Source organism: Pseudomonas sp. P106(2024) (assembly GCF_057480815.1).
Genome location: NZ_JBLIYU010000019.1, coordinates 1 through 57,671 on the forward strand (window position 1 = coordinate 1; position 57,671 = coordinate 57,671).

At 67.4% G+C, this 57,671-nt stretch carries 26 protein-coding genes (1 of these 26 running past the window's edge); 11 read left to right on the forward strand and 15 right to left on the reverse strand.

From position 1 onward, the window contains the following. Positions 1–587 precede the first annotated feature (587 nt). The 5 genes from AC25M7_RS22745 to AC25M7_RS22765 form a co-directional block, all read right to left on the reverse strand. Entirely contained in the window at positions 588–9,230 is an 8,643-nt protein-coding gene (locus AC25M7_RS22745) for an amino acid adenylation domain-containing protein (protein WP_486971491.1), read from the reverse strand. Position 9,231: 1 nt separating this feature from the next. Continuing rightward, positions 9,232–18,930, reverse strand: a complete 9,699-nt coding sequence (locus AC25M7_RS22750) for an amino acid adenylation domain-containing protein (RefSeq protein ID WP_486971492.1) — start codon at positions 18,928–18,930, stop codon at positions 9,232–9,234. Between the two features lie 15 nt (positions 18,931–18,945). After that, positions 18,946–29,898, reverse strand: coding sequence for an amino acid adenylation domain-containing protein (locus AC25M7_RS22755; RefSeq protein WP_486971493.1), 10,953 nt, complete (start codon positions 29,896–29,898; stop codon positions 18,946–18,948). Next, positions 29,895–33,299: an amino acid adenylation domain-containing protein gene (locus tag AC25M7_RS22760; RefSeq protein ID WP_486971494.1), complete on the reverse strand. Its 3,405-nt coding sequence runs from the start codon at positions 33,297–33,299 to the stop codon at positions 29,895–29,897. The genes AC25M7_RS22755 and AC25M7_RS22760 overlap by 4 nt, the downstream gene beginning before the upstream one ends. A 214-nt stretch (positions 33,300–33,513) precedes the next feature. Next, on the reverse strand, positions 33,514–34,497 hold the full coding sequence (locus AC25M7_RS22765) for a TauD/TfdA family dioxygenase (RefSeq protein ID WP_207852438.1): 984 nt from the start codon (positions 34,495–34,497) through the stop codon (positions 33,514–33,516). A 238-nt stretch (positions 34,498–34,735) separates the two neighbouring features. Between AC25M7_RS22765 and AC25M7_RS22770 the strand changes: the two genes are divergently transcribed. The 9 genes from AC25M7_RS22770 (at position 34,736) to AC25M7_RS22810 (ending at position 42,086) form a co-directional block, all read left to right on the forward strand. Next, the gene (locus tag AC25M7_RS22770; RefSeq protein ID WP_028692198.1) at positions 34,736–35,929 is read left to right on the forward strand and encodes a PepSY-associated TM helix domain-containing protein; all 1,194 of its coding nucleotides are present in this window, start codon (positions 34,736–34,738) and stop codon (positions 35,927–35,929) included. 114 nt (positions 35,930–36,043) lie between these two features. Continuing rightward, positions 36,044–37,243, forward strand: coding sequence for a PepSY-associated TM helix domain-containing protein (locus AC25M7_RS22775; protein WP_486971495.1), 1,200 nt, complete (start codon positions 36,044–36,046; stop codon positions 37,241–37,243). Next, the gene (locus AC25M7_RS22780; RefSeq protein ID WP_486971496.1) at positions 37,240–37,776 is read left to right on the forward strand and encodes a thiamine pyrophosphate-binding protein; all 537 of its coding nucleotides are present in this window, start codon (positions 37,240–37,242) and stop codon (positions 37,774–37,776) included. Before AC25M7_RS22775 ends, AC25M7_RS22780 begins: the two co-directional genes overlap by 4 nt. Next, the gene (locus tag AC25M7_RS22785; protein ID WP_028692195.1) at positions 37,773–38,090 is read left to right on the forward strand and encodes a hypothetical protein; all 318 of its coding nucleotides are present in this window, start codon (positions 37,773–37,775) and stop codon (positions 38,088–38,090) included. Before AC25M7_RS22780 ends, AC25M7_RS22785 begins: the two co-directional genes overlap by 4 nt. Then, complete coding sequence (locus AC25M7_RS22790; RefSeq protein WP_028692194.1) at positions 38,087–38,656, forward strand: DUF6162 family protein; 570 nt, start codon at positions 38,087–38,089, stop codon at positions 38,654–38,656. The genes AC25M7_RS22785 and AC25M7_RS22790 overlap by 4 nt, the downstream gene beginning before the upstream one ends. Positions 38,657–38,666: 10 nt before the next feature. After that, entirely contained in the window at positions 38,667–39,578 is a 912-nt protein-coding gene (locus AC25M7_RS22795) for a metal ABC transporter substrate-binding protein (protein WP_486971497.1), read from the forward strand. After that, on the forward strand, positions 39,575–40,321 hold the full coding sequence (locus AC25M7_RS22800; RefSeq protein WP_028692192.1) for a metal ABC transporter ATP-binding protein: 747 nt from the start codon (positions 39,575–39,577) through the stop codon (positions 40,319–40,321). Before AC25M7_RS22795 ends, AC25M7_RS22800 begins: the two co-directional genes overlap by 4 nt. Further along, positions 40,321–41,220, forward strand: a complete 900-nt coding sequence (locus tag AC25M7_RS22805; RefSeq protein ID WP_028692191.1) for a metal ABC transporter permease — start codon at positions 40,321–40,323, stop codon at positions 41,218–41,220. Before AC25M7_RS22800 ends, AC25M7_RS22805 begins: the two co-directional genes overlap by 1 nt. Further along, positions 41,217–42,086: a metal ABC transporter solute-binding protein, Zn/Mn family gene (locus tag AC25M7_RS22810; RefSeq protein ID WP_241413498.1), complete on the forward strand. Its 870-nt coding sequence runs from the start codon at positions 41,217–41,219 to the stop codon at positions 42,084–42,086. The genes AC25M7_RS22805 and AC25M7_RS22810 overlap by 4 nt, the downstream gene beginning before the upstream one ends. A 187-nt stretch (positions 42,087–42,273) precedes the next feature. On the opposite strand, the gene AC25M7_RS22815 is transcribed toward AC25M7_RS22810, so the two are convergent. The 9 genes from AC25M7_RS22815 to AC25M7_RS22855 all read right to left on the reverse strand — a co-directional run bounded on the left by AC25M7_RS22815 (position 42,274) and on the right by AC25M7_RS22855 (position 53,264). Next, positions 42,274–43,356 carry a DUF1615 domain-containing protein gene (locus tag AC25M7_RS22815; protein WP_284144539.1) on the reverse strand — a complete coding sequence of 361 codons (1,083 nt, stop codon included), beginning with the start codon at positions 43,354–43,356 and terminating at the stop codon, positions 42,274–42,276. Further along, positions 43,353–43,904: an isochorismatase family protein gene (locus AC25M7_RS22820; RefSeq protein WP_028692188.1), complete on the reverse strand. Its 552-nt coding sequence runs from the start codon at positions 43,902–43,904 to the stop codon at positions 43,353–43,355. The genes AC25M7_RS22815 and AC25M7_RS22820 overlap by 4 nt, the downstream gene beginning before the upstream one ends. A gap of 760 nt (positions 43,905–44,664) precedes the next feature. After that, a complete protein-coding gene (locus tag AC25M7_RS22825; RefSeq protein WP_028688760.1) occupies positions 44,665–45,384 on the reverse strand; it encodes a thioesterase II family protein in 720 nt (239 codons plus the stop codon). Between the two features lie 4 nt (positions 45,385–45,388). Further along, positions 45,389–45,610, reverse strand: a complete 222-nt coding sequence (locus AC25M7_RS22830) for an MbtH family protein (RefSeq protein ID WP_003256222.1) — start codon at positions 45,608–45,610, stop codon at positions 45,389–45,391. 145 nt (positions 45,611–45,755) lie between these two features. Then, complete coding sequence (locus tag AC25M7_RS22835; RefSeq protein ID WP_036985697.1) at positions 45,756–47,150, reverse strand: efflux transporter outer membrane subunit; 1,395 nt, start codon at positions 47,148–47,150, stop codon at positions 45,756–45,758. Beyond that, positions 47,147–50,230, reverse strand: a complete 3,084-nt coding sequence (locus AC25M7_RS22840; protein ID WP_486971498.1) for a MexW/MexI family multidrug efflux RND transporter permease subunit — start codon at positions 50,228–50,230, stop codon at positions 47,147–47,149. Before AC25M7_RS22840 ends, AC25M7_RS22835 begins: the two co-directional genes overlap by 4 nt. An 18-nt stretch (positions 50,231–50,248) precedes the next feature. Then, positions 50,249–51,343 (reverse strand): efflux RND transporter periplasmic adaptor subunit, encoded by a 1,095-nt coding sequence (locus tag AC25M7_RS22845; RefSeq protein WP_062363475.1) that lies wholly within the window; start codon positions 51,341–51,343, stop codon positions 50,249–50,251. 14 nt (positions 51,344–51,357) lie between these two features. Further along, positions 51,358–51,843 carry a DUF2165 family protein gene (locus AC25M7_RS22850; RefSeq protein WP_028688757.1) on the reverse strand — a complete coding sequence of 162 codons (486 nt, stop codon included), beginning with the start codon at positions 51,841–51,843 and terminating at the stop codon, positions 51,358–51,360. A gap of 206 nt (positions 51,844–52,049) precedes the next feature. Further along, positions 52,050–53,264, reverse strand: coding sequence for a sugar transporter (locus AC25M7_RS22855; protein ID WP_062363466.1), 1,215 nt, complete (start codon positions 53,262–53,264; stop codon positions 52,050–52,052). A 210-nt stretch (positions 53,265–53,474) separates the two neighbouring features. On the opposite strand from AC25M7_RS22855, the gene AC25M7_RS22860 reads away from it, so the two are divergent. Both AC25M7_RS22860 and AC25M7_RS22865 read left to right on the forward strand, forming a co-directional pair. Then, on the forward strand, positions 53,475–54,791 hold the full coding sequence (locus AC25M7_RS22860) for a hypothetical protein (RefSeq protein WP_084943219.1): 1,317 nt from the start codon (positions 53,475–53,477) through the stop codon (positions 54,789–54,791). A 249-nt stretch (positions 54,792–55,040) separates the two neighbouring features. Continuing rightward, the gene (locus AC25M7_RS22865; RefSeq protein ID WP_036985693.1) at positions 55,041–56,051 is read left to right on the forward strand and encodes a TerC family protein; all 1,011 of its coding nucleotides are present in this window, start codon (positions 55,041–55,043) and stop codon (positions 56,049–56,051) included. A gap of 62 nt (positions 56,052–56,113) precedes the next feature. Here AC25M7_RS22865 and AC25M7_RS22870 read toward each other — a convergent pair whose 3' ends face one another. Continuing rightward, positions 56,114–57,671, reverse strand: partial view of a filamentous haemagglutinin family protein gene (locus AC25M7_RS22870; protein ID WP_486971499.1) — the 3' end only. The gene runs 10,928 nt beyond the window's last position; only the last 1,558 of its 12,486 coding nucleotides appear in the window; its start codon lies off the right edge, out of view — the gene reads right to left on this strand; it ends in the stop codon at positions 56,114–56,116.

A 57,671-nucleotide genomic window follows, 5' to 3' on the forward strand; every position in this document is an offset into this window, starting at 1 on the left:
CGGGCATGGATGCCCGTCAAGCGCTGGGGCCCAGGATGGGCCCTGCAGCGCGGTCCTCCCGGGAGCAAGGCCGGAGTGAGGGAACCCCGGAGCGAAGCGCAGGGGCCGTATGAATGGAGCGCAGCGGCTTTGGTTACTTTGGCCGCGGACGGCGAGTTAAGACCAAAGTAACCCGCCGTAAGGGCCAGCCCTTTCAAGGTCTTGAAAATTAGCGTTCGACTTGGAATTGCCGGGGTCGCTTTGCGACCCTTTCGCGACACAAGGCCGCTCCTACATGTGACCGCGCCCCTCGTAGGAGCGGCCTTGTGTCGCGAAAGGGCTGCAAAGCAGCCCCGGCAATATTGAGCTGGAAACGTCATATCTCAAAAATCGCAAGACCTTGAAAGGGCTGGCCGTAAGGGCGGAAAGGTGAATAAGCGTCGACATCATAAATGAATACGCATACAACTTTAAAAACCACCCAACAACAACAACAACAACAACAACAACAACAACAACACGCGCTCCCACACAGGCAGAAGCACCAGACTCACAATAAAGAACGGATAGGACCTAAAGCCCTACCCGCCCAAAGTCACTCATCAATCTCAAGCCTTACCAGCCAACCGCCCCACCAGCCCATCGACAAACGCCACGGCATTAATAACCCCCTCATGCCCATCAGCGATCACCGTCGAGCTAGCCAGCCCGTTGACCGAAGCCTGCGCCAGCAACCCCGCCTCCCCCATCCGCACCCGTTCCAAGCTACGGCTCTCGCTGGCCCACCAGCAATCCACCCGGACCGCCAGCGGCCGCAGGCGAAACGCCTGGCTCAGTTCGACGTTGCGATCGAGAACAGCGAAACCATCGACGATCTCCCGCTGCAGATGCACATCCTCATGAATGGCCCGCAGCCGCTCGGCACTGACGCCCCCGGCAGCGGCCACCTGCTTGATGACCCATTCGGTCCGGTCGACCTCGGCCGGCAGACGCCCGGCCTCGTCGATGAAACCGACGATACGGGCTTCACCCACACCCGGAGCAAACGCCAGCAGCCCACGCAGCAGGCTCTCGTCCGCCCGCGCTACCTGCACCACCTCGACGGGCTCGGCCTCGAGGCCGGACACGTCCTTCGGTAGCAGGGTATCGACCAGGCCGACGAAGCCCACCTCCTGACCGGCCTGCTCCAGGGCATGAGCCACCTCCAGCGCCAGGGCGCCGCCCAGGGACCAGCCCAGCAGATGGTAAGGGCCGCTGGCCTGGGTGCGGCGGATCTGCTCGACGTAGTAGCCGACCATCGCCTCCCAGGACTCGTCCACCCAGCCCGGCACGGCATAGCACTTGTTGACCAGGCCATACACCGGACGCTCGTCGGCCAGGCGGCTGGCCAGCGGGTAGTAAGCGTAGGCACCGCCGCCGCCCGGCGGCAGGCAGAACAGCGCCGGACGCTGGCGTTGGCAACCGTTGAGGTTGATCACCGACGTTTTCAGGCGATCCTTGCCGCCGCCGATGAAATTCGCCAGTTCCTCGAAGCTCGCCATCAGCATGAACTCATGCAGGCTGATGTTGATGGCGAAAGCTTCACGTACCCTGTTCACCAGCGTGATCACCAGCAAAGAGTGGCCGCCGAGCTCGAAGAAGTTGTCGTGCAGGCCAACCTGCTCGACCTTCAGCACTTCGCTCCAGATCGCGGCCAGTTGTTGCTCCAGCGCCGTACGCGGGGCCACGTAGCCCTGTTGTAGCTGGCTGGCGTCGGGCTTCGGCAGGGCCTTGCGGTCCAGCTTGCCGTTGGCCGTCAGCGGCCACTGCTCCAGCACCAGGAAGTGGGTCGGGACCATGTAGTCCGGCAGGTTGGCTTTCAGGTGCTGTTTCAGCGTGTCGCGCAGGGCGGCGTGGTCGGTGGATGGATCTTGAGCGATCAGGTAGGCCGCCAGTTGCTTGCCCCCTGCCCCGTCGATATCCAGCACCAGCACTTCGCGCACCGACGCATGCTCTTGCAGGCGTGCCTCGATCTCGCCCAGTTCGATACGGAAGCCTCGGATCTTCACCTGGTGGTCGATCCGACCCACGTACTCGATCACCTCCTGGCCGCGATAACGCGCCAGGTCGCCGGTGCGGTACAGGCGCCCACCTTCGCTGGAGAACGGGTCCGGCACGAAGCGTTCAGCAGTCAACGAGGCGCGGTTGTGGTAACCGCGTGCCAGGCCGGCATGACCGACGTGCAGCTCGCCCGTGCAACCCTTGGCCACCGGATTGAAATCGGCATCCAGTACATACATCGACAGGTCCGGAATCGCCGCACCGATCGGGCTGCCCGACTGTTGCGTATCGGCGAAGCGGATCGGCCGGTAGGTCACATGGACCGTGGTCTCGGTGATGCCGTACATGTTGATCAGGTTGTCGCAGTCCTCGCCGAAACGCTCGAACCACGGTTGCAGTGCCGCCACATCCAGGGCTTCGCCACCGAAGATCACATAGCGCAGTGCCAGATCATCAGCACTGTCACAGGCCACCCGCATCAGCGGCTTGAACGCCGACGGGGTCTGGTTGAGCACGGTCACGCCCTGCTCCACCAGCAGTTGGTGGAAGTCTTCCGGCGAACGGGTCACCTCACGCGGCACGATCACCAGGCGACCGCCGTGCAGCAGCGCGCCGAAAATCTCCCACACCGAGAAGTCGAACGCGTACGAGTGGAACAGCGTCCACACATCCTGCGGGCCGAAGCCGAACCAGGCGTCGGTGGCCTTGAACAGACGCAGCAGGTTGTGGTGTGGCAGCAGCGTACCTTTCGGCTTGCCGGTGGAACCCGAGGTGTAGATCACGTAGGCCAGGTTGTCCGGCTGGGTCAGGTGATCAGGGTTCTGATCACTGTAACCGGCCAGGTCGTCTTCCAGCTTCAGGCTGCGAACCTGCGCCGGTACGGGCAGATCGGCCAGCAGATGCCCTTGAGCCAGCAGCAGTTGAATGCCGCTGTCTTCCATCATGTAGCTCAGGCGCTCCTGCGGGTACTCCGGATCCAGCGGCACATAGGCGCCCCCGGCTTTGAGGATCGCCAGCAGGCCAACGATCATCTCGAACCCGCGCTCCACCGCAATACCCACCAGCACATCCGGCCCCACGCCCTGCTCGCGCAGCTTGTGGGCCAGACGGTTGGCGCGGCGGTTGAGCTGGTCGTAGCTCAGCGATTGGCCGGCGAAGGTCACGGCGACCGCCTCAGGCGTACGTGCTGCCTGCGCCTCGATCAGCTCATGGGCACACGCCATGCTCGGATAGCTGGCAATCACCTGCTCCGGATCGGCGCTCAGGGCAATCTCGCCCAAGGCCCGTTGCGGCGCGTCCGCCAGCCCTTCCAGCAGCTCGACGAAGTGCGTCGCCAACTGCCCGACAGCCGATTCGGCGTAACGGGCGCGATCGAACTTGAAGCTGGCCGACAACCTGTCGCCCACCTGTGCCACCAGCGTCAGCGGATAGTTGGTCTGTTCCTGGCTGACCACCTCGCCGAACGCCAGCTCCTGGGGTGCACCGGCCTGCAAAGCCTCGGACACCGGGTAGTTCTCGAACACCAGGATAGTGTCGAACAGCGCCTCGCCGCTCCAGCCGGCCCAGCGCTGGATCTCGTACAGCGGCGTGTGCTCATGCTCGCGCAAGGCCAGATTCAGTGCCTGGACCTGTTGCACCCACTCGTCAACACGCTGCTCGGAACGTGGGCTGGCAACCACCGGCAAGGTGTTGATGAACAGTCCCAGCTGCTCCTCGACGCCCGGCAGCTCGGTCGGGCGACCCGCCACGGTGGCACCGAAGGTCACGCTGGCCTGGCCGGTGTAGCGCTGCAACAGCAGCAGCCAGGCCGCCTGGACCAGGGTGTTGAGGGTGACCCGCTGCTCCCGGGCAAAATCGCCCAGGCGCTGGGTGCGCCGTGCATCGAGCGTAACCTCATGCTCGGCCTGCCCATGCCCCTGGGCGTCGGACCGCAAGGCCTGGGCCAGGCGCGTAGGCTCGTCCAGCCCGGCCAGGCGCTCGCGCCAGAAGGTTTCACTGGCCTGCTGGTCCTGATGTTGCAGCCACTGGATATAGTCGCGGTAACGGCTGGTCTTGGCCGTTGGCACGACACCGGCGTAACGCTGCAGCACCTCGCCGAACAGCCGCGAGCTGCTCCAGCCATCCAGCAGGATATGGTGGTTGGTCAATACCAGCTGGTAGTGCTGCTCGCCGGTACGGATCACCGCCAGGCGCAGCAGCGGACCGCTGGCCAGGTCGAAGCCGGCGCGCAGGTCGGCCTCGGCCCAGGCCTGCAACGCGGTCGGCAGGTCGGCCTGAGCGCGCCAGTCCAGTTCCACCAGCGGCAGGCGCACCTCGCGCAGGACAACCTGCAGCGACTGGTCGTAACCGCTGACGAAGCTGCTGCGCAGCACCTCGTGGCTGTCCAGGGTGGCCTGCCAGGCCGCGACGAAGCGTGGCACATCCAGGCCCTGCACCTCGACCCGCAGCTGGTTGATGTAGTTGCCCGCCGCCTGCTCGTAGAGGCTGTGGAACAGCATGCCCTGCTGCATCGGCGACAGCGGGTAGATGTCCTCGATATTGCCCGCCGCCACCGGCAACGCCGCCAACTGGCGCTGGTCGAGGCTGGCCAGCGGGAAGTCCGACGGCGTCACGCCCGCCACGCCCGGGGTGGTGCAGTGGGCGATCAGCTGGCGCAGTTCCTCGGCGTACTCGTCGGCCAGGCGCTGGATCTGCCCACGCTCGAACACGGCGCTGCTGAAACTCCAGTCCAGGGCCAGTTCACCGGCGTAGACCTGGCCATCGATGCTGAGCAGGCTGCCCAGCGGCGCCTCCGGGCTCTGCCCCTGTCCCGCGCCTTCCGGCGCAGGGACGAACAGGCCCTGCTCGCTGTCGAAGCTGCCATCGAACTGCCCCAGGTAGTTGAATACGATGCTGCCCTGGGCCAGGGCGCCGAGGGCCTGGCGGGCCTGCTCGTCGCCCAGGTAGCGCAGCACGCCGTAGCCGATGCCCTTGGCCGGCACGGCGCGCAGCTGTTCCTTGACCGCCATGATCGATGCGCCCAAGTCGCTTGCCGGGGTCAGTTTCAATGGATACAGGCTGCTGAACCAACCGACCGTGCGGGTGATGTCGAGGTCGTCGAACAGGTCTTCGCGGCCGTGGCCTTCCAGGCGAATCAGCGCGTGCGCCTCGCCGGTCCAGCGGCGGATGACCCGGGCCAGCGCCGTCAGCAGCAGGTCGTTGACCTGGGTGCGGTAGGCGGCCGGCGCCTCCTGCAGCAGTTGCCGGGTCAGCTCGGCGTTCAGCTGGGTGCGCACCGAGATCTCATGTTTACGCTGCTGACCGCCCTCTGGGTTCGCCCCGGGCAGGACGTCGCTGACACCCTGCAACTGCGCCTGCCAGTAAGCCAGCTCGGCCGCCAGCGCGGGGCTGCGGGCATGCTCGCGCAGGTGCTCGGCCCAGGCCTTGAGCGAGCTGCTCTTGGCCGGCAGCACCGGCGTCTTGCCGGCCAACAGGGCCTGGCAGGCCGCCTGCAGGTCTTCGAGCAGGACGCGCCAGGACACGCCGTCGACCACCAGGTGATGGATCACCACCAGCAGGCGCTGCTGGCCTTCGGGCAGGTCGATCAGCACCACCCGCAGCAACGGGCCATGCTTCAGGTCCAGGCTGCGCTGGGCCTCGTCGGCCAGCTCCGGCAGGCGCGCGGCGTCGTCCAGCTGATGCACCCACAGCAACTGCTGCGCATCGACCGGCGCGAATTGCCCATGCCACTGCCCCTGCTCTTCGCTGAACCGCAGGCGCAGGGCATCGTGCTGCTCCACCAGCAGCTTGAGCGCCGCCTGCAGCAACGCCACGGTCAACGGCTGGCGTGGGCTCAGCATCACCGCCTGGTTCCAGTGGTGACGCTGGGGAATCGCGGTATCGAAGAAGCGCGCCTGGATCGGCAGCAACGCCAACGAGCCGCTCACCAGCTCGACCACTTCGGCTGCCGGCTTCTTCTCGATCAGCTTGGCCACCGCCGCCAGTTGGCCGATGGTCTGCTTCTCGAACAGCTGCTTGGGGCTCAGCTTGATGCCCTGGCGCTTGGCCCGGGCGATGATCTGCAGGCTGAGGATGGAATCGCCGCCCAGCTCGAAGAAGTTGTCGGTGCTGCCCACCTGCTCGCGCTTGAGCACTTCGCACCAGATCGCGGCAAGTTTCTCCTCGATTTCGCCCACCGGCGCGGTGTAGCGCTGCCTGGCCACGCCCGGCTTGGGCAGGGCCTTTTTGTCCAGCTTGCCGTTGGCGGTCAGTGGCAGGCGCTCGAGCAGCAGCACCTGTGCCGGTACCAGGTACTCCGGCAGGCGCGCCTGCAAGGCCTGGCGCAGCGCCTCGACCTGCAACTCGACGCCCGCCGCCGGCACGGCCCAGGCCACCAGTTGCAGACGCGACGGATCGCTGTCCAGGGGCAGCGCCAGCACCACGGCTTCGCCGACCCCAGGCAGGCCTTGCAGCACCTGGCCAACTTCGCCCGGCTCGACCCGGTAGCCGCGAATCTTCACCTGGTCGTCGCCGCGCCCCAGGTATTCCAGCACGCCCTGGTCCAGGCGCGCGCGGTCACCGGCACGGTACAGCCGCTCGCCGTTCTGGCCAAAGGGGTCGGGGACGAAACGCTCGGCGGTCAGCCCCGGCTGGCCGACATAGCCCTGGGCCAGGCCCTGGCCACCCAGGTACAAATCGCCTGCCACCCGCTCGGGCAGCGGATTGAGGTAGGCATCCAGCACCCGCGCCTGACCGTTGTCCAGCGGCCGGCCCACCGGCACGCTGCGCCAGCCGGGCAGGCGTTCGCCGACTTCGTGGGTGAGGATGCCCACGGTGGTCTCGGTCGGACCATAGTGGTTGATGATCCGGCAGCCGGGCTTCAGACGCCGGACCTGCTCGATCAGGGCCCAGGAGCTGGCCTCGCCGCCGAGGATCAGCAGTTGCTCGGGCAACACCCGCTCAGGCTGCGCGGCCTGCAGCAGGCCTTGCAGGTGGCTGGGCACGATCTTCAGCACATCGACCCGGTGCTCGGCCATGTAGCTGGCAAAACCGTCCGGATCGAAGCCCTGGTCGTGGCCCAGCAGGTGCAGCAGCCGGCCCGAGGCCAGCGCGCCGAACAGCACGGTGTGGCCCAGGTCCGCGGCCACGGTGGAGACCATCGCCAGGCTGGCGCCGGGTTGCAGGTCGAGGCGTTGCAGCACGCCCTGCAGGTAGTTGGCCAGTGCGCCGTGGCTGATCACCACGCCCTTGGGCTGCCCGGTGGAACCCGAGGTGTAGATGATGTAGGCCGCTTGCTGCGGATCGATGTGTACCGCCGGTGGCTGGTCGCTGCGGTCGCCGTGCTGCGCTGCGTCAAAAGCCAGCGCCGGGCACACGCCCAGCCCCGCCGCCTGGGCGTCGCCCAAGGCGTGCACCAGCAGGCGCGCGTCGCTAGCCTGCAGCAGCTGCTGCAGGCGTTCGGCGGGCTGGCGGCTGTCCAGCGGCAGGTACACCGCGCCCAGTTTGAGCACGGCCAGCAGGCTGGTCACCCATTCGATGGAGCGCTCCTGGCACAGCGCCACGGTCATGCCCGGGGCGATACCCTGTGCCTGCAGATAGTGAGCGAAGCGGTTGGCTTGCTGCTCCAGCTCCGCGTAGCTGACCATACGATCACCCGCGCGCAGCGCCGGCTGCTCGGCACCGGTGTTCAGGCCCTGGCGCCACAGGGCGAGGAAGTCCGCCTGCGGCCAGCTGTGGGTGCTGGCCTCGACCTGCGCGGCCTGGGCATCGGGGTGTTCGCACAGCACCGCCTCGGGGTGCTCGACGAGCGTGCGCAGCACCGCCTGGAACGAAGCGGCCAGGCGCTCGATGGTCGCGGCCTCGAACAGGTCCGTGCTGTAGTTGAAGTAGCCTTGCAGGCCCTCGGGGGTCTCGGTGAAGTCGTAGGCCAGGTCGAAACGGGCATCGTTGCCTTCGACCGGGAAACCGCTGACGCTCAGCTCGCCCAGTGTCTGCCGGGCTTGGGCGCCTGCCTCGGTGTCGGCCATATTCTGGTTGATCTTCACCTGGAACAGCGGGTTGTGCCCCAGGTTGCGCTCCGGCGCCAGGGCATCCACCAGGTGCTCGAACGGCAGTTCCTGGTGCGACTGCGCGCCGCTGACCACCTGCTTCACCTGCTCCAGCAGGGCCGCGCCGCTCTGGCGCTCGTCCACCTGCACCCGCAGCACCTGGGTGTTGATGAAGAAGCCGATCAGGCCTTCGACTTCCTTGCGGTTGCGCCCGGCATTGGGCGCGCCGATGCGGATGTCGGCCTGGCCGCTGTAGCGCGCCAGGGTCACGGCCAGGGCCGCGAGGGTCAGCATGAACACGGTCTGGCCCTGGCTGCGCGCCTGGGCCTTGAGCTTGGCCGACAGCGCCGCCGGCACATCGCTGCGCAGGGTCGCGCCGCGGTAGCTGGGGTGCGCCGGACGCTTATGATCCAACGGCAGTTCCAGCACCGGGTGCTCGTCCCCCAGTTGCTGCTTCCAGTACTGCAACTGGCGCTCGCCCTCGCCGGCCTCGAGCCAGGCGCGCTGCCAGATCGCATAGTCGGCGTACTGCACCTCGAGCGGTGGCAGGTCGGCGGCGCGGCCCTGGGACAGCGCTTCGTACAGGTGCACGAACTCCTGCACCATCAGCTCGCCCGACCAGCCGTCGGAGACGATATGGTGCATGCACACCGTCAGCACATGTTCGGTGGGCGCCAGGCGCAGCAACCGGACCCGCAGCAGCGGCCCGTCGAGCAGGTCGAAAGGCGCATCCAGTGCCTCACGCACCTCGGTGCGCAGGCACTGTTCGATATCCTCGCCCGGCCCGGCCTGTACCTCGCGCACTTCCAGGCTCACGCCCGACTGCTCAAGGACCTGCTGGTGAAACTCCCCCTCCTCGGAGACGAAACGCGTGCGCAGGCTTTCGTGACGCCGCACCAGCGCGTCCAGGGCCTCGGCCAGGGCCTGCTGGTTCAGCGAACCGCTCAGGCGCACCGCCATCGGCACGTTGTAGAAGCTGCTCTGCGGCTCCAGCTGCCAGAGGAACAGCATGCGCTGCTGGGCATAGGACAGCGGGATGCGCGGGCTGTCGTGGCGGGTGACGGCGATCGGCAACAGGCGGAAGCTCTGCCCGGTCTCGCGCATCTTGTCGAGGATCTGCCGACGCTGCTCCAGGGCAAGGCCCACAAAGCGCTTGGCGATACGTTCTGCTGTGCTTTTGTCCATCTCAGACGCCCGCCATTTCATTCATCATTCTTTCGATATCGGACAAGCCGTCCTCGCTCAACGACAGGCCGGTGGAGGCACAAGCCTGGGCAAAATCATTCAATTGCGGTTTCTCGAATAGCAGGCGCAGCGGGATGTCGATCCCCAGGCCCGAGTTGATCTTGGACATCAGCTGGGCCGCCAGCAGCGAATGCCCGCCCAGCTCGAAGAAGTCGTCATTCAGGCCCACCCGCTCGACCTCCAGCACCTCGGCCCAGAGCGCCGCCAACTGCTGCTCCAGTTCGCTGACCGGGGCCACGTAGGCCGACTGCGCCTGGCGGGTATCGGGGGCCGGCAGCGCCTTGCGGTCGAGCTTGCCGTTGGGTAGCAGAGGCATGCGCTCGAGCAGCACCAGGTACATCGGCACCATGTAGTCCGGCAGGCTGGCGCCCAGGTGCGCCTTCAGTTCGGCGCGCAGGCCGCCCTGCTCCTCGGGCATCGCGTTGGGCACCAGGTAGGCGGCCAGTTGCTTGCCGCCCGGGCCGTCGATATCGACCACCAGCACCTCGCGCACCGCCGGATGCTCGCGCAGGCGCGCCTCGATCTCGCCCAGCTCGATACGGAAACCGCGGATCTTCACCTGGTGATCGATGCGCCCGGCGTACTCGACCAGCCCCTGTTCGCGATAGCGCGCCAAGTCGCCGGTGCGGTACAGGCGGGCACCCGGCGTAGTGGCGAACGGATCGGGGATGAAACGCTCGGCGGTCAGCCCCGGGCGGTTGTGGTAACCGCGGGCCAGCAGCTCGCCACCCACCAGCAGCTCGCCGATGGCCCCTGGCAGGGCCAGGTCGCCGTCGGCATCCACCAGGTGGATCGAACGCCCGGCCAGGGCCTTGCCGATCGGGACCTGCACCGGCAGGGGCTGCTCGCCGGTGACATAGGCACTGCAGTCATGGCTCATGACGCTGACGGTAGCCTCGGTCGGCCCGTAGGTGTTGAGCAGGCGCACATGGCCGAGCCCGGCCTGTTGCCAGGCCAGCACGCCGTCGGCGGCCATGGCCTCGCCGCCCATGTGCACCTGGCGCAGCACGCCATAGTCGCGCGGGCCCTTGGCCGCGAAGTCCTTGGCCAGCAGGTACCAGTAGGCGGTCGGCAGGTCGGCGAAGGTGATGCCTTGGCTCAGCACTTCGCGGTAGAAGGTCTCGCTGTCCCACAGTGTCGGGCCGCGCACCACCACGCTGGCGCCGCAGATCAGCGCCGGGTACAGCTGCTCGACGAAGGCGTCGAAGTTAAAGGTGGAGAACTGCAGCACCCGGTCGGCCGCCGACAGCCCGCAGAAGCCCTTGGCGACATGGGCGTGCCGGCTCAGGGCGGCAGCGCTGATGCCCACGCCCTTGGGACGGCCGGTGGAACCGGAGGTGTACATGATGTACGCCAGGTTGTCGGGGTCGCCCAGCTCGGGCAATGCATGGCTCGGCCAGGCGTCAAGGGCCTCGCTGTCCAGGCACAGGCTGCGCACGTGCGGCGCCACGGCCAGGTCCTGCAGCTGCGCGCTGTGGCCGAGCAGCAGGACGATGCCGCTGTCCTCCATCATGTAGGCCAGGCGCTCGTGCGGGTAGTCGGGGTCCAGTGGCACATAAGTGCCGCCGGCCTTGAGCACCGCCAGCAGGCCGACCACCATGTCCAGGCTGCGCGGCAGGGCGATGCCCACGCGAACATCCGGGCCGATGCCTTCCTGGCGCAGGCGGTGGGCCAGCTGGTTGGCGCGCTGGTCCAGGGCCTGGTAGGTGAGCTGCTGCCCTTCGCAGATCAGCGCCGTGGCCTGCGGCGTGCGCGCGGCCTGGTCGGCAATCAGCTGCTGCACGGTGCGCTGGTCGGGGTAGACGGCCTCGTGCCGGCTCCATTGCTCAAGGAGGGTCTGGCGCTGCGCCGCATCCAGCAGCGGCAGTTCGACGATGCGCTGGGCCGGCTGGGTGCTGACCGCCTGCAACAGGTTCAGCCAGTGCCCGGCCATGCGCTCGATGCTGGCGTGCTCGAACAGGTCGCTGACGTAGGTCAGGGTCGCGCCCAGGCCGTCCTCGCTCTCAAAGGTGTCCAGGGCCAGGTCGAGATGCGCCGTGGGATTGTCCCAGGCCAGGCCGGCGATGCTCAGCCCCGGCAGCTCGCGGACATTCTCCGCACGGTAGGCCTGGTGGTTGAACATCACCTGGAACAGCGGGTTGTGGCTGAGGCTGCGCTCCGGTTGCAGCGCCTCGACCAGTTGCTCGAACGGCAGGTCCTGGTGGGCCTGGGCCTGCAGGGCGGTGTGCTTGACCTGCTGCAGCAGCTCGCTGAAGGTGGTCTGCAGGTCGAACTCGGCCTTGAGCACCTGGGTGTTGACGAAGAAGCCGATCAGCCCTTCGGTCTCGGCCCGGGTGCGGTTGGCGATCGGCACGCCGACGCGGATATCGGCCTGGCCGGTCTGGCGGTGCAACAAGCTCTGGAACGAAGCCAGCAGCAGCATGAACAAGGTCACCCCTTGCTCGCGCGCCTGCGCCTTGAGCGCCTGGGCCAGGGCCGCCGGGACCTCGAGGGTCAGGCTGCGTCCGGCATGGCTCTGCACGGTGGGACGCGGGTGATCGGTGGGCAGTTGCAGCACATAGTGCTCGCCACCCAGCTGCGCCAGCCAGTAGTCCAGCTGGCGGGCCTGCTCGCCGGCCTCCATCCACTGGCGCTGCCAGGCGGCGTAGTCGGCGTACTGCACGGCCAGGGCAGGCAGCTCGGGTTGCTGGCCCTGGCTCAAGGCCAGGTAGGCGTCGACCACTTCGTCGACCATGATCGGCATCGACCAGCCATCGGCGACGATGTGGTGCAGGGTCAGCACCAGCACGTGATCGTCCTCGGCCAGGCGTAGCAGGCGTACCCGCAGCAGCGGCCCCTGGCTCAGGTCGAACGGGCGCTGCACTTCGCGGGCCACGCGCTCGCGAACCGCCTCGGCGCGGGTGTCCTGGAGCGACTCCATGACCAGGGTGAAGGTGCTCGCCGGGTGAATGCGCTGCAGCGCTTGTCCGCCCTCCTGGTGGAAGGTGGTACGCAGGCTTTCGTGACGGGCCACCAGGGCCTCGAACGCCTGGCGCAGCGCTTCCAGGTTAAGCCGGCCTTTGAGTTGCAGGGCGGCGGGGATGTGATAGGCGGCGCTGCCCGGCTCCAGTTGCCAGAGGAACCACTGGCGCTGCTGGGCATAGGACAGCGCCAGCGGCTGGCCGCGGTCCACCGGCAGCAACGCCGGAGCCAGGCTGGTACTGCCTTGTGCGGCGAGCGCGGCGAAGCCTTGCAGGTCGGGGCACTCGAACAGACTGCGCAACGCCAGCTCCAGGCCCAGCCCCTGGCGCACCCGGGCAATCACCTGGGTCGCCAGCAGCGAGTGGCCGCCGAGCTCGAAGAAGTTGTCGTGCAGGCCGACCTGTTCGACCTTGAGCACCTCGGCCCAGATCGCGGCCAGGCGTTGCTCCAGCTCGCTGCGCGGCGCCACGTAGTCCGCTTGCGCCTGGCTGGCGTCAGGCTTGGGCAAGGCCTTGCGGTCGAGCTTGCCGTTCGGCGTCTGCGGCATCGCCTCGAGGAACACCAGGTGCGCGGGCACCATGTACTCCGGCAGGCCGGCCTTCAGGTGACGCAACAGGTCGGCACGCAGATCGTCACCGGCCTGCGCGCTCGGCACCAGGTAGGCCGCCAGTTGCTTGCCGCCCGCGCCGTCGATGTCGATCACCAGCGCCTCGCGCACCCCCGGGTGCTCGCGCAGGCGGGCATCGATCTCGCCCAGCTCGATACGGAAACCGCGGATCTTCACCTGATGGTCGACCCGGCCGACGAACTCGATGACGCCATCGGCGCGCAAGCGCGCCAGGTCGCCGGTGCGGTACAGGCGCCCACCGGCACTGGCGCCGAACGGGTCGGGAATGAAGCGCTCGGCGCTCTGGCCCGGGCGGTTGTGGTAACCCCGGGCCAGCAGCTCGCCGCCCACCAGCAGCTCGCCGATCGAACCCGGCAAGGCCAGGTTGCCGGCCGCATCGACCAGGTAGACACTGCGTCCGGGCAGGGCCTGGCCGATCGGGATCTGGCCGGGCAAGGCGGCCTGGCCAGTGACATAGTCGCTGCAGTCATGGCTGGTGATGCACACCGTGGCCTCGGTCGGGCCGTAGGTGTTGACCAGCCGCACACCGGCCAGCCCCGCGGCACGCCAGGCCAGCACGCCATCGGCGGCCATGGCTTCGCCGCCCATGTGCACGCGGCGCAGCTGACCGTAATCCCGCGGCCCATGGGCGGCGAAGTCCTTGGCCAGCATGTGCCAGTAGGCGGTCGGCAGATCGCTGAAGGTCACGCCCTGCTCCAGCACCTGGCGGTACCAGGTCTCGCTGTCCCACAGCGCCTGGCCGCGCAGCACCACGCGGGCGCCGCAGACCAGCGCCGGGTACAGCTGCTCGACGAAGGCGTCGAAGTTGAAGGTGGAGAACTGCAGCGCCCGGTCCGCCGCCGTCAGCCCGAAGCGGCCGACGAAGCCCAGCACGTGCCCGCGCAGGGCCGCGGCGCTGATGCCAACGCCCTTGGGGCGGCCAGTGGAGCCGGAGGTGTACATGATGTACGCCAGGTTGTCCGCCTGGGTCAGGTTGGCCAGGTCGTCCTCGACGCAGCCTTGCAGCCAGTCGTCACCCTGGTCCAGGCACAGGTTGCGGACCTCTGGGGCAACGTTCAGGCGCGCCAGCACGCCCGACTGGGTCAGCAGCAGGCGCAGGCCGCTGTCCTGGATCATGTAGGCCAGGCGGTCGTGGGGGTAGTCGGGGTCCAGCGGCACATAGGCGCCGCCGGCCTTGAGCACCGCCAGCACGCTGACCACCATGTCCAGGCCGCGCTCGATGGCGATGCCGACCGGTACGTCCGGGCCGACACCGAGGGCGCGCAGCTTGTGGGCAATGCGGTTGGCGCGGCGGTTCAGCGCCTGGTAGGTCAGTTGCTTGCCCTCGCAGACCAGCGCCACGGCTTGCGGGGCCTGGGCGGCCTGCGCCTCGAACAGCTGGTGCACGCAAGGGGCGGCGCTGAAATCGGCAGATTGTTCGGACCCGCTCGCCAGCTGCTGCTGTTGCTCGAAGTCCAGCAGCGCCAGGTCGCTGATCGCCTGCTGCGGCTGCCGGGCGATGGCGCGCAGCAGGACCAGCCAGTAGCCGGCCAGGCGCTCGACGGTGGCGCGCTCGAACAGCTCGCTGATATAGGTCAGGCTTGCGCCCAGGCCGTCGTCGCTCTCGAAGGTGTCCAGGCTCAGGTCCAGCTGAGCGGTGTGGTTGTCCCAGGCCAGCCCTTCCACGGTCAACCCCGGCAGTTGACGGGCATCGCCTGCGCGGTAGGTCTGGTGGTTGAACATCACCTGGAACAACGGGCTGTGGCTCAGGCTGCGCTCGGGCTGCAGCGCCTCGACCAGTTGCTCGAAGGGCAAGTCCTGGTGGGCCTGGGCCTGCAGGGCGGTGTGCTTGACCTGCTGCAGCAGCTCGCCGAAGGTGGTGCGCAGGTCGAACTCGGCCTTGAGTACCTGGGTGTTGACGAAGAAGCCGATCAGGCCTTCGGTTTCGGCTCGGGTGCGGTTGGCAATCGGCACGCCGACGCGGATATCGGTTTGCCCGGACACGCGATGCAGCAGGCTCTGGAACGAGGCCAGCAGCAGCATGAACAGGGTCACGCCCTGTTCGCGCGCCGTAGTCTTCAGGGCCTCGGCCAGCTCGCGCTCGAGGGTGATGTCCAGGCGCTCGCCGACATGGCTCTGCAGCAGCGGACGCGGACGGTCGAGCGGCAGTTCCAGCACTGGCTGCTCGTCGCCCAGCTGTCCGCGCCAGTAGTCCAGCTGGCGGGTCTGCTCGCCAGCGGCCATCCACTGGCGCTGCCAGGCGGCGTAGTCGGCGTACTGGAACGCCAGGGCCGGCAGTGGCGCGGCAGCGCCCTGACAGTAGCCGGCATACAGGCGCACCACCTCGTCGACCATGATTGGCATCGACCAGCCGTCGGCGACGATATGGTGCAGGGTCAGCACCAGCACATGGTCGTCTTCGGCCAGGCGCAGCAGGCGGGCACGCAGCAGCGGGCCGTTTTCCAGGTGGAATGGCTGGCGGGCTTCTTCGGCCACCCGCGCTTGCAAGTGGTCAGCGCTGACCGCATCAACAGCCAGGTCGAAGTCGCTGGCCGGGTGGATGCGCTGCCAGGTCTGCTCGCCTTCCTGATGGAAGGTGGTGCGCAGGGTTTCATGACGGGCGATCAGCGCGGCGAAGCTGCTGCGCAGGGCCTCGATGTTCAGCTCGCCCTTCAGGCGCAGGGCCGAAGGGATGTTGTAGGCGGCGCTTTCAGGCTCCAGCTGCCAGAGGAACCACTGGCGTTGCTGGGCGTAGGACAGGGGCAGCGGTTGGCTGCGATCCACGACAGTGAATGCAGGCGCCTGGCTGGCCGAACCCTGGCCGGCGGCCTGGGCGAAGGCCAGAAGGTCGGCGGACTCGAACAGGCTGCGCAGCGGGACCTCCAGGTCCAGGCGCTGGCGGATGCGCGAGGTCACCTGGGTGGCCAGCAGCGAATGACCGCCGAGTTCGAAGAAGTTGTCGTGCAAGCCAACCTGCTCGACTTTCAGCACTTCGCTCCAGATCGCGGCCAGTTGTTGCTCCAGCGCCGTTCGCGGGGCCACGTAGCCCTGTTGCAGCTGACTGGCATCCGGTTTCGGCAGGGCCTTGCGGTCCAGCTTGCCGTTGGCCGTCAGCGGCCACTGCTCCAGCACCAGGAAGTGGGTCGGGACCATGTAGTCCGGCAGGTTGGCTTTCAGATGCTGTTTCAGCGTGTCGCGCAGCGCTACGTGGTCTGCATTTTCGTCTTGGGCGATCAGGTAGGCCGCCAGTTGCTTGCCCCCTGCCCCGTCGATATCCAGCACCAGCACTTCGCGCACCGACGCATGCTCTTGCAGGCGCGCCTCGATCTCGCCCAGTTCGATACGGAAGCCTCGGATCTTCACCTGATGGTCGATCCGGCCCACGTACTCGATCACCTCCTGGCCGCGATATCGCGCCAGGTCGCCGGTGCGATACAGACGTCCACCTTCGCTGGAGAACGGGTCCGGCACGAAGCGTTCAGCAGTCAACGAGGCGCGGTTGTGGTAACCGCGTGCCAGCCCGGCATGACCGACGTGCAGCTCGCCCGTGCAACCCTTGGCCACCTGATTGAAATCGGCATCCAGTACATACATCGACAGGTCCGGAATCGCCGCACCGATCGGGCTGCCCGGCTGTTGCGTATCGGCGAAGCGGATCGGCCGGTAGGTCACGTGGACCGTGGTCTCGGTGATGCCGTACATGTTGATCAGGTTGTCGCAGTCCTCGCCGAAGCGCTCGAACCACGGTTGCAGTGCCGCAACGTCCAAGGCCTCGCCACCGAAGATCACGTAGCGCAGTGCCAGATCATCAGCGCTGTCACAAGCCACCCGCATCAGCGGCTTGAACGCCGATGGGGTCTGGTTGAGCACGGTGACACCCTGCTCCACCAGCAGCTGGTGGAAGTCTTCCGGCGAACGGGTCACTTCACGCGGCACGATCACCAGGCGACCGCCGTGCAGCAGCGCACCGAAGATCTCCCACACCGAGAAGTCGAAGGCATAGGAGTGGAACAGCGTCCACACATCCTGCGGGCCGAAGCCGAACCAGGCATCGGTGGCCTTGAACAGACGCAGCAGGTTGTGATGCGGCAGCAGCGTGCCTTTCGGCTTGCCGGTCGAGCCAGAGGTGTAGATCACATAGGCCAAGTTGTCCGGCTGGGTCAGGTGATCAGGGTTCTGATCACTGTAACCGGCCAGGTCGTCTTCCAGCTTCAGGCTGCGAACCTGCGCCGGTACGGGCAGATCGGCCAGCAGATGCCCTTGAGCCAGCAGCAGTTGAATGCCGCTGTCTTCCATCATGTAGCTGAGCCGATCCTGCGGGTACTCCGGATCCAGCGGCACATAGGCGCCACCGGCCTTGAGGATCGCCAGCAGGCCGACGATCATCTCGAACCCCCGCTCCACGGCGATGCCCACCAGCACGTCCGGCCCCACGCCCTGCTCGCGCAGCTTGTGGGCCAGACGGTTGGCGCGGCGGTTGAGCTGGTCATAGCTCAACGCCTGCCCGGCGAAAGTCACGGCAATCGCCTCAGGCGTACGCGCCGCCTGCGCCTCGATCAGCTCATGGGCGCACAGCGTGCTTGGGTAGCGCTGCACTTCGGCTTTCCACTCGCCTTGCTCAGCCATGTCGAGCAACGGCAATTGCGCCACACGCTGCGCGTGGTCCTGGCAGATGCCCTGCAACAGGTTGCGCCAATGCCGGCCGATGCGCTCGACCGTGGCCGGGTCGAATAGCGAGGTGGCGTAGGTCAGTGCCGCGATCAGCCCGCCGTCGTGTTCGGCGGTGTTGAGGATCAGGTCGAACTGGGTGGTCTGCCCTTCCCAGCTCAAGCCCTCGACCTGCAGCTCACCCAGCTGACGGGCCATGCCCGGGCTTTCGGCCTGGTGGTTGAACAGCACCTGGAACAGCGGGTTGTGGCTCATGCTGCGCTCGGGCTGCAGCGCCTCGACCAGCTGTTCGAACGGCAGGTCCTGGTGCGCCTGGGCCTGCAGCGCGGCCTCGCGGACCTGCTGCAGCAACGCGGTGAAGGTGATCTGCGGCGCGAACTCGGCCTTGAGCACCTGGGTATTGACGAAGAAGCCGATCAGCCCCTGGGTTTCGGCACGGGCACGGTTGGCCACCGGTACGCCGACACGGATATCGGCCTGCCCGCTGTAGCGGTGCAGCAGCGTCTGGAACGACGCCAGCAACAGCATGAACAGGGTCACTCCCTGCTGGCGGGCCAAGGCCTTGAGTGCCTGCGCCAGGGAGGCATCGATATCGATGGCCAGGCGCGCGCCGTGGAAGTTCTGCACCGACGGCCGCGGACGGTCGACGGGCAGCTCCAGCAGCGGTTGCTCGCCGGCCAGTTGCTGGCGCCAGTAGCCGAGCTGGCGTTCCTGCTCGCCGGCTTCCATCCAGTCACGCTGCCACACCGCGTAGTCGGCGTACTGGATCGGCAGCTCGGCCAGGGTCACTGGCGAGCCCTGGCGCAAGCCTTGGTAAAGACGGATCAGCTCGTCCACCAAAATTGGCGTGGACCAGCCATCGGAGACGATATGGTGCACGGTGAGGATCAGCACATGCTCTTCAGGCCCCAGCACCAGCAGCCTGACCCGCAGCAGCGGGCCCTGTTGCAGGTCGAAGGGTTGTTGCACCTCGGCCTCCACCCGCGCGCGGATGGCCGCTTCCAGGCTGGTCGGATCGGCAACCGCCAACGGCTCCACCGCCAATGCCAGCGGCATCGACGGATGGACGATCTGCACCGCGCCGTCACCCTCCTGGCGGAAGGTCGTGCGCAGGGTCTCGTGGCGCGCCACCAGGCTGTCGAAGCTGCGCTGCAATGCTTCGATGTCCAGCGCGCCCTTGAGCCGCAGCGCCGCCGGAATGTTATAGGCGGCGCTGTGCGGATCGAGCTGCCAGAGGAACCACTGGCGCTGCTGTGCGTATGAAAGCGCTGCCCCGTCCGCAGATTCCCTTCTGAAGATCGGGGTGACCCCGTAGAGGTTGACACCCTGGCGCTTGAGCAAGGCTGCCAATGCCTTGCGCTCCCTGGTGGACAGCGACTTTACGGAGTCGAGCAGCTCTTGCACTTTGAATGTCTCCCGCTAAGCGATCAGATTATCTATTTCCTGTGCAGTAAGACGTTTCAAGGCCTCCAGGGATTTAGTCAGTTCGTCATGGGCGTTGGCGACCTGCCCCGACTTGCGTTCGACCACCTGGCTGAAATCGCCCAGGGTGGCCTGCTCGAACAGCTCGTTCAGGCTCAGATCGACGCCCAGTTGCTCACGCACCCGGCCGATCACCTGGACGATCAGCAGCGAGTGCCCACCGAGGTCGAAGAAGTTGTCCTGCAGGCCCACCCGCTCGACGTGCAGCACCTCGGCCCAGATCACCGCCAGCTTGCGCTCCAGCTCCGTGACCGGCGCCACATGGGCTGGCTGCAGTTGGCTGGCGTCCGGCAGCGGCAGGGCCTTGCGGTCCAGCTTGCCGTTGGGGGTCTGGGGCATGCGCGCCAGGCCCACCAGGTGGCCCGGCACCATGTAGTCCGGCAGGCCGGCCTTCAGGTGCGCGCGCAGCTCGCCGCGAAGCGCTTCCACGCCTTGCTGCGCGTCGTGCAGCACCAGGTAGGCCGCCAATTGCTTGCCGGCCGGACCGTCGATATCGATCACCGCGGCCTCGCGGATCGCCGGGTGCAGCAGCAGGCGCTCCTCGATTTCGCCCAGCTCGATACGGAAGCCACGGATCTTCACCTGATGGTCCAGACGCCCGACATACTCGATCACGCCGTCGTCGCGGTAGCGGGTCAGGTCGCCGGTGCGGTACAGGCGCGCGCCCGGCTCGCTGGCGAACGGATCCGGCACGAAGCGTTCGGCGGTCAGCCCCGGACGGTTGTGGTAGCCGCGCGCCAGGCCATCGCCGCCGATCAGCAGCTCGCCGCGCGCGCCTTGCGGCAACACGTCCAGCTCGGCGCCGAGCACATGCAGGCGGGTGTTGGCCAGCGGACGGCCCAGCCATACGTCGTCGCTGGCGGTCAGGTAGTGGCAGGCCGACCAGATGGTGGTCTCGGTCGGGCCGTAGACGTTCCACACATGCCCGGCCTGGGCAATCAGGCGCTGGGCCAGCTCGGCGCTCAGCGCCTCGCCGCCACACAACACCTTCTTGCCGGCGAAGGCCCCGGGCGCCGCGGCATCCAGCAGCATGCGCCAGGTCGATGGCGTGGCCTGGACGACGCTGACCGCCTGGGCCTGGATCACCGCCAGCAAGGCCTGCGGGTCCTTGTTCACCTGCTCGCCCAGCAGCACCACGCGGGCGCCGCGCAGCAACGGCAGGTACAGCTCAAGGCCGGCAATGTCGAACGACAGCGAGGTCAGCGACAGCACCTTGTCCGAGGCATCGATGCCCGGCTGGCGCGCCATGCTGCACAGGAAGTTGACCAGCGCGTCGTGGCGGATGGTCACGCCCTTGGGCTTGCCGGTGGAGCCGGAGGTATAGATCACGTAGGCGAGGTTGTCCGGCAGTGCCAGCTGGCGCGGGTTGTCCTCGCCGTGCTCGGCCGGCAGCGGCCGGTCCAGGCACAGGCTGTGCACCTGCGGCGGAATCGGCAGGCGCTGCAGCAGGCCGGACTGGGTCAGCAGCAGCGCGATACGGCTGTCCTCCATCATGTAGGCCAGGCGGTCCTCGGGGAACTGCGGGTCCAGCGGCACGTAGGCGCCACCGGCCTTGAGCACCGCCAGCAGGCCGACCAGCATGTCCAGGCCGCGCTCCACGGCGATCCCCACCAGCACATCGGGGCCGACGCCCAGGCTGCGCAGATGATGGGCCAGGGCGTTGGCGCGACGGTTCAGTTGCTCGTAGCTCAGCGACTGCTCGCCCAGCACCGCGGCGATGGCCTGCGGCGTACGCGCGGCTTGCGCCTCGATCAGCTGCTGGACGGTCTGCCCGCGAGGGTAGTCGGCGGCGCTGTCGTTCCAGGCGCGCAGGGTGCGCTCGCGCTCCTCGCGGCTCAGCAACGGCAGTTCGGCAACCCGCTGCCCGGCGTCCTGGCAGATGCCCTGCAGCAGGTTGCACCAATGCTCGGCCATGCGCGCCACGCTGGCAGCCTCGAACAGGCTGGTGGCGTAGGTCAGGGTCGCGCTCAGGCCGCCTTCGTGCTCGGCAGTGTCCAGGGTCAGGTCGAACTGCGCGGTCTGCTTGTCCGAGACCAGCCCCTGCAGGCTGAGGCCCGCCAGTTCGCGGGACTCGCCCAGCACCTGGGTCTGATGGTTGAACATTACCTGGAACAGTGGGCTATGGCTCAGGCTGCGCTCCGGCTGCAGGGCCTCGACCAGTTGCTCGAAGGGCAGCTCCTGGTGCGCCTGAGCACCCAGGGCGGTGTGCTTGACCTGTTGCAACAATTCGTCGAAGCGCAGTTGCGGCTGGAAGCGGGCATCCAGCACCAGGGTGTTGACGAAGAAGCCGATCAGCCCTTCGGTCTCGGCCCGGGTGCGGTTGGCCACCGGCACGCCGACGCGGATATCGGCCTGACCGGAATGGCGATGCAGCAAGGCCTGGAACGAAGCCAGCAGGAGCATGAACAGGGTCACGTCCTGTTGCCCGGCCAGTGCCTTGAGCTGGGCGACCAGGCCCGGTTCCAGGCTCACCTGCAGGCGAGCACCGTCGTATTGCTGCACGGCCGGGCGTGGGCGGTCGGTGGCCAGTTCGAGGATCGGCTGGGTACTGCCCAGGCGCGCTTGCCAGTAGTCCAGCTGGCGCCGTTGCTCGCCGGCCTCCATCCACTGGCGCTGCCAGGCGGCATAGTCGGCGTACTGGAACGCCAGGGCCGGCAGCTGCGGGGCCTTACCCTGCAGATGGCTTTCATAGCCGCGCACCAGTTCGTCGACCATGATCGGCATCGACCAGCCGTCAGCGACGATGTGGTGCAGGGTCAGCACCAGTACGTGTTCGTCGGCGGCCAGGCGCAGCAGGCGGGCGCGCAGCAGCGGGCCGTGCTCGAGGTTGAACGGCTCGCGCACCTGGGCCTCGACCCAGGCCTGCAGCGCCGGTTCATCCAAGGCAGCCGACGCGACCTGCAGCGGAACATCGAGGATCGGGTGCACCACCTGTTCGGCACTGTCGCCCTGCTGCCTGAAGGTAGTACGCAGGGTTTCATGACGGGCGATCAGCGTGGCGAAGCTGCTGCGCAGGGCCTCGATGTTCAGCTCGCCCTTCAGGCGCAGGGCCGAAGGGATGTTGTAGGCGGCGCTTTCAGGCTCCAGCTGCCAGAGGAACCACTGGCGTTGTTGGGCGTAGGACAGCGGCAGCGGCTGGTTGCGGTCCACGGCAGTGAATGCCGGCGCCTGGCTGGCCGAGCCTTGGCCGGCGGCCTGGGCGAAGGCCAGAAGGTCGGCGGACTCGAACAGGCTGCGCAGCGGGACTTCCAGTGCCAGGCGCTGGCGGATGCGCGAGGTCACCTGGGTGGCCAGCAGCGAATGACCGCCGAGTTCGAAGAAGTTGTCGTGCAGGCCAACCTGCTCGACCTTCAGCACTTCGCTCCAGATCGCGGCCAGTTGTTGCTCCAGCGCCGTACGCGGGGCCACGTAGCCCTGTTGTAGCTGGCTGGCATCCGGTTTCGGCAGGGCCTTGCGGTCCAGCTTGCCGTTGGCCGTCAGCGGCCACTGCTCCAGCACCAGGAAGTGGGTCGGGACCATGTAGTCCGGTAGGTTGGCTTTCAGGTGCTGTTTCAGCGTGTCGCGCAGGGCGGCGTGGTCGGTGGATGGGTCTTGAGCGATCAGGTAGGCCGCCAGTTGCTTGCCCCCTGCCCCGTCGATATCCAGCACCAGCACTTCGCGCACGGCGGCGTGCTCTTGCAGGCGTGCCTCGATCTCGCCCAGTTCGATACGGAAGCCTCGGATCTTCACCTGATGGTCGATCCGACCTACGTACTCGATCACCTCCTGGCCGCGATATCGCGCCAGGTCGCCGGTGCGGTACAGACGTCCACCTTCGCTGGAGAACGGGTCCGGCACGAAGCGTTCAGCAGTCAACGAGGCGCGGTTGTGGTAACCGCGTGCCAGCCCGGCATGACCGACGTGCAGCTCGCCCGTGCAACCCTTGGCCACCGGATTGAAATCGGCATCCAGTACATACATCGACAGGTCCGGAATCGCCGCACCGATCGGGCTGCCCGGCTGTTGCGTATCGGCGAAGCGGATCGGCCGGTAGGTCACATGGACCGTGGTCTCGGTGATGCCGTACATGTTGATCAGGTTGTCGCAGTCCTCGCCGAAGCGCTCGAACCACGGTTGCAGCGCGGCCACATCCAGGGCTTCGCCACCGAAGATCACATAGCGCAGTGCCAGATCATCAGCACTGTCACAGGCCACCCGCATCAGCGGCTTGAACGCCGATGGGGTCTGGTTGAGCACGGTGACACCCTGCTCCACCAGCAACTGGTGGAAGTCTTCCGGCGAACGGGTGTTTTCACGCGGCACGATCACCAGGCGACCACCGTGCAGCAGTGCACCGAAGATCTCCCACACCGAGAAGTCGAAGGCATAGGAGTGGAACAGCGTCCACACATCCTGCGGGCCGAAGCCGAACCAGGCATCGGTGGCCTTGAACAGACGCAGCAGGTTGTGGTGCGGCAGCAGCGTGCCTTTCGGCTTGCCGGTCGAGCCAGAGGTGTAGATCACATAGGCCAGGTTGCCCGGCTGGGTCAGGTGCTCCGGGTTTTCATCACTGTAACCGGCCAGGTCGTCTTCCAGCTTCAGGCTGCGAACCGGGGCCGGCACGGGCAGATCGGCCAGCAGATGACCTTGCGTCAGCAGCAGCAGAATGCCGCTGTCGTCCATCATGTAGCTCAGGCGGTCCTGCGGATATTCCGGATCCAGCGGCACATAGGCGCCCCCGGCCTTGAGGATCGCCAGCACGCCGACGATCATCTCGAAGCCGCGCTCCACGGCGATGCCCACCAGCACATCCGGCCCCACGCCCTGCTCGCGCAGCTTGTGGGCCAGGCGGTTGGCACGACGGTTGAGCTGGCCGTAGCTCAGCGATTGCCCGGCGAAGGTCACGGCGACCGCCTCAGGCGTACGTGCTGCCTGCGCCTCGATCAGCTCATGGGCACACGCCGTGCTCGGATAGCTGGCCACCACCTGCTGGTCCTCCACCGGCAGGCTAAGCCCACCCAGTGCACGCTCACCGTCAGCCGCCAACTGCGCAAGCAAGTGCTGGAAGTGCCCCGCCAACTGGTCGATGGCCTGTTCGCTGAAGCACTGGCGATCGAAACTGAAACTCGCCTCCAGGCGCTCACCTACTTGCACCACCAGGGTCAGCGGGTAGTTGGTCTGCTCCTGGTTGAGCACCTCGCCAAACTGCAGCCCCCGCGGCGCGCCCTGTTGCAGCGCCTCGGCGATCGGGTAGTTCTCGAAGACCAGAATATTGTCGAACAGCGCCTCGCCGCTCCAGCCAGCCCAGCGCTGGATCTCGTACAGCGGCGTGTGTTCGTGTTCGCGCAAGGCCAGGTTCAGCGCCTGGACCTGCTGCACCCAGTCGCCCACGGTCTGTTCCGGGCGCGGGCTGGCGACCACCGGCAAAGTGTTGATGAACAGCCCCAGTTGCTCCTCGACACCCGGTAACTCGGCCGGGCGTCCGGATACGGTGGCACCGAAGGTTACGCTGGCCTGGCCGGTGTAGCGCTGCAACAGCAGCAGCCAGGCCGCCTGGACCAGGGTGTTGAGGGTGACGCGCTGGTCCCGGGCGAAGTCCGCCAGCTGCCGGGTCTGCTGCGCCTCGAAACGCAGCGCCAGCGCACCATGGCCCTGCCCCTGGGCCGAGGACTTGAACGCCTGGACCAGACGGGTCGGCTCTTGCAGCTCGGCCACCTGCTCACGCCAGAAGGTTTCGCTGGCCTGCTGGTCCTGGCCTTGCAGCCACTGGATATAGTCGCGGTAACGGCTGGTCTTGGCGCCCGGCGTCACACCACTGTAGCGCTGCAGCACTTCGCCCAGCAGGCGCGAGCTGCTCCAGCCATCCATCAGAATGTGATGGCTGGTGTAGATCAGGTGATGACTGTCATCACCCGTGCGGATCAGCGTCAGGCGCAGCAGCGGGCCGCTGGCCAGGTCGAAACCGGACTGGCGCTCGGCCTGGGCCACGGCATCCGGATCCTGGGGCGGGTCGAGTTCGACGAAAGGCACCTGTACCTGACGGCGCACCACCTGCACCGGCGCCGGCAGATCCTGCGGGAAGCAACTGCGCAGCACTTCGTGGTTGTCCACCACCGCCTGCCAGGCCGTCCGGAAACGCGCCATGTCCAGCCCGCGCACATCCACGCGCAGCTGGTTGATGTAGTTGCCCGCCGCCTGCTCGTAAAGGCTGTGGAACAGCATGCCCTGCTGCATCGGCGACAGCGGGTAGAGGTCCTCGATGTCCCCGGCCGCCAGCGGCAGGCCATCCAGTTGCGCCTGGGTCAGCTCGGCCAACGGGAAGTCAGACGGCGTGACGCCCTGGTGTGGCGCCTGGGCGCAGTGCTCGACCAACTCGGTGAGCACCTGCTCGTAGCGACGCGCCAGGGCCTCGATGGTCTCGGGGCGGAACACCTCGCGGCTGAAGCTCCAGTCCAGTTCCAGCTCGCCCTGGTAGACCTGACCGGTGATGCCGAGCCAGTTGCCCAGCGGGCTGTCCAGATCCTGGGTGGCGCCGCCGCCCTCGCTGGCCGGGGTGAACAGGGCGCCTTCGGCCTCGGCGAAGCTGCCGTCGAACTGGCCCAGGTAGTTGAAGGTCACCCGTGGCTGTGGCAATGCCGCCAGGCGCTCGCGCAGGTCGGGCTCGCCGAGGTAGCGCAGCACGCCGTAGCCGATGCCTTTGTTCGGCACCGCGCGCAACTGCTCCTTGATCGCGCACAGCCCCGCGCCCAGCGCCCGGGCCGGCGTCAGGCGTACCGGGAACAGGCTGCTGAACCAGCCCAGGGTACGGCTGAGGTCCAGTTCCGGGAACAGGTCCTCGCGGCCATGGCCTTCGAGCTGGATCAGGATCGACTCGTCTTCGGTCCAATCGCACAGCACCCGCGCCAGGGCCGCCAGCAGCAGATCGTTGACCTGGGTGCGGTATGCAGCGGGTGCCACCTGCAGCAGTTTGCGGGTCAGCGCGGTGTCCAGGCGCGACGAGGCATGGGCGACGTGACGGTTGGTCTGGGCGCCCGCCGGATTGTCCCGTGGCAATTCATCGCCAGCGGCTGCGAGGCCGTCCAGCCAGTAATCGGCTTCGGCCAGCAGTTCGGGGCTGCGGGCATAGGCGCCAAGGCGCTCGGCCCAGGCCTTGAGCGAACTGCTCTTGGCCGCCAGCGTCAGCGGCTTGCCCGCGGCCAGGGCGGTGTAGGCCAGTTGCAGGTCTTCCAGCAGCACCCGCCAGGACACCCCGTCGACCACCAGGTGGTGGATCACCAGCAGCAAACGCTGCTGGCCTTCGGGCAGGTCGACCAGCAACGCCCGCAGCAGCGGCCCCTTGGCCAGGTCGAGGCTGCGCTGGGCCTGCTCGGCCAGGGCCGGCAGCTCGGCCACATCATTCAACGCGCGAACCCAAAGCATGTCCTCGGCCTTGCCGGCCTGGAACTCGGCCTGCCAGGTATCGCGCTGGGTGAAGCGCAGGCGCAGGGCGTCGTGCTGGTCGACCAAAGCCTGCAGCGCGCCCGTCAGGCAGTCGGCGCGCAGCGCCAGGGTCGGCTTGAGCAGCAGCGCCTGGTTCCAGTGCTGGCGCTCGGGAATATCGGTTTCGAAGAAACGCGCCTGGATCGGCAGCAACGCCAGCGTGCCACTGACCTGCTCGAGCGCCGTGGCCTTTTTCTCGATGCGCTTGGCCACCGCCGCCAGCTGGCCGATGGTCTGTTTCTCGAACAATTGCTTGGGGCTGAGCTTGATGCCCTGGCGCTTGGCCCGGGCAATGATCTGCAAGCTGAGGATCGAGTCTCCGCCCAGCTCGAAGAAGTTGTCGGTAGTGCCGACCTGGTCGAGCTTGAGCACCTCGGCCCAGATCGCAGCCAGGGCCTGCTCGATCTCGCCGACCGGCGCGGTGTACTGGCGCCGGGCGACACCCGGTGCCGGCAGGGCGCGCTTGTCGAGCTTGCCGTTGGCGGTCAGCGGCAGGCGCTCCAGGACCAGGATCTGCGCCGGCACCATGTAGTCCGGCAGGCGGTCCTGCAATTGCTGGCGCAAGGCTTCACCCTGCAGTCCCTGCCCCACGCACCAACCCACCAGTTGCAGGCGGCTCTCGTCACCGTCCACCGGCTGGGCCAGGACCACCGCTTCGGCGACCCCGTCCAGCCCCAGCAGCACCCGCGCCACTTCGGCCGGTTCAACGCGATAACCGCGCACCTTGACCTGGTCGTCGGCGCGGCCGATGAATTCCACCTGGCCCGAACGGTTGCGCCGCACGCGGTCGCCGCTGCGGTACAGGCGCTGACCTGGCCGCGTCGGGTCCGGCACGAAGCGTTCGGCGGTCAGACCCGGCTGGCCCAGGTAACCCTGGGCCACGCTGGCACCGCCGATATACAGCTCGCCCGCGACCTGGTCGGCCACCGGGTTGAGCACATCATCGAGCAGCAGCACATGGGCGCCCGGCAGCGCCGTGCCCACTGGCACGGCGCGGGCCTCGGCGGCGAGGGTCGAGACCTCGTGGGTCAGCACGCCGACCGTGGTCTCGCTCGGGCCATAGTGGTTGATCAGGCGGCAGCCCGGCTTGAGCCGGCGCACCTGCTCCACCAGGGCGGGCGTGCAGGCCTCGCCACCGACGATCAGCGCCTGTTCGGGCAGCACATCGGCGGGCGTGCCGGCCTGCAGCAGCGCCGCCAGGTGGCCGGGGACGATTTTCAGCACGCCGACCCGGTGTTCGGCCATGTAGCGAGCGAAGGCGTCCGGGTCGAAGCCCAGCGCCTCGGGCAGCACGTGCAGCAAGCGCCCGCCGCACAGGGCGCCGAACAGCACGGTGTGGCCCAGGTCGGCGGCGATGGTCGAGACCAGCGCCATGCTCGCCTCCGGCGCCGGCGCCAAGCGTTCGAGCAGGCCGGCGACGTAGCTGGCCAGGGCGCCATGGCTGACCAGCACGCCCTTGGGCTGGCCGGTGGAGCCGGAGGTGTGGATCACATAGGCCGGCGATTCGGCCCACAGCGTGATGGCTGGCGCGCTGGCTGGCAGGTGCTGCCATTGTTCGGGCACATAGGCCAAGCACAGGCGATCGGCGGCGGCCAGGCTGGTCAGTCGGGCATCGCCTGCGGCGCACAACAGTACCTTGGCCTGCGCCGCGTCGAGCATCTGCCGCAGGCGCGCCTCAGGCGCCTTGGTGTCCAGCGGCATGTACACGGCGCCGGCCTTGAGAATGCCGAGCATGCCGGTCAGCCAGTCCAGCGAACGCTCCATCAGCACCGCGACCGGCTGGCCGCGGGTCACGCCCTGGCGTTGCAGGTAATGGGCCAGGCGGTTGGCGGCCTGATCGAGGGCATCGAAGCTCAGGCTGTGCTCCAGGCTGCGGGCGGCGAGCGCCTCGGGCTGCCGTTGCACCTGCTGCTGCCACTGCTCCAGCACCAGTGCCGGCACCTCGCGCTCCGGCGCCTGCCCGACACGCAGCGGCGCGGCCAGGCGATGCAGCGGCAGTTGCGGCGCGTCGAGCAACTGGCCCAGCAGCTCGATGAACGCCGGAATGAACGCCTCCACCGTGGAACGCTGGTAGAGGTCGCTGGCGAAGGTCATCTCGCCATGGATCAGCTGGCCGTCGTCGGTGATGTCCAGCGCCAGGTCGAAGTGGGTGCCGACCTTGTCCAGCGGGTACTCGGCGACGCTCAGACCCGGCAGGGCCAGCGAGCGCTGGCGTTGCATGCCGACGTTCTGGTTGAACTTGACCTGGAACAGCGGGTTGTGGCCCAGGTTGCGCTCCGGCACCAGCGCGTCCACCAGTTGCTCGAACGGCAGTTCCTGGTGCGCCTGGGCACCGAGCACCGCTTCGCGCACCTGGGCCAGCAGGTCGTCGAAGCTCAGGCGCTCGTCCACCTGGCAGCGTAGCACCTGGGTGTTGACGAAGAAGCCGATCAGCCCCTCGACCTCGGCGCGGCCGCGGTTGGCGTTGGGCACGCCGATGCGGATATCGCGCTGCCCGGCCTGGCGCGAGAGGAACAGCGAGAAGCCCGCCAGCACCAGCATGAACAGGGTCATGCCCTGGGCGCGGGCGTAGCCGCCCAGGCGTCGGGAAAGCTCGGCACCGAAGTCGAAGCTCAAGGTCTGGCCGTCGAAGCTCTGGGTCAACGGGCGGGCAAAATCAGCGGCCACTTCGAGCAGCGGCTGCTCCTGGCCCAACTGCTGGCGCCAGTAGTCGAGCTGGCGCTCGCCCTCCCCGGCCTCCAGCCAGCTGCGCTGCCAGATCGCATAGTCGGCGTACTGCACCTCCAGCGCCGGCAGCTGCGGCGCCTGGCCCTGGCTGAAGGCCTGGTAGCTGTGCACGAACTCCTTGACCATCACGTCCATCGACCAGCCGTCGGAGACGATATGATGCATGCTCACCAGCAGCACGTAGTCTTCAGCCGCCAGCCGGTACAGGCTGGCACGCAGCAGCGGCCCGTGCAGCAGGTCGAAGGGTTGGTGGCTGGCCTCGCGCACCTGCGCGGCCAGCTCGGCCTCGCGCCGCTCACTGGCGACCTGGGTGAGATCGACCTGCTCCAGCGGCACGACCTGGGTTTCGAGGATTACCTGGCGCGGCTGTTCGCCATCGACCTGGAACACCGTGCGCAGCGCCTCGTGGCGTGCCACCAGGTGCTCGAACGAGCGCCGCAGGGCCGCCACGTCGAGCCGGCCGCTCAGGCGCAGGCCGGCGGCCATGTTGTAGGCCGCGCTGTGTGGCTCCAACTGCCAGAGGAACAGCAGGCGCTGCTGGGCGAAGGACAGGGGAATGCTGGCGAAGTCGTGACGCGACTCGACCACCGGCAACAGGCTGAAGTCCTTGCCGTCCTCGCGCAGCTTGGCGAGGAAATGCCGGCGCTGCGCCAGGGGCAGGCTGACGAACCGTTTCGCAATGCGTACCGCCATGTTGCCACTCATGCCTCAACCCCTTCCAACGAACTCATGAACGCATCCATATCCGACCAGTCGTCATCCTTATCGCCACCCTCCAGGCGGCCCAGCTCGGCGGCCAGGTCGCCCAGCGCCGGGTGTTCGAACAAGCTGCGCAACGGCAGCACCAGGCCCAGCTGGTCCTTGATCCGCGCCAGCACCTGGGCGGCCAGCAACGAGTGCCCGCCCAGCTCGAAGAAGTGATCGTCCAGGCCGACCTTGGCCACGCCCAGCACCTGCATCCAGATCTGCGCCAGTTGCTGCTCGATGGCGCTCTGCGGCGGCCGATACTCAGCCTGCAACGCGCTCGGGTCCGGTACCGGCAGGGCCTTGCGGTCCAGCTTGCCGCTGGGCGTCAGGGGCAGGCGCGGCAACAGCAGCAGGTGGCCGGGCACCATGTATTCGGGCAGGCGGGCCTTGAGCAGGCTGCGCACCTGCTGGCGGAAACGCGCCTGCTCGGCGGCATCCTGTTCGGCGGCGTCGGGTACCACATAGGCGACCAGTTGCAGGCCACCGGTCATCGGCAGGGCCAGCACCACCGCCTCACGCACGCCCGGGCACTGCTGCAGGCGCGCCTCGATCTCGCCAAGCTCGATGCGGAAGCCCCGCACCTTGACCTGGTGATCGACACGGCCGATGTACTCGATGGCGCCGTCGGCGCCCAGGCGCGCGCGGTCGCCGGTGCGGTACAGGCGCTCGCCATGGGCGAACGGGTCGGCGACGAAGCGCTGGGCGCTCAGCGCCGGCTGGCCATGGTAGCCGCGAGCCAGGCCCGGGCCACCGATGTACAGCTCGCCCACGGCGCCCTGCGGCAGCAGTTCGAGGTCATCGTCGAGGATGTACAACCGACGCTGCGCCAGGCCCTGGCCGATGGGGATGCCGCGCCAGGACACCGCCTCGTGGCCGAGCCCGGTGCAGTCGTGGATGGTCGAGACCACCGTGGCCTCGGTCGGGCCATAGGTGTTGAGCAGGCGCACATGGCCCAGCCCGGCCAGTTGCCACAGGCGCAACCCGTCCACCGCCATCGCCTCGCCGCCGACGTGGATCTGGCGCAGCGCGCCGTAGTTGGCCGGCGGACGCGCCGCGAAGTCCTGTACCAGCCAGTACCAGTACGCGGCCGGCAGGTCGGCCAGGGTCACGCCGTGGCTGACCAGCACCTCGTGCAGGGCGGCGCTGTCCCACAGGCGGGTATCGCGCAGCACCACGCAGGCACCGTGGCACAGCGGCGGGAAGAACTGCTCGACGAAGCCGTCGAAGCTGCTGGTGGCGAACTGCAGGACACGGTCGCCTTCGCGCAGGTCGCTGTAGTCGATGGCGCGGGCGATGAACTCGCTCAGGGCGCCGTGGCTGATGGCCACGCCCTTGGGCCGGCCGGTGGAGCCGGAGGTGTAGATCACATAGGCCAGGTTGTCGTGCGTGACGGTAAGCGCCAGGTCGTCCGCCGGTACGTCGTCCAGCGCCAGTTGGTCCAGGCACAGGCAGCGCAGCCCATCCTGCGCCGGCAGGCCGGGCAAATGGGCGGTGGTGGTCAGCAGCCATTGCAGGCCGCTGTCCTCGAAGACATGGCCCAGGCGTTCGGCCGGAGCCTGCAGGTCCAGCGGCACATAGGCGCCACCGGCCTTGAGCACGGCGAGCAGGGCCACGGCCAGGTCCAGCGAGCGGTCCAGGGCCACGCCCACCAGCACATCGGGGCCGACGCCCTGGTGGCGCAGGTGGCGGGCCAGGCGATTGGTGCGGGCGTTGAGTTCGGCGTAACTCATCGACGGCGCCGCAGCGCCGTCGGCCAGGATCAGCGCCAGCGCCTCGCCGCTGCGGGCGGCCTGGGCTTCGAACAGGCGCTGCACCGGCACCCGCGGCGAAACTTCGGACACCGGGCACAGCAGCGCCTGGCGCTCGGCCTCGGCCAGCAGCGGCAACTCGCCCAGGCGCTGGCGCGGCGCCTGGCAGACCGCGCGCAGCAGGTTGCGCCAGTGCCCGGCCAGGGCGGCGATGGTGGTTTCGTCGAAGAGGTCGGTGGCATAGGTGAAGGCGGCGAACAATTGCTCGCCCTCTTCCCGCGTATCGAGCATCAGGTCGCTGGTGGCGGCATGCTGGCGATGGCTGCCGGCCAACTGCTCGGCGCTCAGGTAGCCCACGCGCAGACCGCAGTCCAGGCGCACGTCATTGAGGTCGGTAACCAGCGGCTGGTGGTTGAACATCACCTGGAACAGCGGCGTATGACTCTGGCTGCGCTGGGGCTGCAGGGCCTCGATCAGCGCGTCGAACGGCAGGTCCTGGTGCGCCTGGGCACCGACCGAAGCCTGGTGCAGGCTGCGCAGCAGGTCGCTGAAAGGCGTCTGCGCGGTGAACTGGCTGCGCAGCACCTGGGTATTGACGAAGAAGCCGACCAGCCCTTCGGTTTCGCTGCGGTTGCGGTTGGCGATCAGGCCGCCGACACGAATGTCGGTCTGGCCGCTGTAGCGGTACAGCAGGGTCTTGAACACCGCCAGCAGCACCGTGGACAGGGTCACGCCGTGCTGCTGGGCCAGCTGCTTCAGGTCCTCGCGCAGGCCCGCGTCGAGCGTCAGCTCCAGGCGCTCGCCGAGGTGGCTGGGCTGGGCCGGGTAAGGCCGGTCGGTCGGCAGCTCCAGCAACGGGTGCTCGTCACCCAGCTGCTCGCGCCAGTAGTCCAGCTGGCGCTCGCGCTCGCCGGCCTCCAGCCAACTGCGCTGCCACAGCGCATAGTCGCGGTAGTGCACCTTGAGCTCCGCCAGCTGCGGCTCGCGCCCCGCCACCAGGGCGTCGTAGCTGCGCATGAACTCGTCGATCAGGATGTTCATCGACCAGCCGTCGGCGATGATGTGGTGCAGGGTCAGCAGCAGCACGTGCTCCTGAGGCGCCAGGCGCAACAGGGCGATGCCGAACAGCGGCCCGCCTTCGAGGTCGAAGGCCTGGGTGGCCTGGGCCGCCATCTGCTGGTGCGCGCGCTCCCAGCGCGTGGTTTCAGGCAGGTCGGCCAGGTCGAACAGCTGGATGCTCACCGGCGCCGGTTCCGCCACCTGCTGCAACGCCCGCTCGCCGTCCTGGGCGAAGGTGGTGCGCAGGCATTCGTGGCGGGCGACCAGCAGGCTGAACGCCCGCTCCAGCACCTCGACCTGCAGCTCGCCGTCGAGGCGCACGGCCATCGGCAGGTTGTAGGCGGCGCTGTGGGGTTCCAACTGCCAGAGGAACCACATGCGCTGCTGGGCGTAGGACAGGCCGTCGCGCTCGCTCAGGCCGACACAGGACGACATGGGCAGCTGCGCGAAATCAATGCCCTCGCGTCGCATCCCTTCGAGGAACAAGCGGCGCTTGTCCAGGGGCAACTCGATGAAACGGCGGGAAAGTTTCTGGGCGTCTGCGGCATTCATGTGTGAGGTCCTTGCTGGTCGGCGGCGCGACCGGAAGGTCCGGGCGCATCAACAAGAACGAATGGGCGCAGGGATGATTTAGCGGCAGGCGTTCTACGCTGGCGCCCCGGGGGCGCTGCGCGCCCCTTTCGCGACGCAAGGCCGCTCCCACAAGAATTCGCGCCGGCCTGCCGGAACACGAAAGGGCTGCGCAGCAGCCCTGGGGATCGGCAAATCAGGCCTGGCCCAGCGTATGCCCCTCGGCCATTGCCACGATCACCTTGCGCGGACCTTCGAACGGCGCGCGGGCATGGGCGGCGAGCATGTTGTCGAGCATCATCACGTCGCCCTCCTGCCAGGGGAAGCTGATCTTGCAGTCCTCCAGCACCTGACGGATCTCGTCGAGCACCTCGTCCTCGATGGGCGAACCGTCACCGTAGTAGACGTTACGCGGCAGGTCTTCCTCGTCGACGATGTCCAGCAGGCTCTCGCGCACGTCGGCCGGCAGGTTGGAGATGTGGAACAGGTGCGCCTGGTTGAACCAGACCATGTCGCCGGTCACCGGGTGCCGTGCCACCGCCTGGCACACCTGACGGGTACGCAGCTCGCCGTCATCCTTCCACTCGCAGGTGATGCCATGGGCCCTGCAGTAGGCCTCGACCTCCTCCTGGTCCTCGGTGTTGAACACCTGCTCCCAGGACACGTCCAGGCCGTTGCCGAAGTTGCGCACGTACATCAGGCCCTTGCTGACGAAGCGCTCGCGGATATGCGCCGGCACGCGACGATAGACCTCGCGACTGTCGGCGATCGGCGTCTCGCCACCACTGCGGGCGGCAATCATGCTGTAGAACCAGATCTTCATCGGCCAGTCGCGGGAGTAGGCCTGCTCGTTGTGCAGCGGAATATGCTGGTGAGCCGGGTACTCGGTGGAGGTGTAGACCCCCTGGGTAACGTTGGTACGCGGTGTCGAGCCGAACTCGTAGTTGAGCAACGGATGACCGAAGCTGGCGGCGAACTGACGGAACTGCTCGGCGCCCTCCAGGCGGAATCCACGAAACAGGATGCCACCGTCGCGCGGCAGGTGTTCATCCACCAGCGCCTTGAGCTCGTCGAACACCTCCAACAGGTGGGTGTCGTCGTCACCCGCCTCCACCAGCAACGGCAAACGTCCCTGCTCCGGCAATAGCGGACGCACTGTAAATCCCACAGCAACACCCATGACGGGCCTCCTGTACACATTCGATGAAAGGGACCGGCGGCCCGTGGGCACGCTCGCGTCCGGTGATAGGAGGACGTTTCGAAGCGCGGGCAAATTAGTCGACCGCGCCCACACCCCGCAGGACTCCCTGGAAACACTTGCTTGCAATTGGCTCATCAGGTTTTGCCCTGCTCATGCGTCTCTTTCTGATACGGCCGGGCTTTTGCCCTTGAACTTCGCCATTGACACTGCGTACCCCATGTCGAAAAAGTCACGCTCGAAAATCTGGTTCCTCGTGCACAGCTGGCTGGCCCTGCCCATCTGGTTCTTCGTGCTGATCGTCTGCGTCACCGGCACCCTGGCGGTGATCAGCCGCGAGATCGTCTGGCTGGCCAATCCGGAAACCCGCGCCAACCCGCCTTCGGACGAGGCCCGGCGGCTTAACTACGACGAACTGCTGGTGGCCATGCAGCGCGATCAGCCCGGTATCGCCGTGGCCAGCCTGATGACCCTGAGCGAAGCGCACTTCGCCATGCTGTCGGACGTCACCTACCCCGACGGCCGCACGGTACGGGTCTACGTCAACCCCTACACCGGGCATATCCAGGGCGTCACCCCGTCGTTCAACTTCGAGGAGTTCACCCGCGCCCTGCACGGCTGGTGGCTGGTGCCACACACCAACGGCTACAGCTGGGGCTGGTACCTGGTGTCACTGCTCGGCCTGCCGATGCTGGCCTCGCTGGTCACCGGGCTGGTGATCTACAAGCGGTTCTGGAAAGGTTTCTTCAAGCCGACCCTGCGCTTCAACCAGGGCGCGCGGATCTTCTGGGGCGATTTCCACCGCCTGAGCGGTATCTGGTCGATCTGGTTCATCGCGGTGATCTCCATCACCGGCGTCTGGTTCCTGATCAAGGCCTTGCTCGCCGACAACCACATCTCCATCTCCAGCGAGCCGATCGTGCCGGTGATCGCCCGGGAAAAGGTGCCACTGACCGCCGACGGCAGCCCGACGCCGATGATCAGCCCGGACGAGGCCGTGCGCATCACCCAGCGCGAGATCCCCGGCTTCGACGTCGACTATGTCGGTTTCCCCAGCAATGCCTACGCCCACCTGAGCATCGGCGGCATCAGCTGGTATCCGCTGATGTACCAGAAGGCCGAGATCAACCCCTACACCGGCGAGGTGGACGCCACGCGCCTGCTCGCCGACCGCAAGCCCCTGGAGTTCGTCACCGAGTCCATGCGCCCGCTGCACACCGGCGACTTCGGCGGCCTGCCGGTCAAGCTGATCTGGTTCTTCTTCGGCCTGTTGCTGAGCATGATGGTGCTCAGTGGCCTGCTGATCTGGAGCAAACGCACCGCCCTGGCCACCGCCAACGCACTCAAGCGCAGCCAGAAGCAGGCGCGGGTGGTCAAGGCGCCGGTTTCAACGGAGGTCACGTCCAGCCCTTGAAACATTTTCTTTCATTTGCCTTGGCAGCTTTCTGATTCTCATTCGTCCTTACTGATGCAGCCTTCCAGGTTGAGCACAGACTCGACCGTATTTTTATATGCAGAAGACCGAGCGATGGCCCGACAATCGAGAAAGAAATCCAATTCCAAGCTGTGGTTTTTGGTCCACAGCTGGCTTGCCCTGCCGATCTGGTTCTTCGTCCTGATCGTCTGCTTCACCGGCATGCTCGCGGTGGTCAGCCAGGAGATCGTCTGGCTGGCCAACGCCGATGTACGCGCCAGCAAGCCCGACGGCGACAGCCAGCGCCTGAGCTACCAGCAGGTGCTCGACGCCATGCACAAGGCCGAACCGGACCTGGCGGTGCGCTTTTTCAGCCAGCCGGACGGTTCGCACTTCGCCCTGCAGGCCTCGGTGACCCGCGCCGACGGCACCAACCCACTGCTCTACGTCAACCCCTACTCCGGGGCTATCCAGGGCCAGCGCCCGGACTTCGACTTCGAAGCGTTCACCCGCGCCCTGCACGGCTGGTGGCTGGTGCCCTTCACCAACGGCTACAGCTGGGGCTGGTACCTGGTGTCGCTGCTCGGGTTGCCGATGCTCGCCTCGCTGGTCACCGGGCTGGTGGTGTACAAGAAGTTCTGGCGCGGTTTCTTCAAGCCGCTGCGCACCGGCCACGGCCCTCGGATCTTCTGGGGCGACGTGCATCGACTGGCCGGCGTGTGGTCGATCTGGTTCATTGCGGTAATTGCCATCACCGGTACCTGGTTCCTGATCCAGGCGATTCTCGCCGACAACCACGTGACGATTTCCAGCGAGCCGATCGTGCCGGTGATCGCCCGCGAACAGGTGCCACAGACCGCCGACGGCGGCCCCGCGCCGCGTATCGACCTGGACCAGGCGGCACGCATCGCCAACCAGAAGATCCCCGGCCTGGACATCAGCTTCATCTCGCTGCCGGCCACCGCCTACAGTCACTACAGCATGGGCGGGCGCGGCTGGTACCCGCTGATGTTCCAGACCGCCGAGGTCAACCCCTACACGTCCAACGTCGACAGCCAGTTCCTGCTCCGCGACCGCTCCACCCTGGAGTTCGTCACCGAATCCATGCGCCCGCTGCATACCGGTGACTTCGGTGGCCTGGCGATCAAGCTGATCTGGTTCTTCTTCGGCCTGGTCCTGACCCTGATGGTGTTCAGCGGCCTGCTGATCTGGACCAAACGCACCACCCAGGCCACCCTCGCCGCCCTCAAGCGCGGCGAGCGTCCGCGCTCACGCGCCACGGCCAGCCCAACCACCCTGGAGGCCCAACCTTGAGCCAGACCGACACCCTGCCGCCAAGCGGCCTGAAGCAGCTGTGGCTGAAATGGCGCTTCCATTTGAACATCCTGCTGATCCTCATTCCCCTGGGCTTCATGCCCAAGTACTTCGCCGACGCCAGCCTGTTCCGCGGCGACAGCGGCCTGGGTGCCAATATCGTCAAGGATCTCAAGGTCGGGCGCTGGACCCTGGACCTGGCCGAACTGCGTGACGAAGCCCCGCGCGCCGAGGGCCCGGCCGGCTACTTCAAGGCCTTCAACGCCGCCTGCACGAGCTGCGACGAAGGCGTCAAGGCCATCTACCTGCGGGTGGGCAAGCCGCGCAGCCTGCGCGCCGCCGGCACGATTTTCTTCGGCGCGCCGGCGCGCATGGGCACCGCGCTGCCGATCCCGCCGCGCACCCGCCCCGATGCCGACATCTGGATCACCATCGAAGGCTGGGACGGCAAGATGTACCAGGCCTCGGTGCCACTGGCCAAGGCATCCCCCGCCACCGCGGTCTGGCTCGAGAAACAAGGAGGCAACAAATGAAACAGCTGATGCGCAGGCTCGCCCTGCCCCTCTTGGCCCTGGCCGCCACCCCGGCGCTGGCGCACAACCCGATGTGCGAGTGCACCGAACACGGCGAACAGATCACCTGCAAGGGTGGCTTCTCCGACGGCAGCGGCGCCCCCGGCGTGACCCTGGACGTGATCGGCTACGACGAGCAGGTGCTGGTGGCGAGCAAGCTCGGCGACGACTCGACCCTGACCTTCAAGCGCCCCGACGGTGAGTTCTACGTGCTGTTCGATGCCGGCCCCGGCCATGTGGTGGAAGTCGACCACGCCGACATCGGTGCGCCATGAGCCGCGCCCAGGTGGTGCGCCCGGCCGGCGCCGGGCACGAGACCCTCTACGTGCTGTTGGCCGCGCTGCTGATCGTGGTGCTGGCCGCCAGCGTGGTGGCCGCGCGCGGCGAGCGCGAGGATGAACAGGCCATCGCCGCCCACCAGCTCGACGCCCGTCGCGACCTCAATGCCGCCGAACAGGGCATCCACACCGACCTGTGGGTGGCCGTCGAGGAGATCCGTGCCCTACGCGAGGACAACGGCACCGCCCCGGATGCCCAGGCCCTGGCCGACGAGGGACTGCCGCCGTTCGTCAGCGACGCCAGCAGTCAGAGCCGCGGCAGCCACCAGTGGTCGCTGCTGGCCAACGGCGCCTACCTGGGCCGCAGCCAGGACGCCCAGGTGGCCGGCAGTTTCCTGGTAATCCTGCCCGCCGCCAGCGATGCCCAGCCGGATGTCTGGTTGCGCCGCGACAGCACCGCCCTGCCCCCCGACGCGCTGGACAGCGACGCACTGATCGCCGCCGGCTGGCAGCAGATCGTCACCCACTACGACGCCGGGGTCACCCGTCAACACCGTCACTAAGGACCTGCCCATGCTCCGCTTCGCCCGCCTCACCCTGGCGCTGCTCCTGGCCTGCGCCCTGCCCGCCGTGGCCCTCGCCGACAATGGCAAGCCGCTGCGCATCGGCATCACCCTGCACCCCTACTACAGCTACGTGAGCAACATCGTCGGGGACAAGGCCGAGGTGGTGCCGCTGATCCCGGCCGGCTTCAACCCCCACGCCTACGAACCCCGCGCCGAGGACATCAAGCGCATCGGCAGCCTCGACGTGATCGTGCTCAACGGTGTCGGCCATGACGACTTTGCCGACCGCATGATCGCCGCCAGCGACAAACCCGATATCAAGACCATCGAGTCCAATGCCAACGTGCCGCTGCTGGCGGCCACCGGCATCGCCGCCCGCGGCGCCGGCAAGGTGGTCAACCCGCATACCTTCCTGTCGATCAGCGCCACCATCGCCCAGGTCAACAACATCGCCCGCGAGCTGGGCAAGCTCGACCCGGACAACGCCAAGTTCTACACGCAGAACGCCCGGGCCTACGCCAAGCGTCTGCGTGCCCTGCGCGCCGAGGCCCTGGCCAAGGTCACCCAGGCGCCGGACGCGACCTTCCGCGTGGCCACCATCCACGCCGCCTACGACTACCTGGTGCGCGACTTCGGCCTCGAGGTCACCGCGGTGGTGGAACCGGCCCACGGCATCGAACCGAGCCCAGCACAGCTGAAGAAGACCATCGACCAGCTCAAGGCCCTGGATGTGAAGGTGATCTTCTCGGAGATGGACTTCCCGTCAGCGTACGTCGACACCATCCATCGCGAGTCCGGCGTGCGCATCTACCCGCTCACGCACATCTCCTACGGCGACTACACCCAGGAAAAGTACGAGTTGGAGATGAAGCGCAACCTCGACACGGTGGTCCAGGCCATCCAGGAGAACCGCACGTGACCGCCGCCGCCAACCTCACAACCGCCAGCGGGCCACGCATCGAGTTCGACGGCATCGACCTCACCCTGGGCCGCACGCGCATTCTCGAGAACGTGCGCTTCAGCGTCGCCCCCGGCAGCGTGCACGCCATCGTCGGCCCCAACGGCGGCGGCAAGAGTTCGCTGATCAAGACCCTGCTCGGGCAGATGCCGCACCAGGGCCAGCTGACCCTGCACTGGCCCGGTGAGCGTGAAGTGATCGGCTACGTGCCCCAGGCCCTGGAATTCGACCGCGGCCTGCCGATGACCGTGGACGACTTCATGGCCGCCATGTGCCAGCGCCGCCCGGCGTTCCTCGGCCTGTCACGGCGCGTACGCCCGGCGATCGACGCGGCGCTGGCGCGGGTGGGCATGCTCGACAAGCGCAAGCGGCGCATGGGCGCGCTGTCCGGCGGCGAGCGCCAGCGCGTGCTGCTGGCCCAGGGGCTGATCCCCGAGCCACAGCTGCTGGTGCTGGACGAGCCGATGTCGGCCCTCGACGAGGCTGGCATCCAGGTGTTCGAGCAACTGTTGCACGGCTGGCGCCAGGCCGGCACCACCGTGCTGTGGATCGAGCACGACCTGGAAGCGGTGCTGCGCCTGGCCGACCGGGTCACCGGGCTGAGCCGCCAGGTGCTGTTCGACGCCCCGCCGGCCCAGGCCCTGACCCCCGAGCGCCTGCTCGGGCTGTTCTCCGTCCACCCGCGCAGCGAGAGCCTTGCCTGATGAGTTTCGAATCGTTCCGCCAGCTGGTCCAGGACTGGGCCACCGCTGGTTATCTGCCGGAAGCCCTGGCCTACGGTTTCGTGGTCAACGCCCTGCTGGCGGGCCTGATGATCGGCCCGGTGCTGGGCGGGCTGGGCACCCTGGTGGTGGTCAAGCGCTTCGCCTTCTTCTCCGAGGCGGTCGGCCATGCCGCGCTGACCGGCGTGGCCATCGGCATCCTGCTCGGCGAGCCCTACACCGGCCCGTACGGCAGCCTGTTCGGCTACTGCCTGCTGTTCGGCATCCTGCTCAATTTCCTGCGCAACCGCACCGGATTGTCCCCGGACACGCTGATCGGCGTGTTCCTCTCGGTGTCGCTGGCCCTGGGCGCGAGTTTGCTGCTGATGCTGGCCGGCAAGATCAACGTGCACATCCTCGAGAACGTACTGTTTGGCTCGGTGCTCACCGTCAGCGCCCATGACCTGCTGGTGCTGGGCATCGTCGCCGTGCTGGTGCTGGCCTTGGCCCTGCCGCTGTACAACCGCATCATGCTGGCCAGTTTCAACCCGCAGCTGGCGGCGGTGCGCGGGGTGGCGGTGAAGACCCTCGACTACCTGTTCGTGGTGCTGGTGACCCTGGTTACCGTGGCCTCGGTGAAGGTGATCGGCGCGATCCTGGTCGGTGCCCTGCTGGTGATCCCGGCGGCGGCGGCGCGGCTGGTCAGCCAGTCGCTCAAGGGCTTCTTCTTCGTCTCGGTGATCATCGCCACCCTGAGCACCCTGCTCGGCATCCTGCTGCCGATCGTCTTTGACCTGCCAGTGCCCTCGGGCGCGGCGATCATCCTGGTCGCCGGGATCTGCTTCGCCCTCGCGGCCCTGGCCCGCGCCCTCGTCCCCCGCCTGCAAGGAAACCCGGCATGACCCTGAACAAACTGCCCCTGGTCCTGGTCCTGAGTGGCCTGCCACTGCTGGCCAGTGCCACCGAAGTGCTGACCACCCTGCCGGTGACCCACAGCTTGGCCAGCGTATTGCTCGACGGCACCTCGGTGCAGCTCAAGCGCGCCGCCCCGGCCAACCTGCCAGCCAGCCGCCAGCCCTCGTACTTCAGTGGCCGTGGCGGCGCCAGCCTGCAGAAGGTGGCGCTGAAAGCCGACGCAGTGATCGGCGTGCGCTCGATCTGGCGTGACGATCCGCTCTACCCCATGGCCCGACGCAGCAACATCCGCATCGTCGAGATCGACGCCGCGCGCCCGGTGGACGGTGCCCTGCCCGGCATCGCGGTCAAGGGCGACGAGGCCTTCGCTGCCTATCCCTGGCTGAACCCGACCAACCTGGGGCGCATGGCCGATGTCGTCGCCAACGACCTGGAGCGCCTCTCGCCAACAGACAAGGCCAAGATCCAGGGCAACCTCGCCGGCCTCAAACGACAGATGCTGGAGCTGACCGCCAACAGCCAGACACGCCTGGCCGAGGTCGACAACCTGACCGTGGTCAGCCTGTCCGAGCGCCTGGGCTACCTGGCCAGCGGGTTGAACCTGGATATGGTCGAACAGCCGCTGCCAGCCGACGGCAAGTGGGACGAAGCCGCGCTCAAGGCACTGGGGGAAAACCTCAAGGCGCAGGATGCGGCCCTGGTGCTGCACCATCGCCAGCCAGACGCAAAGGTGGCCGAGGCGATCGCCGCTTCCGGGGCGAAGTTGCTGGTGGTGGACAGCGATCCGGACGACACCGTGGCGGGGCTCAAGGCCAGCGTCGAGCAGGTGGTCAAGGCGCTGGGCGACAGTTGAACGCCTCTGTAGGAGCGGCCTTGCGTCGCGAAAGGGCTGCGCAGCAGCCCCAGCAATGTTGATGGTGGCTTAGAACCTGGGGCCGCTGCGCGCCCCTTTCGCGACGCAAGGCCGCTCCCACAGGGGAACCGTTCCCTGCGCAACTGCGCAGCCCCTAAGGGCTGGGCTATCGCCTACAGGGACCGCCTCAACGCTTCATGCAGCGCTGATAACGCTCATCCACCCTGCCGGCAAACCACGCCGTGGTCAGCTTGCGGGTAATTTTCGGGCTCTTCAGCTCGATCCCCGGCAGCACCGCCCGTGGCAACGCCTTGCCCGCCTTCGCCTCAGCCAGGGCGAACACCCCGCGATACAACGCGGTGTCCTCCAGCGCCAGGCCATTTTCCTTCTCCAGTTGAGCCCTGATCTGTGGATTGCGCAGCCCAAGCTTCGCTCCCAGCTTGCGCGCCGCCTGCTCGGTGGTGCCAGGCAGGATCGCACCGGGGGCGATCAGGTCGCCGTCGAGCGCCAGCGACACCCCGCTCGCCCGGCTCAATGCCGCCTGGAACGCCGCGTTGCGGCTGGCGTACCAACCGGCATTGAAATCGGCGAAGCGGTACAGCTGACGCTCATAGTGGGTGGGATAGCCAAGCAGGTGGGCGATGCCGAAGTACATCCCGCCGCGACGGCTGAACACCTCCTGACGGATGCTGCCCGTGTGCTCGTAGGGATAGCCCTTGGCGTGCCGCTCGGCGAAATCCACGCTGACCTGCATCGGCCCACCGGTGCGCACCGGGTTCAGCCCGCCGAGCAGCGAGCGCCCCAGCGGCAGGCCGCCGATCACCTCATCGTAGAGGGCGCTGAGCTGCTTCTCGCTACGCACGGCGAGCAGCCGTTGCTGGTAGGTCTTGCCGTTGGCCGAGGGCGTGCTCAGGGCGCCATCGACCAACAGCCGGGGCACATGCAGGCGCGCCGCCCGACGGTCGATCTCCTCGCGGGCGATGCGCCCCAGGTTCGGTACCTGCGGGTCGGCGTTGAAGGTCGACTCCTGCTCGGTCACCGCCAGCACCGCGCACAGGTTGCTCTTGCTCGGGCTGAGGCCCTGGGCCTGGAACGCCACCTGGATATCCTCGGCCCAGCCCTGGCGGTCCTTGACCTGGGCCGGCAGCAGGTGCAGGAGCTGGGCGCGAACCTTGGCCGGGTCGGCCTCGCCGGCCTCCTCACGTCGTCCGGCGCAGCCTTGCAGCAGGCCCAGGGCCAACAGCGCGGTGGTCAGCAGGCGGGCGTTCAGGGCTGTTCACCGACCAGGTAGGTCTTGCTGATCTGGCGGAACAGCGGGTGGCTGGAGCTGCCCAGCAACTCGAACAGCACCATCTCGCGGGTGACCACCTGCGCCCCGGCATCGCGCATGCGCGCCAGGCCCGCTGCCTTGCTGGCCGGGGAACGGCTGTCGCAGGCGTCCTCGACCACGAACACCTGCTTGCCCAGGGCCCGCAGGCCGAGCACGGTCTGCAGCACGCAGACGTGGGTCTCCATGCCGCAGACGATTACCTGTTCGCGGTCGAGCAGGCTGGGGGGCAGGCATTCGGCGGCGACGCAGGAGAAGTGCAGCTTCTCGACGATCTCGGCGGCTGGCGCCGCGGCTTTGAGGGCGGCCAGGGTGTGGCCCAGGCCCTTGGGGTATTGCTCGGAGATCACCGTGGGGAGTTTTAGTTCGGCGGTGGCCGCGAGCAGCCAGCGGGCGCGGGCCGCGGTGCCCTCGGGGTCGCTCATGGCGCCTATCAGTTTTTCCTGGATGTCGATGACCAGCAGCGTGGCCTTGCGGGGATCGATCAGCATTGGCGGACTCATGGCTTGGGAGGAAGGGGTAGCCTTACCCAGGCGGGGAGTGGCGTCAATCAGAGGCTGCTGGTTTTGAAGGCGGAACCAGTAACTGCTGACATCTGAATTTAGTGCGCCTGTAGTTTTAAAGTTTGTTTTTATAGTTGTATACGCATTCATTGGCGATGGTGACGCATCGTCACCTTTTCGCCTTTACGGCGACCTACTTTTGCTCTTTCTTGGGCAAAAGTAGGCAAAAACCGCTGGCTCCATTCATCCGGCCCCTGCGCTTCGCTCCGGGGTTCCCTCGCTCCCACGCTATTCCCGCCCCAAGCTGAATCATCTGCGTGGGAGCGGGCTTGCCCCGCGAAACAATCGAGAGTTTAACTAAAAACCAACTAGCGACAGCTGCGCCAGTTCAGGCGCCGCCCGTAACTTCGCGACTTCAGGAGGCCGAACGCAGGCCTTGCGGAGGGAGGTGACGGGCATGGATGCCCGTCAAGCGCTGGGGCCCAGGATGGGCCCTGCAGCGCGGTCCTCCCGGGAGCAAGGCCGGAGTGAGGGAACCCGGAGCGAAGCGGAGGGCCGGATGAATGGAGCGCCACGGCTTTGGTTACTTTGGCCACGACCAAGTAACCCGCCGTAAGGGCGGAAAGGTGAATAAGCGTCGACATCACAAATGAATGCGCATACAACTTCTAAAACCAACAACAACAACAACAACAACAACAGCAACAGATCAAATATCAGCTATAGCCAAACACCCCAACCCCACCAATCAAGCACAAAGCCTCAAAGGCTCCAACGTCCGGCAAAGCACATCAAGCACCCGCTCTTCCTGCTCATGAATAAAGAAATGCCCACCCGGAAACTTCGTCAGCGAGTACCCCCCGCCAGTCTCCCGCCCCCAAGCCTGCAACTGTTCATCACTGGCCCGATCCTCTTCACCACCCAGCACATGCAACGGACATTGCAACAACTGACGCGGCTCATACACATACCGCCCACAAAGCAAAAAGTCCGCCTGCACGATCGGCAAGGTCAGGCTCATCAGCTCCTGGTTGGCCAGCACTTCTTCAGGTGTCCCCCCCAGCTTGCGCAGTTCGCCGATCAGTTCGGCCTCCCCCCGAGGCTCGGTCCATTTGCCACCGGCATAGTCCTCCCGCCGGGTCGGCGCCGCCGTCCCACTGGCGAACAACGCCACCGGCGCCGGACACCCCAGCGCCCGCAGCTCGTGGGCCAGCTCAAAGGCGACCAGCGCCCCCAGGCTGTGCCCGAGCAGCGCGTAGGGCGCCTGGGTGGCGCCCCGCTGCTCATGGGCCAGCTGCCGGGCCAGCCCCCGCAGGTCGGTGTGCAGCGGATCGCCCATGCGCGCGCCACGCCCGGGCAACTCCACCGGGCGCACCTGCAGCCAGGCCGGCAGCTTGCGCCGCCAGCGGCTGTAGACCATGGCGCTGGCACCGGAGTACGGCAGGCACAGCAGGTTCAAGCTCGACACCGCCTTATTGCGCCGCGGCTTCGGCCATCTTCTGGCGCAGGCTCAGTGGACGCATGTCGGTCCAGACCTCATCGATGTAGGCCAGGCAGTCCTTCTTCAGGCCGCTCTTGCCCACCGCGCGCCAGCCGTTGGGGATCGCCTTGTAGTCGGGCCAGATGGAATACTGCTCTTCGTGGTTGACCACTACCTGGAACTGGATATCGTCGCGGTCGAAAACGGAAGTCATTGCCTGTCTCCTTGAATGATGAGTGCCGAACGCGCCGGGCGCAGGGCGGCTTCCATGAAAACGAAGACCGCACCGGAAAAATTAGGCCCATCCTGGAACTCTTGCTCGCCGCCCATGGCGCCCACAGGGTAACAACCAATGAGGGCTACTGTGCCGCACTCCCCCACCCCAACGCCTTGTACAGCGCAATCGCATCCAGGTACGACGCCGTTTCCGCCTCGGCCACCTCGCGCTTGATCGAGAACAGCGCACGCTGGTTCTCCAACACCGCCAGGTAGGTCCCCGCTCCACGCCGATAGCGCTTGTTGGCAATGTCGATGGCCTCGCTGCCGTGGCCGGCGGAAGCCACCAGGCTTTGCAGCCGCGCCTGGTTGCGCACCAGTTGCGTCACCGCGTTCTCCACCTCTTCGCGGGCCAGCAGCACGGCCTGCTGGTAGCGTGCCTGACTGCCCTCGGCCAGCGCCTCGCGCACCCGCAGGCGGGCACGGGCGTTGCCCAGGCGCAGCGCCGGCCAAGTCACCACCGGCGCCAGCTCGTAGGCGCGGGCGGCACTGCCCAGGTCGCCGCCGCGCAGGGCGAAGAAACCGATGAAGCCGCCCAGGTCCAGACGCGGGTACAGCTCGGCGGTGGCCGCGCCGACATCCTCGGTGCTGGCCGCCAGCTCACGCTCGGCGCTGACCACATCGGGGCGCTGGCCGATCAGCGCGTCGACATCGCCCAACGGCAACTGGCGCGCCAACGGCGGCAGGAACGGCGCGGCGCCCTGTTCCTGGCTGCCCGGCACCTGCCCGGTCAGCACGTCGAGGCGGTAGCTGGCCTGCTGGATTGCCGCCTGCAACGGCGGCACCGCCGCCTCGCTGAGCAGCAAGTTGGCATGGGCGTTCTGCTGGTCCTCGTACTGGCCGCTGCCGGCGCGCACCTGGGCGCTGGTCAGTTGCAGGGTCTCGCGCCAGGCCTCGACCTGATCCTCGGCCACGGCCAGGCTGCGTTTGAGCCCAAGCTGGAGGTAGTAGTTGCGGGCGACTTCCGCGGCGATACTCAGGCGCGCCTGGCGCAGGTCCGCCGCCGCCGCGTCGGCGCGGGCCTCGGCGGCGTCGGTCAGGCGTTGCAGGCGACCGAACAGGTCGATCTCCCACTGCACGTCGAAGCCGGCGCGGTACTGCTCGGTGCGCATGCGCCGCGGGTCGCTGCCATCAGCCGGCTGCTGCTGCTCCAGGCTCTGGTTGTAGCCGGCGCGGGCGGTGACCCAGGGATAGCGGTCGAGGCTGCGGTCGTCGAACAGCGCCCGCGCCGCCAGCAGGTTGGCATGGGCCTGACGGATATCGTGGTTGTTGGCCAGGGCCTGGTCGACCAGGCGCACCAGCTGCGGGTCGTCGAAGAACCGCCACCACTGCGCCGGCAACTCGCCACGGGCGGCGAAGGCGGCGCGCTGCGGGCTGTGCACGCCACTGGCCGGTACCTCGGCCTTTTGGTAATCGGGGCCGACGCTGCACGCAGACAAGGCCAGGGCCATCAGGGAGACGACGAATACAGGCTTCATGGCTGGCCCTCCAGGGTTTCGGCCAACGACCGCGCCCGCGCCGAACGCGCGGTGCTGGCATGGTCACGGGCCAGCAGGCTGTAGATGGTCGGCAGCACGAACAGGGTGAACAAGGTCCCCACCAGCATCCCGGTGACGATCACCACGCCCAGCCCGAAACGGCTGGCAGCGCCGGCGCCCGAGGCGAACAGCAGCGGGATCAGCCCCACCACCATGGCTGCCGTGGTCATCAGGATCGGCCGCAGGCGGATCTGCGCCGCCTTGCCGATCGCCGTGCGCCGGTCCAGGTGCTGCTCGGCCTGCAGGGTGTTGGCAAACTCCACCATGAGAATGCCGTGCTTGCTGATCAGCCCGATCAGCGTCACCAGGCCGATCTGCGTATAGATGTTCACCGTGGCCACCCCCAGCGCCAGGGGCAGCAGCGCGCCGCTGATCGACAGTGGCACGGTGATCAGGATGATCAGCGGATCGACCAGGCTCTCGTACTGCGCGGCCAGCACCAGATAGATCACCACCACGGCGGCGAGGAACGCCAGCATCAGGGCGTTGCCCTCCTGCTGGTACTGGCGGGCGTCGGACTGCCAGTCAATGCTGAAACCAACGGGCAATTCAGCCGCGACCTGTTCGAGGAACGCCACCGTGTCGCCCAATGTGACCCCGGCCGCCGGGATGCCCTGGAAAGTCGCGGCGTTCTGCTGGTTGAACTGGGTCAGGCGGTTGGGCTCGACCTGCTCGCTGACCTGCACCACGGTGGACAACGGCACCAGCCGGCCCTCCTCGCTGCGCACGTACTGCCGGGTCAGGGCCTGCGGGGTCAGGCGCTGGTCGCGCGGGCTCTGGGCGATGACGTCGTAGGAGCGGCCGTCGAGGCCGAAACGATTGAGGTAGTTCTCCCCCACCAGCACCGCCAGCGACTCGCCGATGTCCTGCATGCGGATGCCCATGCTGTTGGCCTTGGCGCGGTCGACCCGCACCTGCACCACCGGGTTGTTGTAGTCCAGGTCGCTGTCGACCACGGCGAACAGGCCGCTCTGTCGGGCCTTGGCCTTGACCTGCTCCATGGTGTCGAACAGCACTCGGTAATCCTGGGAGCTGCGCAGCACCATCTGCACCGGCAGGCCGCCCGTCGAACCCGGCAGCGCCGGCAGCTGGAAGGCAAAGATGCTGGTGCCTTCGACATCGTTCACCGCCGCCTGCAGGTCGAGCTGGATCTGCGAGGCGTTGCGCGCACGCTCGTCCCACGGTTGCAGGTTGATGCCGCCGATGCCCGAGGCGATGCCATCGCTGCCGTTGATGATCCAGGTGCTGACGGTCTCCGGCAGGGTGCGGTAGACCGTGTCGAGCTTGTCGGCGAATCGTTCGACATAGGCCAGGTTGGCATGCTGCGGCGCCTTGATCGCGGTAAGCAGCCCGGCCTGGTCCTCGGTCGGCGCCAGCTCGCGCTGCGGCAGGCTGTACAGCAGCGGCAGGCTGACCAGCACCAGCAAGGCGAAGCCGACACTGATCCAGCGATGTTTCAGCGAGAACCCCAATACATGGGCGTAGCGCTCGGCCAGCCAGTCGAAGAAACGGTTGGCGGCATGGGCCATGCGCCCTTCGGACTGACGCGCATCAAGCAGGAACGAGCTCATCACCGGCGACAGGGTCAGCGCCACCACGCCGGAAACCACCACCGCGCCAGCCAGGGTCAGGGCGAACTCGCGGAACAACGCGCCGGTCAGCCCGCCCATCATGCCGATCGGCGCGTACACCGCGGCCAATGTGATGGTCATCGCGATCACCGGCCCGGCCACCTCGCGGGCGCCGATCAATGCCGCCGCCACCGGTGTGCGCCCCTCCTCGATATGGCGGTGGACGTTCTCCACCACGACGATGGCATCGTCCACCACCAGCCCCACCGCCAGCACCATGGCCAGCAAGGTGAGCAGGTTGATGCTGAAACCGAACGCCAGCATCAGCGCCGCCGCCCCAAGCATCGACAGCGGGATGGTCACCACCGGGATCAGTACCGTGCGCAACGAACCCAGGCACAGGTAGATCACCACCACCACGATGGCCAGGGCTTCGAGCAGGGTCTTGGTGACCTCGTCGATGGAGGCCTGGATGAACCGCGCCGTCTCGAAGGCCAGCTCGGCCTTGACGTCCGGCGGCAGGGTCTGGCGAATCTGCGGCAGCAGCTGGCGGATGCCCTCGACGATCACCAGCGGGTTGCCGCCCGGGGTGGCGAACAGGCCCAGGTGCACCGCCGGCACGCCGTCCATGCTGGCGCTGGTTTCGGCCGAGGCGGCGCCGAGCTCGACGGTGCCGATGTCGCGGATGCGCACCAGGCCGTTGCCGTCGTTGCGGATCACCAGCTCGCGGAAGTCGCCGACCGAGGTCAGGTCGGTGTCGACGCGAATATTGGCGATCACGTACTGCCCCTTCACCTTGCCGGGTGCCGCCTGGTAGTTGTTGCGCCGCACCGCCTCGGCCACATCGGCGGCGGTCAGGCCCCGGGCGGCCAGGCGCGCCGGGTCGATCCACAGGCGCATCGACAAGGTCTGGCCACCGAACACCTGGACCTTGGCCACGCCTTCGATGGTACTGAGCAGCGGCTCGACCACCCGCGTGAGGTAGTCGGTCATGGCCGGAATCGGCAGGCTCGGGCTGGCAAAGCCGATATAGGCCACCGCCGTCGACTCCCCGGCCGAGCGCTCGATCACCGGGTCGTAGGCGCGCTCCGGCAGGCGGAAGCGCACCTGGTTGACCTTGGCCATCACCTCGGTCAGCGCCTGGGTCGAGTCGCGGTTGAGCTCCATGCGCACGGTCACCAGGCTGCGGCCCTGCACCGAGGAGGACGACAGGTAGTCGATGCCTTCCACCGACGACACCGCCTGGGCGATCGGCTGGGTGACGAAGCCCTGCATCAGCTCGGCCGGGGCGCCGGGGTATTCGGTGGTCACGGTGATGGTCGAGCTTTCCAGCAATGGGTACTGGCGGATCGGCAACTGCAGCAGCGACAGCAGCCCCAGCAGCAGGATCAGGGTGCTGACCACCAGCGCCAGCACAGGCCGGCGCACGAACAGGTCGGTGAATGTCATGGCGTGTTCTCGCTGGGGTCAGGCGCCGCTGGCCGGGGCCTGCAGGGTGTCTTCGGTGGCTTGCACGGCGGTGCCGTCGCTCAGGCGCAACTGCCCCGACACCACCACTTGGTCGTCCTCGTTCAAGCCCTGTTCGATCACCACCCGACCGGCCTGGCGCTCGCCGGTGCGCACCGCCACCCGCTGCACCACCAATGCACCGGCGGCGTCATCGTGGCGGGCGACGAACACCGTGTCGCCATAGGCGGTATAGGCCACCGCGGTTTCCGGCACGGTCAGCACCTGGCCGTCATCGGGGCTGGCCACCTGCACGCTGGCGTACATGCCGGCCGCCAGGCGCGCATCGGACTTGGCCAGGGTGGCCTGGACCTGCACGGTGCGCGACCGGCCGATCAACGGGTCGATGGCCGTGATATGGGCGGTGAACGGCGTGTCGGGGAAGGCATCCAGACGCACCTCGACCGGCTGGCCGGGGCGCAGTTGGGCACTCAGCTGCTCTTCGAGGGAGAAGTTGACGTACAGGCTGCGGGTGTCGATCAGGCTGACCACCGGATCACCGACATTGAGGTACTGGCCCTGGTTCACCCGGCGGATGCCCAGGCGCCCGTCGAACGGCGCGCGCACCGCCTTCTGGGCGATCACCGCCTCGGTGCGGGCCAGTTCGCCCTGGGCCATGTCGCGGGCCGCCAGGGCGTTGTCCAGCTGTTCCTGGGTGGCGGCGTTCTCGCGCAGCAGGTCCTTGACCCGCCGGTGGTTGGTCCGCGCATTGTCCAGCTGGGCCTTCAGGCGCAGGCGCTCGGCCTGCTCGGGGGCATCGTTGAGGGTGACCAGCACATCGCCCTTGCGCACCTGCTGGCCGGACGTGAAGTTGATCGCCGTCACCCGTCCGCCGATTTCGGCCGACACCAGCACCTGGTGCACCGCCTCCAGCTCGCCGACGCCGGCGAAGGCACGTTTCTGTGGTGCTTTCTGCACCGTGGCCAGGGCCACCTTGACCAGGTGCCGCGCCGGTGTCGCCGTGGCCTGGGCCTGGCCGGCATGGCGCCAGGCCAGACCGCCGGCAGTCACAAGCGCCAGTACCAGGACGCTGCCGAGTATCGCCTTGCTCTTCATCGCGCGTCCTCGCCTCAGGCCCAATTCAGGTTGAACAGGAAGAACGCCAGGATCGCCCACAGCACCAGCACCAGATGGGTGAGCTGCAGGCCTTCCTGGCGAATCCAGTAGCCGAACCACAGGCCACCGAGCAGCATGGCAAAGGTGAAGGCGAGGAAGGCGGCGAGCGCCAGGTTCAGCCAGGCGCGGGCCATGAGCGGGTCCTGGGCAACGATCAGCCCGTAGCAACCGATCCAGGCCGCCACGCTGGCGACCACCTGCAGCAGCAGGATCACCAGCAGCGCGGCGCGGGCCAGGCCGGTCGACTGGCAGGCCCGGCGCAGCAGGGGGAAGTCGATGGCTGGTGGCTGGCGCAGCGGCGCCATGGCCAGGGTGGCGCCGATGGCGCCAACGGAGCTGGCGAAAGCCTGCAGGTTGTTCAACACCGCGATGCTCAGCCACAAGGCCAGGCCCACGGCCTGGATGGCCTGGAACAGCCACAGGGAGGTGTGCAAATCCATATCAACGTCCGTATTGATGGCCTGGCCAGGGGGAACAGGCAATTACACAAGAAAACGCTTGGATATTAGTGGCAGCCTTGCCGATACACAAGCGCCCCTATTACAGGGGCGCATATTGTCTGAGGGATTGATGCGGATCAGTCGATGGGCATTCGCGTGCCGGGGCTGCGCTTCGATGCTCGGGCAGCCCCTACAGAGGTCGCGGTTCAGACCTGGCCGGGAACGCGCGTCAAGGCCTCACGAAAGCGCTGGGTGCTGGACAATGCCAGCACCAGGCCAACCACCGCCACGCCGCCACCGACCAGGCCGATATGCGCCACGCCCAGCTGGCTGCTGACGATGCTGCCCAGCAGCGCGCCGCCGCCGATGCCGATGTTGTAGATCCCCGAGAACAGCGCCATGGCCACGTCGGTGGCATCCGAGGCGAGCTTCAGCGTCTTGGACTGCAGGGCCAGGCTGAAGCTCAGGATCGCCACGCCCCAGACCATGCTCAGCCCGGCGAACACCGGGAAATTGCCCGACAGCGGCAGCAGCAGCAACAGGCACGCCGCCAGGGCGCCGATGGCGCCCACCAGGAAGCCATGGGGGAACCGCTCGCTGTAGCGGCTGAACAGCACCGAACCGAACACCCCGGCGCCGCCGAACAGCAACAGCAGCAGCGTGGTGCGCTCGCCGCCGATCTGCGCCACGTGCAAGGCAAACGGCTCGATATAGCTATAGGCGGTGAACTGCGCGGTGATCACCAGCGTCACCAGCAGGTAGGTGATCACCAACGCCGGGCGCTTGAACAGGATCGGCAGGCTGCGCAGCGAGCCGGAGTTCTGGCTCGGCAGCAGCGGCAGCGACTTCATCAGGCACAGCATGGTCGCCAGCGCCACCCCGGCAATGCACAGGAAGGTGATGCGCCAGCCCAGCGCCTCGCCCACCACCCGCCCCAGCGGGATGCCCATGACCATCGCCAGGGTGGTACCGGTGGCCAAAAGGCCCAGCGCCTTGGCCTGCTGGCCGGGCGGCGCCACGCGCACCGCCAGCGACGCGGTGATGGCCCAGAACACGGCGTGGGCCAGGGCAATGCCGATGCGGCTGACCAGCAGCATGGCGAAGCTCTGCGACAACCACGACAACAGGTGGCTGGCGATGAACACCAGGAACACGATCAGCAGCAGGCGCCGCCGCTCGATGTTGCGGGTCATCAGCATCATCGGCAGCGACGCCAGCGCCACCACCCAGGCATAGATGGTCAGCATCAGGCCGACCTGCGCGGTGGTCATCTCGAAACTGCGACCGATGTCGCTGAGCAGCGCCACCGGGACGAACTCGGTGGTGTTGAAGATGAACGCCGCCAGCGCCAGGGCGATGACGCTCAACCAGCTGCCGTTGCCGGCTGCAGGGGGCATGGAGGTGGGTACGGGTCCATTCATGTGAAGAGGTTTTTCTCCGCGGGCAAGGCAACAGGACGCACATCGCCTGCCCAGGTGCCAGGCCGGTGATGCACGTTTCTGATTATTGGAAGGATGCCCAGCATGGTACGCATCAAGCCCGGACCTCACAACCACGGACGCCGACGGAGTACCATGCACCCTTTTGTGGCAGCGCCACTCACCCTGCGGAACAAGGAGTTCGATCCGCCCATGGACAAGCAGCACCCCCAGCAGCAATGGCGCGAGGCGGTCATCGCCTACGCCGAGGCCATCAACCGCTATGTCGCGCAGGGCCGTGCGCAAGGCTGGGACGATCTGGAGGAGCCGCAGGCAGCGGCGACCGAACACCTGCTCGACGCCTGGCTGGCGGCGCTGCGGGCCATCAACCGACCCGGCGTCGAACCGGCGCAGCGCCAGCTGTTCCGCGAGGCCTGGCCGCCAGCGCACCTGCCGCTGGTGCCCCTGTTCGAGGAACAGGCCCAGGGCATCGGCAACCTGCTGCTGCTCGACGACGGCAGCCTGCTGGCGCGGATCGGCATGCCGTTCGACCGGGGCCAGGTGCTGCGTATCGACGACCAGGGCATCACCCCGGTGATTGGCGTCGAGCACTTCGGCCGCTGCCCGCAGCGGCGCTACTACGCCCTGGCCAATGCCGAAGGGGTGCGCGTGACCGATGGCTGGGGCGGCCCGCAGGTGGCCAGGCTGGCCTGGCCCCATGGCCTGGAAGGCTTGCCCGCCGGCTACCCGTTCGACCCCTTCGACCTGCCGCCGACGCCCACCGCGCTGCTGCCCTTCCCTGACGGCCAGCGGGTCCTGCTGGTCAGCAGCGACGGCATCTTCGTCCTCGCCGCCAACGGTGCCACGCGCCTGCTGCCACGCCAGGAGACGATTCTCGAGGACCTGCGCCAAGGCACCGATCCGGACGACATAGCCCTGGGCCTGGCCATGGAGCACGCCGCGTTGTCACCGGATGGCCGGCTGATCGCCCTGGGTGAGCAGTGCGGCCGGCACCTGGTGCTCGACGAACACTTCAGGCCCATCGCCGAAGTCGGCCCGGCCAGCGAGTACCCGCACTTCGCCCTGTTCAACCGGCGCGGCGACCAGCTGATCCTCAACGCCTGCCATTTCTACCAGGGCGGCACCGTCGGCGTGCGGGTGGCCGACCTGCCGGGGCTGGACACCGGCTTCTACAGCGAGGACCCGCGCACGCCGCTGTTGCAGGACGGCGCGCGGATCTACGCAGGCGTCACCCGCGAAGGCGAGTACATCGTCGGCGACGCCCATGGCTATCTGCGCGCCTTCGGCGAGGACGGCAGCGAGCACTGGCAGCACTACCTCGGCTCGACCATCAGCGCCATGGACATCAGCGCCGACGGCCGCACCCTGGCGGTGGCCAGCCATGCCGGCTTCATTTCACTGATCGCCCTGGACAGCGGCCGACCGCAATGGCAGATCGGCACCGGGGCGCATGGCGAGGTACGACGCTGGGTGTGCTGGAAGGGGTTCGAGCAGCCGCTGGCCTGGTAGGCCGGCGGCGCCCCGGAGATGTGCCCCTAACGGATACGCTGCAAGACCCGTCAGAACCCATAGCGCGCAGTCGGTCCGTCGCGCCGCTGGCCATTGGATCCAGGCAAAGAAATGTAACAGCCTGCCATTCGGCAAGCCCGAGGATCGCGACTAGGCTCAAAATCATGTGATGCCGGGCCCCTCTGACGGTTTGCGCCGCCATGTCGGAATCACTGTTGCCATGCAACGTCGACAATCAAGGAGGGGCTCATGACGGCTCTGCAGCAATTCCTCTTCACGCCTTTTCTCGGCACCAGCGCCTGGTTGTGGCTGGTCTTCATCACCATCGTCATCGCCTTGCTGGTCCTCGACCTGGGTGTGCTGCACCGCCAAGACCGCGAGATCGAGATGCGCGAAAGCCTGCTGCTGTACTCGGGCTACTTCAGCGTCGGCGTGCTGTTCGGCGTGTGGGTCTGGTATGAGCTGGGCGCGCAACCGGCGTTGGAGTTCTACACGGGTTTTCTGGTCGAGCAATCGCTGTCGATGGACAACGTGTTCGTCATGGCGATGATCTTCAGCTTCTTCGCCATCCCCCGCCGCTACCAGCACCGCGTGCTGTTCTGGGGCATCCTCGGGGTGGTGGTGCTGCGGGCGATCATGATCGGCGTGGGCGCCGCGCTGGTACAGCACTTTGCCTGGGTGCTGTACCTGTTCGGCGCCTTCCTGCTGTTCACCGGGGTGAAGATGGCGCTGTCGAAGGACGACGCCCACCCGGACCTGGCCAACAACCCGGTACTGCGCTTCGTGCGCCGGCACATGCGCGTCACCGACGAGTTGCATGGCCGGCACTTCTTCGTTCAGCTCACACCGCCCGGAGCAACGCGGGCCATCCGCTATGCCACGCCGCTGTTCCTGGCCCTGGTATTGATCGAACTGGCCGACCTGGTGTTCGCCGTCGACAGCGTACCGGCGATCTTCGCCATCACCCAGGATCCGTTCATCGTCTACACCTCGAACATTTTCGCCATCCTCGGCCTGCGCTCGCTGTACTTCGCCCTGGCGGCGCTGATGCACCGCTTCGTCTACCTCAAGTACGCGCTGGCGCTGGTGCTGATCTTCATCGGCTGCAAGATCTTCTGGCACGGGCTGGTGGGCAAGGTGCCGGCCGGGGTGTCGCTGGGGGTGACATTCGGCCTGCTGCTCGGCGGCGTGCTGCTGTCGCTGCTGCGCACCCGCGACAAAAAGGCGGATCCGACAGCGGTCGATGAAGCCCGACGATAACGAGCCGGGCAGCAGCGAAGGCCAGGACTCCTGGCCCATCGCCGCTGCCCGGCAGCCCCGGCTCATAGCAACAGGTTGCCCCGCTCCTCCTCGGTCAACTGTGCCTTCGCCCGTTCATCCAGCGCCCCGGCCCCGAGCACCTGCACCGGGCTCTGGCGATTGTACTGGGGGTTGAGGCTCGCCCCGTCCTGCCCCGGCACCAACCGCTCGCCACCGAAGCCCAGCACCTGCACGGTGATCACCGACGGCTGGCGCTGCCTGGACGCGGCCTGCTGCTGGCGCCCCGCCTCTTCGGCGGCCTGGCTGGCCGACGATGCCGCGGCGCTGGCCGAGGCGATCGCCCCGGTATTCACCGAGGCCACCGCCGGCATGCCCTTGGCGTCGCCCTGGACCTGGATGTTGGCGGCGTTGACCACCTGCAGCGCGGCGATGTTGACATTGCCCGATACGCGGATCCCGGCCTCGCCAGCGTCGATGGTGCCCTGCGGCGCGATCAGGTCGATATCCCCCGGCGGCACCTCGGCGATCGGGTTGAGCGTGGCGATGCCGGCGCCGGTGCTCGGCACGCTTGGCGCCAAGCCGACGTTGCCCCACAGGTCGTAGGTGCGTTTGGGCGGGGTATACACCACGGTGGTCTTCGAACCGCGACCGGCGTTGATGTCGCCCTGGGCCGACCAACCGAGGATCGAGCCGCCGAAGGTGGTCATGATCCGGCTCTGGCCGAGCAGGATGCTGCCGTGCGAGTACAGCTGGATATCGCCGCTGCCCTGGGTGATCACCCCGGCGGTGGACGGTGGCGCCTCGCCCTCGATGCCGAACACCTGCTGGCCACCGGGTGTCAGCACCTGGATGCCGCCGCCGAAGTCGGTATGGATGCCCGCCCCGCCATAGAACGTGGCGCTGCCGCCATAGCTGATCGGATTGCCGGCCACATCCCGCTCAGGGAACAGCGTGGCGATCGCCTGGCGGCCGCGTACATAGCTGCCGGTACGCGGGCCGTTGACGTCGTTGTACTCGCGTCCGCCTTCGCGCAGTTCGCTGAAGTAGACCTGCCGGGCGAAGATGCGCTGCTGCTCGGCGGGCAAGGCGGCGAAATAGTCACGGCTTGCGGCGCTATCGCCGGTGAAGTCGAAGCGTTCACGCAGCCAGGCCTGCAGTTCCTGGTCGTAGACCTTGAACGGCTGGTCCGGCTGGCCCTGCTTCGTGCTCAGGTAACGCTCGAGCAGGCGGGTATAGTCCGGACCGGTCTTGCCAGCGCCGACGATGATGGCGATGGCCGCGCCGTCGTTCCCGCCACCGCTGCCATCGACCCGGCCAATGCTGTTGATCGCCGCCTCCTGGTAAGCCGAGCCCACGCCCTGGCCGGACTGGAACAGGTTGCCCCCGGCCACCACTTCCAGCTGGCCGGGCCCGGCAACATTGAAGGTGCTCAGGCGAATGTCGCGGCCGGCGCTGATCAACGAGACATCCAACGCGTCGCCATGAATGATCAGGTTGCCCGAGGAATGGATGTTGCCCTGATCCCCTGCCACCATGCCCGTCGCCCCGAAGCGCTCGGTCCCCAGCGCCTTGCCTGCATTGACGATATCGCGCCCGGCCATCACCCGCACCGGCCCTGCG

Excerpts from the sequence above, each read along its gene's own strand:
- AC25M7_RS22770 (WP_028692198.1), top strand. The coding sequence starts at position 34,736 with ATGTCGAAAAAGTCACGCTCGAAAATCTGGTTCCTCGTGCACAGCTGG.
- AC25M7_RS22760 (WP_486971494.1), bottom strand. The coding sequence starts at position 33,299 with ATGAATGCCGCAGACGCCCAGAAACTTTCCCGCCGTTTCATCGAGTTG.
- AC25M7_RS22865 (WP_036985693.1), top strand. The coding sequence starts at position 55,041 with ATGACGGCTCTGCAGCAATTCCTCTTCACGCCTTTTCTCGGCACCAGC.
- AC25M7_RS22845 (WP_062363475.1), bottom strand. The coding sequence starts at position 51,343 with ATGAAGAGCAAGGCGATACTCGGCAGCGTCCTGGTACTGGCGCTTGTG.
- AC25M7_RS22830 (WP_003256222.1), bottom strand. The coding sequence starts at position 45,610 with ATGACTTCCGTTTTCGACCGCGACGATATCCAGTTCCAGGTAGTGGTC.
- AC25M7_RS22785 (WP_028692195.1), top strand. The coding sequence starts at position 37,773 with ATGAAACAGCTGATGCGCAGGCTCGCCCTGCCCCTCTTGGCCCTGGCC.
- AC25M7_RS22805 (WP_028692191.1), top strand. The coding sequence starts at position 40,321 with ATGAGTTTCGAATCGTTCCGCCAGCTGGTCCAGGACTGGGCCACCGCT.
- AC25M7_RS22745 (WP_486971491.1), bottom strand. The coding sequence starts at position 9,230 with ATGGACAAAAGCACAGCAGAACGTATCGCCAAGCGCTTTGTGGGCCTT.
- AC25M7_RS22860 (WP_084943219.1), top strand. The coding sequence starts at position 53,475 with ATGGACAAGCAGCACCCCCAGCAGCAATGGCGCGAGGCGGTCATCGCC.
- AC25M7_RS22835 (WP_036985697.1), bottom strand. The coding sequence starts at position 47,150 with ATGAAGCCTGTATTCGTCGTCTCCCTGATGGCCCTGGCCTTGTCTGCG.
- AC25M7_RS22790 (WP_028692194.1), top strand. The coding sequence starts at position 38,087 with ATGAGCCGCGCCCAGGTGGTGCGCCCGGCCGGCGCCGGGCACGAGACC.
- AC25M7_RS22850 (WP_028688757.1), bottom strand. The coding sequence starts at position 51,843 with ATGGATTTGCACACCTCCCTGTGGCTGTTCCAGGCCATCCAGGCCGTG.
- AC25M7_RS22855 (WP_062363466.1), bottom strand. The coding sequence starts at position 53,264 with ATGAATGGACCCGTACCCACCTCCATGCCCCCTGCAGCCGGCAACGGC.
- AC25M7_RS22755 (WP_486971493.1), bottom strand. The coding sequence starts at position 29,898 with ATGAGTGGCAACATGGCGGTACGCATTGCGAAACGGTTCGTCAGCCTG.
- AC25M7_RS22765 (WP_207852438.1), bottom strand. The coding sequence starts at position 34,497 with ATGGGTGTTGCTGTGGGATTTACAGTGCGTCCGCTATTGCCGGAGCAG.
- AC25M7_RS22840 (WP_486971498.1), bottom strand. The coding sequence starts at position 50,230 with ATGACATTCACCGACCTGTTCGTGCGCCGGCCTGTGCTGGCGCTGGTG.
- AC25M7_RS22795 (WP_486971497.1), top strand. The coding sequence starts at position 38,667 with ATGCTCCGCTTCGCCCGCCTCACCCTGGCGCTGCTCCTGGCCTGCGCC.
- AC25M7_RS22820 (WP_028692188.1), bottom strand. The coding sequence starts at position 43,904 with ATGCTGATCGATCCCCGCAAGGCCACGCTGCTGGTCATCGACATCCAG.
- AC25M7_RS22810 (WP_241413498.1), top strand. The coding sequence starts at position 41,217 with ATGACCCTGAACAAACTGCCCCTGGTCCTGGTCCTGAGTGGCCTGCCA.
- AC25M7_RS22775 (WP_486971495.1), top strand. The coding sequence starts at position 36,044 with ATGGCCCGACAATCGAGAAAGAAATCCAATTCCAAGCTGTGGTTTTTG.